We start from the raw sequence: 57,671 nt of genomic DNA on the forward strand, positions 1-57,671 counted from the left end.
CCTCGCGTTATTGACCAGCCTCGTTGGCAATGGCTGCCACTATTGAATCTCATCATTCTGCCAAAACGTGCACCTCGAGTTGCCAAACTTTATCAACAAATTTGGCAAACAGCAGGTTCACCGCTGTTGGCAATCAGCCGTCGCCAACAGTCAGCCTTACAACAGCGCTTTCAGAACGAAAATCAAAATGTTGTAGTGGAATTGGCAATGACTTATGGCAATCCTTCCATCAGTGCCGCATTGCAACGGCTCTATCAACAACAGGTGGAACATATTATTTTGTTGCCGCTCTATCCACAATACAGCAGCACCACAACGGCTTCGGTTTTAGATGCGTTTCATCAAGCACTGCAACAGCAGCGACACATTTTGCCGTTTGAGATGATTTTTTCTTATCACGATCATCCAAATTACATTGCTGCGCTAAGTCAGTCGATTCAACCTTATTTGCAACCTGATGTTCACTTATTGTTCTCATTTCACGGCATTCCGCAACGTTATCAGCAGTTAGGTGATTATTATGCCGAGCATTGCCAACAAACTGTCGATAAAGTGGTAGCTAATTTGGCTTTAAATGCAAATCAGTGGACGATGAGTTACCAATCACGTTTCGGCAAAGAACCTTGGTTACAACCCTATACCGATGAAACCCTAACCAAATTGGCTCGGCAAGGTGTTGAAAAAATTGCGGTTATTTGTCCCGGTTTTGCTGTTGATTGCTTGGAAACATTAGAAGAAATTGCAGTGGAAAATCGCGATATTTTTCTAGCTGCCGGCGGTAAACAATACCAATATATTCCGGCATTAAATGATAGTGAACAACACATTGAGTTGCTTTATCAATTAATCAAAGAAAAATTGCGGTAGTATCTTGAAACTATCTCAATAAAAAAGAGTTGGCAGAAAACCAACTCTTTTTATCTTTTATTTAATTTAGACAATTATTTTAAACTGCCAACCATATCTTCTGGACGTACCCACTCATCAAATTGTTCAGGAGTTACAAAACCAAGATTAATTGCTTCTTCACGCAGAGTTGTGCCATTTTTGTGAGCAGTTTTAGCAATTTTCGCTGCTTTTTCATAACCGATATGTGTATTTAGTGCAGTCACCAGCATTAATGAATTTTCTAACTGCATCTTAATACGTGGATAGTTAGGTTCAATACCCACTGCACAATGTTCATCAAATGAAATACAAGCGTCTGCCAATAATTGCGCAGATTGTAAGAAATTGTATGCCATTACCGGTTTAAATACGTTTAATTGGAAATGTCCTTGAGAACCTGCAAATGAAATAGTAGTGTCGTTACCCAATACTTGTGTACAAACCATTGTCATTGCTTCGCATTGTGTTGGATTAACTTTACCCGGCATAATAGAAGAACCAGGCTCATTTTCCGGAATCAAAATTTCTCCAATGCCTGAGCGTGGGCCAGAAGCTAATAGACGAATATCATTAGCAATTTTGAAAAGTGACATTGCTAACTGTTTCAACGCACCGTGAGTTTCAACAATCGCATCGTGAGTTGCCAACGCTTCAAATTTATTTTCTGCGGTTACAAATGGTAAGCCGGTAAATTTCGCAATATATTCTGCTACTTTAACATCATAACCTTTCGGTGTATTTAAGCCAGTACCAACCGCTGTACCACCTAATGCTAATTGGCTAAGGTGAGGTAATGTATTTTTTAATGCTTTTAAGCCAAAACTAAGTTGAGCTGCATAAGCAGAGAACTCTTGACCTAATGTTAATGGAGTAGCATCCATCAAGTGAGTACGACCAATTTTAACAACATTTGCAAATTTAGCTGATTTTTCAGCAAAAGTTTTTTGTAAGCGTTCAACTGCCGGAATAGTTGTTTCAACAACTTTCTTGTAAGCAGCAATGTGCATTGCTGTTGGATAAGTATCATTAGAAGATTGTGATTTATTAACATCATCGTTCGGGTGAATAATACTCTTTTCACCTAATTTACCGCCGTTTAAAACGTGTGCACGATTTGCAACCACTTCATTCACATTCATATTAGATTGCGTACCAGAACCGGTTTGCCAAATTACAAGTGGGAATTGATCATCTAATTTATTAGCAAGAATCTCATCACACGCTTGGGCAATTAAATCTCTTTTTTCTAATGGCAATACACCTAAATCATAGTTGGCATATGCAGCCGCTTTTTTCAAATAACCGAAAGCTTCAATAATCTCGTGAGGCATTGAAGCAGCCGGTCCGATTTTGAAGTTGTTGCGTGAACGTTCGGTTTGTGCCGCCCAATATTTATCCGCCGGTACTTTTACTTCGCCCATCGTATCGTGTTCAATTCTAAATTCCATAATGTTTACCTCTAAATGATAAATAATAAATGTTAAAAAATTGGTCTAATTTTAACACCCAAGAGGTATAAATTGAATTTATCTATTAATCAAAATTTTCGTTTTATGACACAGATCATAAAATTTAATGCATCACCTACTCCAAATGAGTGTTTTTTCTACATTTATCAGTATGATAAAAACTATCTCAACAATAGACGTTTAGACTTTTTACTTTCTAGATGTTTAGACGGCTAAAATTTCTTGACAACCACTCTCTCGATCGCTAATTTATTCACACTCTTATAATAATAATTCGCTGTTTTAGGAATTGATATGTCGGCACAACAACTTACTTTATTCACTGATGCTCCCCTTGCGCTTACTTTAGGCGGATCACTACAGAATATTACAGTTTGTTATCAAACTTACGGTAAGTTAAACGCTCAAAAAAATAATGCGGTTTTGATCTGCCACGCCTTGACGGGTGATGCGGAACCCTATTTTGAAGATGAAAAACAAAAAGGCTGGTGGCAAGAATTTATTGGTTCCGGTCGTGCTTTAGATACTGACAAATATTTCTTTATTTGTTCCAACGTTTTAGGCGGCTGTAAAGGGACTACCGGCCCGATGAGCATCAATCCGGCAACACATTTGCCCTATGGCGGTGATTTCCCACAAATTACGGTACAAGATATTGTTCAACTACAAAAAGCATTGCTCGATCAACTAGAAATTTCTCATCTGCACGCTGTCATTGGTGGGTCATTCGGTGGTATGCAAGCCACACAATGGGCAATCAATTATCCCGACTTTATGGATTATGTGATTAATCTTTGTTCTTCCCTTTATATGAGTGCCGAAGCAATCGGTTTTAATCACGTAATGCGCCAAGCAATTATTCAAGATCCAAATTACAATCAAGGTCACTATTATCAGGGTAAACACCCTGATCAAGGTTTATCCACCGCAAGAATGTTAGGGATGCTCACCTATCGCACTCATACACAGTTAACTAAAGCGTTCGGAAGAGCAATAAAACAGAAAAATAATTTGCTAGGCGATTATTTCCAAGTGGAATCCTATCTAAGTTATCAGGGTAAAAAATTTCTCGACCGTTTCGATGCCAATAGCTATATCCAATTAACACGTGCTTTGGATCTTTATGATCCATCTATTGGCTATGAGAATATCTCCGTTGCATTATCGCGGATTAAAGCACAATATACATTAATTGCAGTAACAACCGACCAACTCTTCAAACTATTCGATTTACAGAAAAGCCGGCAATTATTACAAAGTGCTGGTGTTAATCTGCATTACGATGAGATTGGTTCTGATTTTGGACACGATGCTTTTTTGGTGGATTATGAGTTTTTCGCGCCTAGAATTCGTTATGGATTAGGGGAAATCGTAGAGTAGTGAGATCTCCCCTACCTTTAGCTAAAACTACCTGTTCATTACTCTTCCAATATAACTTTAGCAATGTATCCTAACTGACGATATTGTTGAGCATAATCAATACCATAACCGACAACAAATTCATCGGGAATACTAAAGCCAATCCAATCAACAGGAACTTCCACTTCACGGCGTGACGGTTTATCTAACAATGTGCAAATGTGTAGTGATTTTGGTTCTCTCAAAGATAAAATTTGTCTTACTTTATCCAAGGTATAACCGGTATCAATAATATCTTCCACAATCAAAACGTCTTTGCCTCTAATTTCGCCTTCCAAATCTTTTACGATTTTGACATCGTGATTAGTGATCATACCGCTTCCATAACTAGACGCTACCATAAAGTCTACTTCTAACGGTATATCAATTGTACGAACGAGATCCGCCATAAACATAAATGAACCCCGTAACAACCCCACCACATAAATACCTTCACTTCTATTATGCTGGTAGTAACGGCTTATTTCTTTACCTAACTCTTCAATTCTTGATGTCACATTTTGTTTGGTGATTAATGTTTCCAAGTGGTGTTTTTTCATTCGACTATAACTCCCTAGTAGATACCTTTTTGGTGATAATACACTCAATTTACAAAAATTAAAAAATATTCCAAAAAAATCTTTCAATTTATGTAGCATACATATTGAATAAATACAATTATTACAATAATATTACTTGCGCTTATTGATAACCTTACTCTATTGAAATAAAAGTGATGAAACACTTAATCATCTATACACATCCTAACGAAAACAGCTTCAATCATGCCATTCTAGAAGAAGTGGTTCAAACTTCTAAAGAAATGGGAATGGATGTAGTCATCCGAGATCTTTATCAACTTAAATTTAATCCTATTCTAACATGGAATGAGTTTGAACAGATTAATAAAGGTAACATTCCTGTTGATATAAAATCGGAACAACAATTTATTAAAGAGGCAGAGCTCATTACTCTTATTTATCCACTTTGGTGGATGGGATTCCCTGCTATATTAAAAGGATATCTCGATCGTGTTTTTAGTCACGGATTTGCATATAAAACAGATGACAACGGCAGTGAAGGGTTATTAAATGATAAAAAAATGTTACAATTTGTAACATTTGGGAATAACATATACGAATATCAGCAAAAGGGATTTATGCAGGCATTTGATCACACACTGGTGAACGGTCTTTTCAATTATTGTGGTATTACGGATATTCATTCTCATTTTTTCGGCGACATTCATATTATTGATGATAAATTACGCAAACAAATTTTAGAAAATGTAAAAAAAGTGTTGCACAAACAAAAATAGACATATATTTTAATACAACATCTTTATAACTTTTGTTATAAATACTTATTGCTAGGTATTTATATTGCTTTACATAATTTATGTATCATTAATTGTAAATTATTTGGCAACTTTAAGTAAACTTGATCAAAATATAATTTGACAAGTTATTATTGCAAGGTTTTTTGTTTTACTCTATATTATTGCCCGAGGTAACTTATGATGAATAAATTGTTATCTGATACTGATAGCGTATTAAAAATTTATGCAGAAGATTTCCCTAATATGCCATTAGATCAAGTCGTTCTTGTACGTTTATTATTCAATGTGAATAGTAATTATCTTGAACATCGCAACCATTTCCTTAAAGAGGTGGGACTGAATCATACGCTTTTTGAAGCATTGATCGTAACTTATTTGCAACCTAACCACGAAATTCAACCTTCACATCTTAGTGAAATCTTAGGTTCATCACGCACTAATGCAACTCGCATTTCCGATGAGCTTGTCGATAAAGGGTTAATTGATCGTATTAGCGTGCCGGAAGATAGACGTTGTTTCAGTTTACGTATTAATGAGAAAGGCTTGAAATTCTTGCAAGATATTTTACCTCATCAATGGGAATTAATGGGTTCTATCTTCAGTGTACTCACTGACAAAGAGAATCAAACTCTGCGTAAATTATTGCTTAAACTATCAAAACGTTTAGATGAGTATCATCCTCATAGAACGTAGTTTTTACTTTAAGGTTTTTATATGTCAGAGATGTCCGAACAAGAAAAAAAGAATACTGTTCGTAATAACATTAGAAGGAAACGTCTAGTTTCCTTCTTTATTTTATTACTTATAATTTCCGCAGCCTGTTTTCTCTACTGGTTATTTTTTGTTAAAGATTTTACTGAAACTGATGATGCCTATGTGGCGGGCAATATCATTCAAGTTTCATCTCAAGTTTCCGGCAGTGTTGCCAAAGTAAATTTTGAAAGCACTGATTTAGTCAATAAAGGTGATGTTTTAGTTGAGCTTGATAATAATGATGCTAAATTAGCACTTTCTCAAGCTAAACATACTTTAGCTGATACCGTCCGTAAAACAACCCAACTCACTTTTACTGAGAAACAATTGACCTCTCTACTTGCCGCCAAACAGATTGCATTAAAACAAGCCGAGCAAGATCTTTCTCGTCGTCAAGGTTTGAATAAAACCGGTGCAGTATCCAAAGAAGATTATCAACACGCAGTTGATGCGGTAACAATAGCGAAAAGCGATTTGAATGCGACATATGAACAGTTAAATGCCACTAAAGCCTTATTGCTAAATACACCTATTGCCGAACAACCTGCCGTGATTCAAGCAGCTGACAATGTTCGTCAAGCGTGGTTAAATTTACAGCGCACTAAAGTAATCAGTCCGGCTACTGGTTATATTGCTAAACGCAGTGTACAGGTGGGTGAAAGTATTAAAGCAGGTTCGCCATTGCTTGCCGTAGTGCCACTTAATCAGATCTGGTTAGATGCCAACTTTAAAGAAACCCAATTAAAAAATATCCGAATAGGTCAGCCGGTTAATATCGTTTTTGATTTATATGGTGATGACATTGAATTTGACGGTACAGTAACTGGTATTGATGCTGGAACAGGTAGTGCTTTTTCACTTTTGCCGGCACAAAATGCAACCGGAAACTGGATTAAAGTAGTTCAACGTCTGCCAGTCAGAATCACCCTTAATCCAGAACAGATCCAGAAATATCCATTACGCATAGGACTCTCAGCAACAGCAGAAGTCAATACTTCAAATCAAGATGGAGAGGTGCTACCGAGTAAGGTTCGTAATCAACCTCTTTATCAAACTGATACTGTACATTATGATTTAGCGCCGATTGATCAAGAAATTATGGAAATTATCCAACAGAATAGTCATTAATTGGGAGTGTCAGAATGAATCAAACACCAATTAAAGGCGGCGCATTAGTTATGATGACATTAGGGCTTGCGTTGGCTACTTTTATGCAAGTCCTTGATTCAACTATCGCTAATGTTGCTATTCCTACTATCGCTGGCGATCTAGGAGCTTCAAGTACACAAGGAACTTGGGTAATCACCTCTTTTGGTGTTGCAAATGCAATTGCAATTCCTATTACCGGTTGGCTAGCTCGGCGTTTCGGTGAAGTAAAACTATTTTTGGTTTCAGTGCTGATCTTTGTTATTGCCTCTTGGTTATGCGGTATTTCACATTCACTGAATATGTTGATTGCTTGCCGTATTATTCAAGGTTTAGCTGCTGGTCCAATTGTACCATTATCACAAAGTTTATTACTCAATAACTATCCTCCACAGCGTCGTGCAATGGCATTAGCTTTCTGGTCTATGACTGTGGTGGTTGCACCAATTTGCGGTCCGATTTTAGGCGGCTGGCTAAGCGATGACTTCCATTGGGGTTGGATCTTTTTTATCAATATTCCAGTTGGAATTTTAGTTATTTTATTCACACAAATTACATTAAGAGATCGTGAAACTAAAACCTACAAGCAACCGATTGACAGTATCGGTTTAATTCTGCTTATTTTCGGTGTAGGAGCCTTACAATTAATGTTGGATCGTGGACGTGAAGAAGATTGGTTCAATTCAACTGAAATTGTTGTATTAGCAATTATTGCTGCCATTGGTTTAATCACCTTAATCATTTGGGAATTGGGTGAAAAACATCCTATTGTTGATATTGCGCTGTTTCAGAAACGCAATTTCACTGTCGGTTGCCTTTGTACCTCTCTAGCATTCCTAATTTATTTAGGTTCTGTTGTTTTAATTCCGCTGTTATTACAGCAGGTATATGGTTATACAGCAACGTGGGCAGGTCTTGCGACTGCACCAATTGGCTTATTTCCGCTGTTACTCTCCCCCATTATCGGACGTTTCGGACATAAAGTGGATATGCGTTTATTGGTTACTGTCAGTTTCTTCGTTTATGCATTGACATTCCACTGGCGTGCAGTCACTTTTGAACCTGATATGGATTTTGCTGCAGTAGCTCTTCCTCAATTTATACAAGGGATAGCTGTTGCCTGCTTCTTTATGCCTTTAACCACTATTACTCTTTCAGGATTAAAACCTGAAGAAACAGCCTCTGCTTCAAGTTTATTCAACTTTTTACGTACCTTAGCTGGTTCAGTCGGGACATCCTTAACCACGTTTATGTGGTATAATCGCGAGGCTCTACATCATGGTGAAATGGTGGAAAATATTACGCCGTACAATCCAGCATCTCAGCAATATTTCCAAGCAATGGCAGAAAAAGGCTTGAATGAAACACAAACAGCCGCTTCTCTTGCTAATCAAATCACACAACAAGGGCTAATTATTGGTGCAAACGAAATATTCTATGTTTCAGCTATTGCATTTATGTTGCTTTTTGTCATTATTTGGTTAGCAAAACCACCTTTCGGTACAAAACATTAACCATAATAAACGGTGTGTCACCTAATTCCGCCACACCGTTTTTTGATGATAATAAGCAACATACCTATCAACATTTTTAATCAAGCTATTGGCGAAGTTATTGAAAATTTTACCGCCGGAGAAAAAACGAATATTAATAGCTTAGAAGTCCATTATTGCCGCTTAGAGCGTCTTTGCACTGAGCATTATTTGGATAATATTTGTCCTGAAAGTTTAGCATTACAATGGATCTACTTGCCAATGAATGCCTTGCCAGGTAAAGAATATTCGATAATTTTTACAGCAAAATCAGCAATCTGACGATCTCTATTATTTAGCAATCATTGATAAAGGAAGAAATCGCAATACGGCTTGATTTTCAATGCTGCCACAGAAGTAGTTACAAATGAAGCCGAAGTCTGGGCGCTGGCTGGCTGAATAAAATTTTGATGATAATAGAAAACAGAAAACCTCTTTGAATGACTAAAAAAGATGGGATTTTCCCATCTTTTTCAACACCTTGTTATTATTTTTCGGCAATAATCACCGCACGTTTCGGTGCCGGATAACCTTCAATTGTTTTGCTATGATCAGACGCATCAAGAAAATCAATTAAACTTTCATTTTCCAGCCATTCCGTTTTCCGTTGCTCCTGCAACGAAGTTACCGCTACATCAACACAACGTGCATTTTTAAAACCAGTTTTATTCAACCAATTTAACAGTGCCTCCACCGATGGAATAAAATAGACATTTTTCATTTTTGCATAACGATCCCCCGGAACAAGCACACTATTCTTATCACCATCAACAACTAGCGTTTCCAGCACTAACTCACCTCCTTTCCGCAATTGTGCTTTCAATTGAGAAAGATGATCCAATGGTGATTTACGGTGATAAAGTACCCCCATTGAAAATACGGTATCAAATACATTTAACGGTTGCATCTGCTCGATTCCTAACGGAATCAAATGTGCGCGGCGATCATTATTCAGCAACTTTCTTACTGCTTCAAACTGGCACAGAAATAGCTCCGTTGGATCTATACCAACAACAAGATTAGCACCTTCACCCACCATTCTCCACATATGATAACCACTACCACACCCTACATCCAAAACCAAACGATCTTTTAATGGTGAAATATGCGGTAAAAGACGATTCCATTTAAAATCGGAACGCCATTCACAATCAATATATACTCCATAGAGATGAAAAGGACCTTTGCGCCACGGCATTAACTGTTTTAAATGATAAATCATTCGTTGCCGTTCACCTTCGGATAATGGTATGTCCAATTCCGCAGACACACTATGTTGTAACTCAATCCGAGCAGATTGTCGTTCCGGCAAAAATTCAATTACTTTGACCCATTTCTCATACTCGCCGTGAGTATTTGATTGCCATTGTTTTAATTGTGCCGGCAAGGTCTCCAACCAAGCAGACAACTCGCTTGTCGCTATCTGCTGGTAAAAAGGACGGAAATCAATCATAAACAGATAAAATATTCCTTAACGAATCACTTCTAAGCCATTCATATAAGGTCGTAGCACTTCCGGCACTATAATAGAACCGTCAGCTTGTTGATAATTTTCCAAAACAGCAACTAGTGTACGTCCAACAGCCAAACCTGAACCATTCAATGTATGAACTAAACGAGGTTTCTTCTCACCCTTAACACGATAACGTGCTGACATACGACGAGATTGGAAATCCCACATATTTGAACAAGATGAAATTTCACGATAAGTATTTTGTGCTGGCACCCATACTTCCAAATCATAAGTTTTGCAAGAACCGAAGCCCATATCACCAGTACAAAGCAATACTTTACGATAAGGTAATCCTAGTAACTGCAACACTTTTTCAGCGTGTCCAGTCAATTCTTCCAATGCATCCATTGATTTTTCAGGCTCTACAATCTGAACTAATTCTACTTTATCAAATTGATGCATACGAATTAAACCACGAGTATCACGTCCATAAGAACCAGCTTCGGAACGGAAACAAGGTGTATGGGCTGTCATTTTAAGTGGTAAATCTTCCACATCAATAATTTCTCCACGAACAGTATTGGTAACTGGCACTTCTGCTGTCGGAATTAATGCATAAGGCTGTTCGCCTTCCAATGGTTTGGTATGGAATAGGTCTTCACCGAATTTAGGCAATTGACCTGTACCGTAAAGTGTTTCGTGATTAACTAAATAAGGCACATACATTTCCAAATAACCGTGCTGTTCAGTATGCAAATCCAACATAAATTGTGTCAATGCACGATGCAAACGTGCTATTTTACCTTTTAACACAACAAATCTTGCACCTGTCAATTTTACAGCTGTCGGAAAATCGATACCGCCACTTAATTCACCTAAATCTACGTGATCACGAATTGGGAAATCATACTGCTTAGGCTCTCCCCAACGAGAAACCTCTAGATTTTCACTATCATCTTTGCCTAACGGCACTTCCTCTGCCGGAATATTCGGAATCGACAATGCAATTTGGCGCAACTCTTCCAACACGTGATCCAATGCGATTTTAGCCTGATCTAATTCAGTTCCCATATTATCCATTTCGGCTAATAGCGGTTGAATATCTTCACCTCTAGCTTTAGCCGCACCGACTGCTTTAGAGCGAGAGTTACGTTCAGCTTGTAAAGTTTCAGTTTTCACTTGTAATTGTTTGCGCTGTTCTTCTAACTGCTCAATTTTTTGAACATCTAAAACAAAATTTCGTTTTGTTAATAATTTTTCAGCAGTTGCTGCCAAATCATTACGCAATAAATTCGGATCAATCATTCTCTTTTCCTTTTTGCTTTTAAATCTAATGACTAAGAATATGCTTATTTTAACACGGAAACTCACTGTTCCCGTTTGAAATTTTTAAATAATTTTCCTAATTTTGTGCTGCAATTTTTGCAATGAGTTCCGCTACAAAATCCAAACGTTGTTGACTGTCATCAAAATTTTTCACAAATTTAAATTTGTGAGGACCATCAAAACGATAAACTTTCGGTGCTTGTTGAATTAGTTTTAAGAAAACCATTGGGTCAAGCTGAGTATTAGCACTGAACTCAATAAAACCGCCTGTTGCCATCGTTTCTATTTTTTGAATACCCAACGGTTTTGCCTGTAAGCGCAATGATGCAATTTCAAATAAATTTTTAGTCGCATTCGGTAATAAGCCAAAACGGTCTATCAATTCCACTTTAAGCTCGGAAAGTTCTTCTTCTGTTTTCGCACCGGCAATTCTTTTGTAGAAGGATAAACGCAAATTCACATCACCGAGATAATCTTCGGGTAATAATGCCGGAATGCGTAGATCAATCTCAACCTGAGACTGTGTTAATTCATCTAATGACGGCTCTTTACCCTGTTTTAGAGCTTGCATCGCATTTTCCAGCATCTCCATATACAGTGAAAAACCGATAGTTTCAATCTGTCCACTCTGTTCATCTCCCAATAATTCTCCAGCTCCCCGAATCTCCAGATCGTGAGTTGCCAGAACAAAACCAGCACCTAAATTATCTAAACTACTCAAAGCTTCCAACCGTTTTTGTGCATCTTTCGTCATCAATTTTGCCGGCGGAGCCAATAAATAAGCATACGCTTGATGATGCGAACGCCCAACACGTCCACGTAACTGATGTAGTTGCGCCAATCCGAAATGATCGGCACGTTCAATGATAATGGTATTGGCACTTGGAATATCGATACCCGTTTCAATAATGGTAGTACAAACTAAAACATTAAAGCGTTGATGATAAAAATCTGTCATTACTCGTTCTAGTTCACGCTCTCTCATTTGCCCGTGTCCAATACCTATTCTCGCTTCAGGAACCAATTCTGCCAGTTTTTCCGCACAATTTTGAATAGTAGCAACATCATTATGCAGATAATAGACCTGTCCACCGCGTAAAATTTCACGCAAAATGGCTTCACGCACAACGCGATTATCTTGTTCTCTGACAAAGGTTTTAATTACCAAACGGCGTGCCGGTGGTGTTGAAATAATCGATAAATCGCGAATACCGTTCATCGCCATATTTAAAGTACGTGGAATCGGTGTTGCCGTCAGCGTCAAAATATCAATATTACTGCGGAGCTGTTTAATTTTTTCTTTTTGTCTGACACCGAATCTATGCTCCTCATCAATAATCAGCAATCCTAAATCGTGGAAATTAACATCACCCTGTAACAATTTATGCGTGCCAATTAAAATATCAATTTTTCCTTCTTCAACAAGAGTTAATACATTTTTTTGCTCTTTTGATGTCTTAAAACGTGATAAAACTTCCACATTTACCGGTAAATTAGCAAAACGATCACGAAAATTATCATAATGTTGTTGCGCCAATAAAGTAGTTGGTACCAACACTGCTACCTGTTTATGATTCATTACTGCTAAAAAAGCAGCTCGCATCGCCACTTCCGTTTTTCCGAACCCCACATCGCCACAAACCAAGCGATCCATCGGCTTCGCCTGACACATATCGCCAATCACTGCATTAATTGCCATCTGCTGATCATAGGTTTCCTCAAAAGGAAACGTATCAGCAAATTGTTGGAATTCCTCACGATCATATTTAAAAGCAAATCCCGGTTGAGATTCACGTTTCGCATACACATCTAACAGCTCCGCTGCCACATCACGCACTTTTTCTGCTGCTTTTTGCCGTGATCTTGCCCAAGCATCACTGCCTAATTTATGTAACGGCGCATTTTCTTCTCCACCGCCAACATATCGACTGATTAAATGCAACGAAGAAACCGGCACATATAATTTTGCTTCGTCGGCATAACGCAATACCAGATATTCCGCCACCATTCCACCGGCATCCAATGTTGTCAAACCGTCATAACGCCCGACACCGTGCTCCAAATGTACCACCGGCTGTCCAATTTTTAATTCTGCCAAATTACGAATTAAAGCGTCAGGATTAACGTTTTTTTGTTGTTGTCGATGACGCGTCTGAACTTTCTCTCCTAAAAGATCAGTTTCACAAATAAAGGCAAATTTCTGCTCTGCTATAAAACCACGATCCATTGCCCCAATCATTAAATTAAAACGCTGCTGCGGCAGTTGTTCCAATGATGTGATTGAAGTCGGCTTGATCTTCAATGGTTTTAACAAAGAGAGTAACGTTTCTCGCCGTCCTTCACTCTCTACCGAAAAGATGATCGGTTGCTCAAATTGCTCAATGAAATGTCTTAGCTGTTTTAGCGGTTCTTTTTGCTGGGAATGGACTGTTAATTCCGGCAATGCTTTAATTGCCAAATTTTGATTGCTCGCTTTTTCTGCTAAACACTGCTCTGACAAGGTTAAACGTGGATAATCTTTTAAATATTGATTGACATATTCCATTTTTAGCCACAATTCATTCGGCGCTAATAACGGACGCATCGGATCAACTTTTTGGCTTTCATAACGTGATTCTGCATCACTAAAGAAGAGTTCACCGTTATTTTGAATTTTTTCATCCGTAATAAACAGTGTATTGATTGGAATATAATCAAAGAAAGTTGCCATCTTCTCAAAAAAGAGTGGCTGCCAATATTCAATTCCAGCAAATAACGTTCCTTTACTGATTTGTTGATAAATATGTTCCGGATCGCGACGAATTTCACCGAATTTTTCACGAAAATTAGTGCGGAAAAACTCAATTCCTTTTTCATCAATAGGAAATTCGTGTGCCGGTAACAGATCAATCTGTGGAATTTCAGCTATTGTACGTTGTGTATCAACATCAAAGGTACGAATACTGTCAATTTCATCATCAAAAAAATCCAACCGATACGGTAAAACACTTCCCATTGGATAAAGATCAAGCAGTGCGCCTCGCACTGCAAATTCTCCGTGTTCAAATACTTGATCAACGGCTCGATAACCGGCTTTAATCAATTGAGATTTAAGCTGTTCAAGTTGGCAAGTTTGTCCTTTTTTAATTAAAAAAACATTTTGTGCTAAATAACTTGGTGGACAAACACGCTGCATTAAGGTATTGATCGGCAAAATGACAACACCTTTCTGTTGCTGTTGCAACTGAAATAATGTACTTAATCTAGTTGAGATAATTTCTTGATGTGGTGAAAAATTATCATAAGGCAAAGTTTCCCAATCAGAAAAAATTTGTGCTGTTAGTGAAAACTGTTGTAGCGCCTGCACTAAATGATTAGCTTGCCGCATATCCGCCGTTACCACTACCACCAATCCTTGATACTGTGTTGCAATCTCTGTAATCGCCAATACTCGACTATCGGCAATCATATTACCTAAGACCTTATGATCTTTTGCTTTTTTCGGAATATTGATATCAAAAATCTGCATAATTACTCTTGCTCAAAAGTGATACGCCAACAATTATGAATTTGCGGATTACGTTGGAAATCCAACGGTAACGTTTTTTCTGAAATATTTTCTGCCGTTAAACCCAAAGCTGCTAAGCCGTCAAAATCCATCTTAAAGCCACGTTTATTATTGGAAAAAATAATCGTACCCTGTTTGCGCAATAATTTACTCAATTTTGCCAACAACATTAGGTGATCCCGCTGCACATCCCAACTATTTTCCATTCGTTTCGAATTGGAAAATGTCGGTGGGTCGACAAAAATTAAATCATACTGCCCTGTCGCTTTGTCTAGCCATTGCAAACAATCCGCTTGAATCAACTTATGCTGTTTACCTTTGATCTCATTCAAAATAAAATTTTGTTCTGCCCAGTTGAGATAAGTATTTGACATATCAACAGTTGTACTAGATTTAGCCCCACCTAAAATAGCGTGTACTGAACAAGAACCAGTATAAGCAAATAAATTCAAGAAATCTTTTCCTTTTGCCATTTCGCCAACCATCTTGCGTGTTAAACGGTGATCTAAAAACAACCCTGTATCCAGATAGTCAGTTAAATTCACCCACAATTTAGCGCCATATTCCTGCACAAAAAAATAATCGCCTTTATTGGCTAATTTTTCATATTGACTGCTGCCTTTTTGCTTTTGACGCACTTTCAACACCAAGTGGTCAGTTGCCACTCCGGTTACAGTCAGAGTTGCCGTTACCGCATCCAACAACCGCTGGCGAGCTTTTTGCGGATCAATATTCTTCGGTGGTGCATACTCTTGAATCACAATATAATCCGCATAACGATCCACCGCTAAATTGTATTCCGGTAAATCCGCATCATATAAACGATAAGCATCTAAACCTTGTTGCTGCGCCCATTTTTCAATTTTCTTGATGTTTTTACTTAAACGATTACTGAAATCGGGTGCAACATTTGCGGATTGATTCACTTCTAGTGTAGAGCGCTGTTCGTGATCACGATCAAGATGAGAAATCAGATAATTTTTTTGCACACAATCCAATGGACCGTTTTTCGCTTTGAACTGACGAGATGAACGCAAACGTAAACAGTCTAATAAACTGACTTCACCGCTAAAAATAGACGCTTTCCAACCGGAAAAATGCTGTTTTAAACGCTGTCCAAACAAAGAATAGAGGGCAATTAAGGTCGGCGTTGTCCCCAAACGCTCTCCATATGGTGGATTACAAATAACCGTACCGACTTCTGTGGTTGGCGCCACTAAATCTGCAACATCTGCTACTTGAAAATCAATAAATTCCGCAACACCGGCATTTTCAGCATTCTGTTTTGCTTTCAGCAATACTTTTTGATCACAATCACGCCCGAAAAAGCTCAATTTAGATTGCGAACGCCCTTGCTCCGCTTGTGCTAACGCCTGCTCTTTTACTCGTTGCCATACGTGTATCTGATGTTTTTTCCAATGATTAAAGCCCCAATGTAAACGATTGAGCTGTGGTGCAATTTGAGCTGCCATCTGAGCTGCTTCAATTAGCAATGTGCCTGAACCGCACATTGGATCAAGCAATGGCGTACCGATCTGCCAACCAGAACGAATAACAATGGCTGCCGCCAATGTTTCTCTTAACGGCGCAGCACCGCTATCACTACGATAACCTCGCAAATGTAACGCCTCACCGCTTAAATCAAGAGAAACCGTCAACTGTTCACGATTTAAATAAGCGTGAATACGAATATCCGGATAATCTTTATCCACTTGTGGTCGCGGTTCACCTTGACGGGTAAAGTAATCGACAATGCCATCTTTGATACGCATTGCCCCATATTGTGTATGTCGAATCGCCTGATTAGTGCCATTAAAATCGACGACAAAACTGTCTTGTGCCGAAAAATGTTGTTGCCACGCAAAACTAACGGTAGCCGCATATAAATCAGCATCATCATAAATTTTTGCGGTAAATAATGGATATAAAATTCGAGAACTTAATCGACTCCACAACAATGTGCGATAAAGCGTTTCATCATCCGCCTGATAATGTACGCCACCTTGTGCAATTTTACACTGCGCTGCACCAAGTTGTTCCAACTCATTTTTTAATAATTCTTCAAAACCACGAGCTGTGGTAGCAAATAGCTGATTCATTATTTTTATTTCTATATTTAATTTCTATTTAATGGGGGAGATCTTTAGCTGAGATTATAACAAACTAATCAATTTTCTTTTGTAGCAATTTTTCAATCACTCTTGAAACGGCAAAAAAACCGAATGTGGCGGTAATCATTGTTGCCGCTCCAAAGCCGTTACTACAATTCATCGTAGCTGACGCACTACATTCCGTACCGACTTGTGGGAAAATAAGTGGTTGAGTAGAAAAAACACAATCAATACCGAATTTTCGCTGAGGATTGTCCGTAAATCCATACTGTTTACGCAATAAATAACGCACTTTTGCGGCTAGCGGATCTTGAATAGTGCGGCTTAAATCCTTAATTTGAATTTGACTCGGATCAGTCTGACCACCTGCACCACCAGTAGTTATCACTTTAATTTTCTGGCGTTTACAATAAGCTAACAACGCCGCTTTAACTTTAACACTGTCAATTGCATCAATCACATAATCATAATTATGATTTAAATATCGGTCGATATTCTCTTCCATTAAAAAATCATCAATAATTTCTACCTCAATTTGCGGATTAATCGATAATGCACGTAATTTCATCACTTCCGTTTTTAGCTGACCAACCGTTTCAGTCAAAGCGTGAATTTGACGATTAATGTTAGTCACGCAAATATCATCCATATCTATCAACGTCAATTTACCGATTCCAGAACGAGCTAATGCTTCCACAGCCCAAGAACCAACACCACCAATCCCGACTACACAAATATGTGCCTGACGTAATCGCTGTAACGCCTGCTCACCATATAATCTGCCAATGCCGCCGAATCGCTGTTCAAAATTATCTACTCTTGCCATTAATTCAATACCCAAACTCGTCCATAATGTTTTAATAATCCGGCAATATGTCCTGCTCTATCACCTATACCTTGATAAAGGTCAAAATGTTGTCCTTTCACCGCTCCACCGACATCCAATGCCACCATTAATCGCAATTGATGTTTTCCAATCCAATTTCCATCGTTATCAATTTCTGGCATTTCCACTAATAATACGCTGCCTGAAGGAATTAAGCTACGATCAGAAGCAACAGAAGCTAACGGCACTAGTGGAATACCGGCAGAGCCTTTAACTTTGCCATTCGGCACATTCTTGAAAAAAACATAAGAGAGATTTCGCTCTAACAATCCTTGCAAACGATTTGGATTGCGTGCTGCCCAATCTTTAATTGCCTGTACCGACATTTTTTCTTTCGGGATTTCGCCATCTTCAACTAACAGACGACCGACACTGGTATAAGGGAAACCATTTTGCCCAGCATAAGCAAAATAGTTAAGGTTATTTTCACCGAAATCAATATAACCACTGCCTTGCACGCCTAGCAAAAAGTTATCTAACATTGAATCGCTATAAGCCAACTCTAAGCCCTTTCCTTTTAACGCACCAGCATAAATTTGCGACCGAGAAAAACGTTTATATTTTGGCATTGCATAAATTGGGTGCTGATATTTACCTTGTGGTGAACGACGAGCGTGAATAACTGGTGAATAATACCCTGTCATCAACACGTTTTGATAGCCATCCTGCCCCGCCATCTTTTGAATACCAATACCAAACTGATTAATTTGCGATACATCCGCACCAGCTAAAACCCAATTTGTTACCTTCTCATAAGTAGATTGATATTTTGCACTCAATCGAGGCGATGTACTGGAGATAATGCTTAATTGCGTTAGGAAATCGCCTTGATTAACCACTGCACTTTGATTTTCCACTATCCCAACTGAAGTTAGTGGCATTCGCATAAAAGTTCGGCCTTTATAAACTGCACCTAACTGCTCATAAGATGTTCTATTATTACTTCCAGAAGCGCTATGTTGTTGTGAAGATGAACAACCAACCAAAATTAAAGATACCATAGCAGTTACAGTCAATTTCTTTATATTTTTTATCATTTTTGTTATAACCTTTCTCAAAAATAGATCAACTATATAGATAGAAAAACTCCTTAGTAGCTAAACTACTGAGGAGTTTGACAAAATGGGAACGCAGAAACTTAATCCACAATCCTATTCATTATAAATTTCTAAATTACTTGCTTCACTTTCCTGACGTTTTTTACTGCCATCACTACGCATTTGTGCAATTTTATCTAAATATTCTTGCGTAATATCACCAGTAATATATTCACCGGTAAACACAGAGTCATCAAAACTTTCGATTGCCGGATTTTCTTGGCGTACAGATTGTTCCAACGCAGAAAGATCTTGATAAATCAATTTATCAACACCGATCAATTTTGCAATTTCATCAACAGTATGTCCATAAGCTATCAATTCGTGTGATGTTGGCATATCAATACCATAAACATTCGGATAACGAATTTCCGGCGCTGCCGAAGCAAAATAAACTTTATTCGCTCCTGCTGCTCTTGCCATTTCCACAATTTGTTCAGAAGTCGTACCGCGCACGATAGAGTCATCCACCAATAACACATTTTTTCCTTTAAATTCAGAAGAAATAGTGTTCAATTTACGTTTTACCGAATTACGGCGCTGTGTTTGTCCCGGCATAATAAAAGTACGACCAACATAACGGTTTTTCACAAAGCCTTGACGATACGGTTTATTCAACACATTAGCAATTCGCAACGCAATATCATTAGAGGTTTCTGGTACAGGAATAATCACATCAATATCCGCCAAAATATCACTCCATTCGGTAGCAATTTTACGTCCGAGATATTCCCCCATATGCACTCGAGCTGCATAAACAGAAACGCCATCAATATAAGAATCAGGACGAGCAAAATAGACGAACTCAAAAATACAAGGTGATAATTTTGCATTGTCTGCACACTGTTTTGAATAAAGTTTGCCATCAAATGTTACATAAATCGCTTCACCCGGATTAACATCACGCACAAATTCAAACCCTACCGCATCCAGAGCCACCGTTTCGGATGCAAACATATATTCTGTTTTTCCCTGATCTTCACGCTTACCTAAAACCAAAGGTCGAATACCGAATGGATCTCGGAAAGCAATCATTCCGTGACCAATTACCATTGCTACACAAGCATAGCCACCTCGAATATCTTTGTGTGTACGCTGAATAGCATAAAAAATATCGTCTTCATCTAAATCGTGTTTATTAATTTGTTCTAGATGATACGCCAAAATATTGAGTAATAATTCTGAATCGGAATTGGTATTAACGTGTCGACGGGCAAGGCGAAATAATTTTTCTTTCAACTTATCGGCATTAGTTAAATTGCCGTTATGCACCAAAGTCAGTCCGTAAGGTGAATTAACATAAAAAGGTTGCGCCTCTGAAACACTTGAACTACCAGCAGTCGGATAGCGAACGTGCCCCAAACCGGCACAACCTTGCAAACGCAACATATGTTTTTGTTGAATCACATCACTTACTAAACCGTTCGCTTTACGCAAACGAAAACGGTTTTCCTCATCTACGGTTACAATTCCTGCGGCATCCTGTCCACGATGTTGTAATACGATTAACGCATCATAAATTGATTGATTAACAGTTGAATACCCCAAAATTCCCACGATACCGCACATTATTTTTTCCTCTATGATGAAGTAAGTTAGTTATTTTCAATCCACAGAACAACGATAAACATTGTGCTATGAACTGCTCTGACTTGGAAAAAGCAAAACTTCCCAAGTGAAACCGTTATACCACCGTGAACGGTAGGCTTTCAGTCACGAACGAAATTTTAATGAAACTTGAGTGAAGCTGTAACTGGTGGAAAAACCAATCAACCACAAATCCGAAATGTGGAATCAATTTTGATGCTTTCCACCATTCACTCTGACTGAAATTCGTAAAGGTATCCAAAAAGAACAACATTGCTGCAATAATCAATACCCCTCGTAATAAGCCGAAACACGCACCAAGAACGCGATCCGTACCACTTAATCCTGTCTTTTCAACCAGTTTTGAAATAATGTAATTGATTAAACTACAAACAATTAATGTAACAATAAAAAGAATAACAATTGCCGTACCATTGCGTAGATATTCTGATTCTATTTGCTGGAAAAACGCGGCTAAGTAAGGATAAAAATGACTGGAGATAAAAAAAGCTATCAACCAACTGGCTAAAGATAAAACTTCTCGAACAAATCCACGAAATAAGCTAATAATTATCGAAAAAGAAATAATGCCAATAATAATATAATCGATCATTGTAAACTCTCTGTGGCGTAAAACGGCGTATATTCTACAAAAAAAGAACACGTTTGCGTAGTGCTAATTATGGGAATTCTTCAACTTTCTCCAAATTGATCGCTTTTATCATTTTTACCGCATTAAAAATAGTCGGCAGATGAATTTTTACACTTAGAATCAGCGATCAAATTTTGCTATTTACACTTGTGGTAAGTGATCCGTGCCATTCATTTGCACTAATTGAAACGATTGTTGCTCTGCTAATTGTTGATAATTAAAAATACTGATACTGCAATTTGCCAAACTCACACTCACACCCTCCTTACGGTGATCCTGCCAACGATGACCACCTAATAACGACAACAATAACCGTAATGTATGTCCGTGAGAAACAATCAAAATATTACCTTGTTGATGCACTTGAATAATATCCTGAATCGCTTTATATGATCGTTCAGCCAATTTTGCAAACGGCTCACCTTGATTATACTGCTCAATATTTTGATCATACGCTTTCGGATATTTGACTAAATTTTGGAATGCTTGCGAAGCACGAATTTCATCAATTTGAATACCTTCCCATTTTCCAAAAAACTGCTCATTTAATCCTTGATGTTGAAACAATGGAATTGGTCGCGTTCCTATCACGTAACGCGCGGTGTCAATGGTTCGTTGTAAACAACTAGAATAAGCCGCCACAAAAGGTACCTGTTCTAATGCCTTGCCAGCAGCCAATGCCCCAACAACACCTGCTTCCGTTAATGCCGAATTGCCCTGCCCTTGAAGTAACCCCTCTTCATTCCATTCTGTACGTCCGTGACGTAAAAAGTAGAAAGTCAGATTTTTTTGCATTGTTTTCCCTATTTAAATTTAAAATAGCAAGCATAACCATTTTTTATGCCTTGCAGATAAAAAATTGCCCTCATCATTTAGAGGGCAAAATAAAATTAAGCTTGTTCACTTTCAGCGTGTTTAGCCGCTGTTTCCTTTAATAGCGATTGTAATTCGCCTTTTTGGAACATTTCCAACATAATATCGCAACCGCCGATTAATTCACCTTCTACCCAAAGTTGTGGGAAAGTTGGCCAATTTGCATATTTTGGTAGCTCAGCACGAATATCAGGATGTTGCAAAATATCAACATAGCCGAAAGGCACTTGGCAATTCATCAACACCTCCACCGCTCTCGCCGAAAATCCGCAAGATGGGAATTTTGGTGAACCTTTCATATAGATAAGAATAGGATTTTCACTAATTTGTTGTTTAATTCTTTCAATAGTTTCCATTATTTGACCTCAATTAAAATGGGATAAAAAGTGACGGGATTGTAACATAAGCATCACTATAAACCAATCTCACTCATATTGGTTACCAACTGCCACCAGCACCGCCACCACCAAAGCCACCGCCACCGAAACCACCGCTGTTTCCGCCGCCAAAACCACCGCCATTGTGATGATCAAACGGATCGCCACCGATATAAATATTACCCGGTCGATAATGACGGGAACGAGGGCTGACATAAGTTTTACGTTTATGGTACTCACTTAAAAATACTACTAAAAAGAAAAATGCCACCATCAACAAAGGAATATAATCGTGACGTTCCGGCTCTTGCAGTTGTTCAGGTTTAAACTCTCCCTGACTCGCTGCCATAATATAATTTAGCCCTTGTGCAATACCAGTAGCATAGTGATTTTCACGAAAAGCCGGCGTAATAACCTGCCTAATCACTTTACCTAAAAAAGCATCTGGCAACGCACCTTCCAAGCCTTGCCCAGTTGCAATAAAAATTTTGCGATCATTTTTAGCAATCAGCATCAATACGCCATTATTAAGCTGTTTTCTGCCAATTCCCCAACGATCACCAAGCGTAAACGCATAATCAGCAATCTCAATACCATTGGTTGACGGAATCATCACCACTACAATTTGTGAGCTGGTTTTCTGACTATAGTTAATCAGCTGTTGCTCAATTGTTTGTTGCTGTTTTTCGGTCAAAGTATGCGTGTAATCATTCAAATACCGAAATGGTTGCGGCGGTGGCGGATAACTCGCAGCAAAGGCAAATTTAATGAAAAATAGACAAAAGAACAGACAAAAAGCATATTTTTTCATTTAATCACCACTTCATTCGGTAATTCATTTTTATCATCTTCTTGATAAGGGAAATATTGAGCCAAACGCTCGCCAATCATCGCTATCGCATTAACAATTCCTTGGGTATATTGTTTCTGTTTTGCCTGCTCAACAATCAAATCACAAGCACGCTGCCAGAAATCTGCCTCAACATATTGATCTATTCCCTGATCGCCTACAATCGCACACTGTTTAGATTGCAAAGCAAGATAAATCAACACCCCATTACGTAATGCTGTTTTTTCCATTTCCAACTGCTGAAATAGAAATGTTGCCTGCTGCAATGCACTCCGACCTGCATCCGATTTTTTTCGTTCAACATAAACGCGTAATTCTGCCGATGTTTTCTTTTCCAAATCGGCAATCGCCTGTTCGATCACCGATTTTTGAATAGGTTGGCTAAATAATGACATCACTGTTCCTAATTAATTAAAATTGACTACAGGTGCTTTTTCTGCACCGACATCTGCTTTGAAATAAGGTTTTTCATTAAAACCGAATAACATTGCCACCAATTTTGTTGGGAATGTACGAATTTTTTTATTGTAAGTTTTTGCCGCTTCATTGAAGTTATTACGCGCAACATTAATCCGATTCTCAGTGCCTTCCAATTGGGTTTGCAATGTTAAAAAGCCTTCATTAGCTTTTAATTGCGGATAATTTTCAACTGTTGCCAATAAACGGGATAACGCTGAACCGACTTGATTTTGTTGCGCTTGGAATTGCGCTAACTGTTCTTCTGTCATATTGGTAGGATCAATTTTTATCTGTGTTGCTTTCGCACGCGCTTCTACCACACCTGTCAACGTTTCTTTCTCAAAATTTGCCTGACCTTTTACCGCATTCACTAAATTCGGGATTAAATCGGCACGACGTTGATATTGTGATTCTACATTCGCCCATACAGAATCAATATCCTCTTCCGCTTGTACCAATCCGTTGTAACTTCCCATTACGGTAAAGCCAAGCACAATCGCAACTAAAATAACAATTAAGGTACTTTTTTTCATAATTTCCTCATTAAATGGATAAATAATTCGACTCATCATAACCAAATAAGTCACAACAACAGCAACTAATCATAGATTTTGTGAGCCACATCACAAATTTCTTGCTAATTATAAAACAAGATTAGAGTAAAATACTAAACCTCATTATCGTAAAAAACGTCAAGGAGAGAGCAATGAGAACATTAAAATTGGGTATTTTGGCTATTGCTACAACATTGGCATTATCTGCTTGTAGCACCCAACAAAATACGGAACAACAAGCAGCTCAACGTTTAGTTGATCAAACCACTTTTGCAGTCAACTGGGTACAACAATCCGGAGAATATCAGGCATTGGCATACCAAGCCTTTAATATTGCAAAAATCAGCTTTGATAAAGCCAAAGTACACAAAGGTAAGAAAAAAGCGGTGGTTTCCGATTTGGATGAAACATTAATCGATAACAGTGCTCACGCCGCTTGGCAGGCAAAAAATTTACAGCCTTACAGCAGTAAAGTGTGGACAAAATGGGTAAATGCTCGCCAAAGTGCTGCCGTTCCCGGTGCAGTGGAATTCGCTAATTATGTGAACAGCCACGGCGGTACAATGTTCTATGTTTCAAACCGTAAAGACAGTAATGAAAAAGTAGCTACCATTGATGATATGAAACGCCTCGGTTTCACTGGTGTCAATGATAAAACGCTATTATTGAAAAAAGATAAATCAGCTAAATCAGCACGTTTTGCCGAAATCGAAAAAATGGGCTATGAAATCGTTATGTATGTCGGTGACAACCTTAATGACTACGGTGATGCAACTTATCACAAACCAAATGCAGAACGTCGTCAATTTGTCACAGAAAATGAAAGCAAATTCGGTAAACAGTATATTGTATTGCCGAACCCGAATTACGGTGACTGGGAGAGCGGTTTAGCCCCTGACTATTTCAAAAAATCTGCTTCTGAAAAGCTCAAAATTCGTGATGCAGCATTAAAAGCGTGGGATGGTAAATAATTTTTCTAATACGAAAAGGGCATCTTATAAAATGCCCTTTTGTTTATGTTTTTATACTATGTGTTAATTTAAATAAGTAAATACTTTTACTACTTTTCTGACTCCATTCACTTGACGAGCAACATCAACTGCGGCAGCGGCTTGAGATTGAGTTACTCGACCAATCAAATATACAATACCGTTTTCAGTTACTACTTTTACATCCGTTGCTTTTACATTGCCGTTTACGAATAATTTTGATTTTACTTCTGTAGTAATCCACGTATCTTTACTCGCCTGCATAAAACTAACCTTTTCGCCGATCTGTATTTCATCATAAACATCAGCGATATCTTTAACGCCACGCGCAAGATTAACGGCGACCTCTTTAAGATCGGCACCCGGCGCTTCGCCGACCAATAACGCACGACCATTATAAACAATCACACTAATATGTGCCTGTTCATTTAATTGTTTATCTTTACGCAATGCATCTGCAACTCGCAACTCTAATGTTTGGTCATCAATTTGTGTACCAGTAGTGCGAGGATCCATCGCTACTTTGGTTGCCAATGCTCCACCACCAACAACAGCAGCGGTTACACAACCTTGTAACAAAGTCACTACACTGACCATTGCTGTTACTTTAACCAATTGTTTCCATTGAATATTACGCATTATTGCCTCCTTTTTTTTCATTAATGAGAAAAGAGTGAAAAATCAATTAATTCACATAATGTATTAATAATAAACAGATGCTGTTCTAAAATTCGCACCTCTTTTTGTACCGGAACGGCGATATTAATATCGTTTTCATCCAGCAAACCATTAAGATGATCGTTTTTATCCCCGGTTAACGCAACCACCAAAATATCTTTATCTTTGGCACAACGGATTAATGAGAGAGAAACTTCCTCAGTATCCGGCGTCAAAATTACAAAGACATCGCCACTGCTTACTACAGCACTAAACTGCTTTTGATAAGCTTCAGACACACTGTTATCACTGATTAAAGCAGCTCCGACAGCACCATCCAATCCAAGCAGTATTGCGGGGAAACTAGGGCGAGCCAATAGATATCGATTAATCAGATTCGCTACTAATAATTGTGCATTAGAAGTAGAACGACCATATCCAAAAACCACAATTTTATTACCACGTAACAAACATTGTGTTAATTCGTTAGTCGTCTTCGCCAATATCTCCGGAATCACAGCGGCGGTGGCGATATGTCCTTTAATGCTCTCTTCATATAGCGCTTTTATTCGATCCAACATAATATCAGCCATTTATTTCTATAAAATTTTGTAACCACGTAATTTGATAAGCAACCCCATCAAAAGCGATTAAATCAAATCGACAACTTACCGTTTCCAAACTTTGTTGTCGTAATCCTAACCATAAATTTGCGGCTTTCAATAATTTTTGTTGCTTTGACCAGGAAACACTTTCTACCGCAGAACCGAATTTTGCACTTTTCCGCTGTCTCACTTCAACAAAAACCAGTGTTTTTCCGTCTTGCATAATCAGATCAATTTCTCCACATTTAAAAGTCTGATTAGCAGCAATAAATTTTAAGCCTTTTTGTTCTAAAAAACGGCGAGCTTGTTGCTCAAACTCGCCGCCTTGCTGTCTTGGTTTGAATAATGACATTTTCAATTAATGAATGGTTTTTATATTGCCGTTATCATATTGCATCCAGGTCATTGTTCTCTCAATATTACAACCTTCACCGGCACTTAATACGCCAGTTAGACCATTAATGCTATAACCCGGAATCTGACGAAGTTCAGCAAATTTATTGATTAACATCCACGCATCTGCTCCCATCGCATATAAACGAAGTAATGAATAATCGCCATTCGCAATTTTAAGTGCCTGTTGATAGCTTGCAGAATTTAAATCACTTAAAAGTGGAATATCACTAAATTTCACACCATTCATTGTTAAGCGGTAATCTGGCCCATTGTTAGCGGAATTGCTACGTGAAGTAGCGTAAATTGCAATATCGTGAGCATCAGAATTATCCAATGCCGTTTTAATCTCCTGCAATTGTTGACTATCTGCCACCACATAAATTGCATTTACTTTGCCATTCATTGTTGCATTTTTTAGATTCGCTAAAATATCATCAACTAAAGTATAGTAATAAGTATTCACGTCCGTACCTGCAAAGCTTTGCCATTTAGCATTAAAAGCAGAAGCACTACGTTGTCCTAAATCGTTCTGTGGTGCAAACACCAAAGGATTGACTTCGCCATCATTCCACATTTTAACAGCAGCAGCTTGTGCTTCATCTTCTGGCGATAGTCCATAATAACAAACACCTTGTATCGGACGCATACTTGGTGCAGTATTCAATGTTAATACACTCAACCCTTGTATCGCATTTCCATTTAATAATGCATCCACATTATCTTTTAATAACGGGCCGACAACCGCTTGCGCACCTTCCTGTTTTGCCTGATTAACCAAGTCTGTAACATTAGTTCCTGCCATTGTGTCATAGGTTTTCACGATAATCTGTGAGTTACCGCGAGCATCGTTAAATCCCTGTAAAATTGTTTTACCAATTAATTCACCGTTACCGCTTAACGGTAATAACACGGCGATTTGTTGAATATTTAAATTCTCAAAATTGACCACACCACGTAAATCAGTCGGTAATAAATAAGCTGCTGAATGGTTGGCATAAGTGGTTTTCCAATTCTGAATCGCAAAACGCATTTGATCGGGCTGTGCAATGTGATCGTTATATACTTTTGCCAAATCAATCCACCCTTTTAACGCCACATCATTATCATCCACAATTAAACTGTTTAACGTATTTTTATCCAAATTACGCAATAACCCCCAGATCACATCATTATTTTGTTGTTTACGTTGCATATCAGTAATGAAACGATCCATTTGCACGTGCGCATTAATTGCACCAATCGCATCGTGACTATTTTCCGCAATTTGAGCTAGTACCGCATAATAACGCACTTTTTGTGAATTGCTGAGGCTATCTAACTTAATAGTATTCAACAAGGTTGTTGCCGCACTGTTATCACGCTGCATTGCCAATAAAGATGCTTTCAAAAGCGAAGCGTCCAACTGTTGTGCATCGTCTAAATCAGTCAAAGATGATAACAAACTAGAGGCTTGCGCCACTTTATTTTCATTTAGTAATGCACGAATCGCTAACAATTGATAATTTACTTTTTCATCCTGATCCTGACTACTATTTGCCTTATCCAAGTAAAAATCGGAGCTGGCATAGGCTTCATTTTGTAACATCGTATTATTTGAACCAATAAGACTGCTACATCCTGCTACACTGATCATTACGAAAAAACTCAGTAAAAGATTTTTAAAATTCATTCGTTGTAATAGAATGTTCAACATATATATACCTATGATAATTTAAACTATCATTATAAAAACAAGACCACTCGACCTTTTGTCGAGTACAAATAAATCTTACTTATCTCTTAGTTTAAAAGCAATAAAAGACTTAATTTATGAGCAATTTATACGGAACTTTATATATTGTCGCTACGCCAATCGGCAATTTAAGCGATATTAGCCAACGTGCGTTGGACACTTTCAACCAAGTTGATCTTATTGCGGCAGAAGATACTCGCCATAGTGGTTTATTATTAAATCATTACGGCATTAAAAAACCACTTTTTGCTTTACACGATCATAACGAACAACAAAAATTGGAAATCTTAATTGATAAATTACAACAAGGTTCTAATATTGCCTTAGTTTCCGATGCCGGCACACCGCTTATTAGCGATCCTGGTTTTCATTTAGTCAGAGCCTGTCGTCAGGCAAATATTCGTGTTGTACCTATCCCGGGTTGTTGTGCCGCAATTACTGCACTTTCCATTGCTGGCATTGCCTCCAACCGCTTCTGTTTTGAAGGCTTTTTGCCTGCAAAAAGCAAAGCACGCCTTGATCGCCTTGCCGAATTAAAAACGGAAACACGTACACTGATTTTTTATGAATCAACGCACCGTATTTTAGAAAGTTTGCAAGATATGCAAACCGTTTTCGGTGCAGATCGCTATTTAGTGATTGCCAGAGAATTAACCAAAACGTGGGAAACGGTTTACGGCAATCAACTTGCAGAAATGATCGCGTGGTTAAAAGAGGATGCTAATCGTTGTAAAGGTGAAATTGTATTGGTGGTTGAAGGCGCAGTTGAAAATAATGAAGAACAATTTAACCCTCAAGCATTATTAAGCCTGAAATTAATCAATCAACAATTACCTTTAAAAAAGGCAGCAGCGATTGTTGCTGAAGTTTATGGCTACAAGAAGAATGCACTTTATCAATATGGCTTGCAACATTTTATGCAGCAAAATTAAAACTATAGCAAAGGAATGACTATGCATCACTATTATCTTGAAATGCAAGAACATTTTTTATACGTTCCCTATTATGACCATATGCGTCGCGTGCGCGTTTTATTGCCGAAAAACTACTATAAAAATCAATGGCAACACTACCCAGTTCTTTATATGCACGACGGGCAAAACGTGTTTTATAGTAAAGAATCTTACTCTGGCTACTCTTGGAAAGTGATTCCTACCTTAAAAAAACACCGCGAGTTTCCGCAACTGATTGTCGTTGGCATTGATAATGCTAGTGAACGACGTTTAGATGAATACGGCCCTTGGCGCACCGAAGTTGGTAATAGTGAAGTTTCAAGAAATACTGGTGGAATGGGAATGGAATATGGTAAATGGGTGGTGGAAACGGTTAAACCTTTTATCGACCAAAGTTATCGCACGAAACCGGAAGCACAATATACCTTGCTAGCAGGCAGTTCAATGGGTGGAATTATTACTGCTTATATGGGAGCTGCTTATCCTGAGATATTTGGACATCTTGGTATTTTTTCTCTTGCTTCATGGTTCAGTGAATCAAATTTTCTTGAATTTCTTCATTATCATCCATTCAATCGCAACGGCAAAGTGTTTATTCAAGTTGGCACAAACGAAGGAGATGATGCCGATGCCGAATATATTTCCAATATGAATCAAGCCTATATTGATTGTACACTACGTTATTATCAAGCACTATTGCGCACGGGACATCCAATTGATCAAATTCGACTTCGCATTATGGCAAATGAAATTCATCACGAATATTATTGGGCAAATCATTTTGCAGAATTCTTACACTTTTCACTACTGGAATAGCATTTTTTTCAATTTGCTCATTTAGTTTGCAATAAATCGTTAGGATCACACGATAAATCCGATATAATGTGCGCCATTTTTTAACTACATAATTTAAATATAAATATTAAAAATTGAGGTGATTATGACTCCTGTCATTGCCCTGGTTGGGCGTCCAAATGTGGGAAAATCCACATTATTCAACCGATTAACTCGTAGTCGTGATGCACTTGTCGCTAATTTCCCGGGATTAACTCGTGACCGAAAATATGGTCAAGGTCAATTAAATGGAACAGAATTTATTGTTATTGACACTGGAGGTATTGACGGTTCGGAGCAAGGCATTGAAGAAAAAATGGCGGAACAATCATTATTGGCAATTGATGAAGCCGATATTGTTCTTTTTTTGGTCGATGCTCGTGCCGGCTTAACTGCTGCGGATATTGGTATCGCACAATATCTTCGCCGTCGTGAAAAAACCACAGTAGTAGTAGCAAATAAAATTGACGGTATTGATGCCGATTCACATATTGGCGAGTTTTATCAATTAGGTTTAGAAGAAATTGTTCCTATCGCTGCTTCACAAGGTAGAGGGGTAACACAATTAATCCAAGATGTTCTTGCCCCTTATCAGGAAGATGAGAGTGAAAACGCCGAAACAGAGAGTGAAGAAAATTTTGATTTTGCACTTTCCGATACCAATTTTTCTGATTTTGAAGCCACTTCAATCAATGATGAAATTATAGATGACAGCGAAGAAGACGAAGATTTAGAAGATAATGCTGAAACAGAACAAAAATCGATTAAAATTGCAATTGTCGGTCGCCCGAATGTTGGTAAATCCACTTTAACTAACCGTATATTAGGAGAGGATCGTGTCGTCGTTTACGATATGCCGGGTACAACACGTGACAGTATTTATATTCCGATGGAGCGGGACGGTCAGCAATATACCATTATTGACACCGCAGGTGTGCGTAAACGTGGTAAAGTCACCCTCACCGTAGAAAAATTTTCGGTCATTAAAACGTTGCAGGCAATTCAGGATGCTAATGTGGTATTACTTACCATTGATGCGCGTGAAGGTATTTCCGATCAAGATTTATCACTATTAGGCTTTATTCTAAATGCTGGTCGAGCTTTAGTCATTGTTGTTAATAAATGGGACGGATTAAGTCAAGAAATCAAAGATAACATTAAATCCGAATTAGATCGCCGTTTAGATTTTATTGATTTCGCTCGTGTTCATTTTATTTCTGCACTACACGGCAGTGGTGTTGGTAATCTTTTTGAATCTATCAACGAAGCTTATCAATCCGCAACTAAACGTTATTCAACATCGCTATTGACACGGATTTTGCAAATGGCAACCACAGAACACCAACCGCCAATGATTGCTGGACGCAGAATTAAATTGAAATATGCACACCCAGGTGGACATAATCCTCCAATTATTGTAGTACACGGTAACCAAATTGATAAATTACCGGATTCCTATAAACGTTATTTATCCAATTATTACCGCCGTAGTTTGCAAATTATCGGCTCTCCGATCAGAATGTTATTCCAAGATGGAGATAACCCATATGCTGGTAAACGTAACACATTAACACCGAACCAATTACGCAAGCGCAGACGTTTAATGAAATTTATTAAGAAATCAAAACGATAGTAGATCAAGGCTTCTCTCAAGGAAGCCTTTTTAATTTAGATTAATGCAGTTTTGGCTTATCTAAAATTTAACAGTAAAAAGGCAATTGTATTTATCACAAGAAGAGAAAAAATGAAAAATGAGTTAGCCGGTAAGCCGAGTTCTGTCGTGGACAATCATTCATCTAGGCGACTATTTGCATAGCCGCTCAAGCAACCTACCCGAACTCTGAGCGGGCCACCCATTGAGTTCCTATTTGGTCTTGCTACGAGTGGAGTTTACCATGCCGTGAAATGTTACCACTCACGCGGTGCGCTCTTACCGCACCCTTTCACCCTTACCTGATCTCTAACGAGCCATCGGCGGTCTGCTCTCTGCTGCACTGGTCGTAGGCTCGCGCCTCCCGGACGTTATCCGGCACTCTGCCCTATGTAGCTCGGACTTTCCTCTCGTCTACTTGTCCCCTAGGTCGTTTTCACGGTTGAGGGCTTCAATAAACCAGCGATTGTCTGGCTAACTCGGACGCGAAGTATAGCGGATTTTTGCTTTGGAATATAGTAAAAGTTTAAATTTGTGTTTTTATTCGCTTTTTTCTCCCTAACCGATTAAAATATTTGGCAATTTTTATTGCGTAATTGGAGAAATTATGGATTATTTGCAAATTGCTAAAGATACGTTAGCAATCGAACAGCAGGCTCTTATTCGATTACAACAACAACTTCCTGAAAATTTTCAACAAATTGTCGAATTGATTTTGTACTGCCAAGGGCGTCTTGTAATTGGAGGCATTGGAAAATCCGGACTCGTTGGAAAAAAAATGGTTGCTACTTTTGCTTCAACCGGTACCCCAAGTTTCTTTCTACATCCAACAGAAGCATTCCATGGCGATTTAGGTATGCTAAAACCGATTGATGTAGTGTTACTAATCTCCTATAGCGGTGAAACCGATGATGTAAATAAATTAATTCCGAGTTTGAAAAACTTTGGCAATAAAATCATAGCGATGACCGGTAATTTACAATCCACTTTAGCAAAACATGCTGATTATGTATTAGATATCAGTGTTGAACGTGAAGCTTGTCCTAATAATTTAGCACCAACCACTTCTGTGTTGGTGACAATGGCATTAGGTGACGCGCTGGCAGTTTCATTAATCAAAGCACGCAATTTCCAAACAGAAGATTTTGCCAAATTCCATCCCGGTGGTAGCTTGGGTCGTCGTCTGTTATGCAAGGTTCGCGATAAAATGCAAACGACACTACCTATCGTTCACGCCGATACACTCTTCCTTGATTGCCTAACCGTAATGAATGAAGGGCGAATGGGTGTTGCTTTAATTATGCAAGATAAAAAGTTACAGGGCATTGTTACTGATGGTGACATCCGCCGAGCAATGAGCCGCTATGGAGAGGCTGTATTACAAAAACAGGCTCAAGATTTTATGACTGCAACCCCAAAAACTATCAATCAAAACAGTTATTTAGGTCAAGCAGAAGATTTTATGCGTCAAAATAAAATCCATTCACTTGTGGTAGTCGATGATCAACAGCAGGTTGTCGGCTTATATGAATTTTCAAGCTAAGGAGGATCTATGTCAACAATCCAACAAAAACTCGCCAACATCAAACTAGTGATCACCGATGTTGATGGCGTTTTAACCGATGGTTCACTTTATTATGGCGAAAGTAGCGAAGGTGTTGAAGCATTTAAAATCTTTAATGCCCGTGATGGCTTAGGAACCAGAATGTTATTAGAAAGTGGCATTCAAGTCGCCGTTTTATCCGGTCGCGATTCTAAGGTGTTAAGAAGGCGGATTGCTGATTTAAAAATTCCTCTGTTTGCTTTAGGAAAACTGGAAAAAGAGAGTGCCTGTTTCGCACTAATGCAACAAGCTGGCGTTCAAGCTTCTGAAGTACTTTATATTGGTGATGACAGTGTTGATTTACCAGCATTTAATGTATGTGGTGTTACTGCAACCGTAGCCGATGCTGCGGATTATATTAAATCCCAAGTAGACATTGTTACTAAAGCAAGTGGTGGCAAAGGTGCATTCCGTGAGATTGTTGATATGCTACTCGCCGCACAAGGAAAAGAAGCTATCTACACTACAGCGCAAGGCTTTCTCCATTCCGCAAAGAAAATGGCACAATAATATCGAAAAACAGTAGAGTATTTTTCTACTGTTTTCACTAATCATCACCGAATTTTTGTTAAAAATACGAAAAAAGTGGTGTGAATTGATCCACACCACTTTATCTCAATTAAGAAAGATCATTCAACAACAAACTGTGCGTATCATCTAAAGCCAGATTCATATAACGTTCATACTGTTTCAGAATATCAACGATTAACTCATCTTTACTCATATATTGCACATCATAGCCCTCTCTACCATCATTAAAAAAAGTGATCGGTTCATAAATATTATGCTGTTCAATATGCGGTAAACTGTCATCCTCAATCAATAGATTGGATAATGAACGCTTTTCGCTGGCAACACCATATAAAAAGTTATGAATGTTGTCATTTTTAATCACTAATGCAATACGTAATTGTGAATATGACTTGATTTTCACATTTAAACCATAATTTTTTAATTCAGACTCCACTTCGGTAAATGCCGGAATAACAATTTTATCAAAAAAGGCTTTAATATCAGCACGTTGTGGTTGACTCATTATTTTATTTAAGCGGTCTCGCCAGTTTTTACCACTCCAAACTGAACTGCCGTGTGCAAATTTTTTCGAGAAATACTGGCTGTCCACCATCAATCCTCGCCATAATCCTAAGCAAAGGAATAGCATAATTAAAGTAAATGGCAATGCAATAATTAATATCATTGTCTGTAATGCTGCCAAACCACCTGAACGAAGTAATGCAATAGCTAACGACGCCAACAACACTGCCCAGAACACGCTTTGCCATGCTGGTGCTTTATCTTTCCCTTGTGAAGCAATATTATTAATCACATAAATACCTGAATCTGCCGAAGTGATAAAGAACAATGCAATAATCAGCATTGCAATTAATGAAGCAATTATCGAACCAGGTAGCTGTTCAAAAAAAGCAAACAAAAGCGCTTCGGTATTATCACTCAATGCAGAAAGTGCACCTTGCGACTGCTGATCTGCCCAAATTGCAGTATCACCAAAAATAGTCATCCATAATGCATTAAACAAAGACGGAACAAATAACACTCCTAAAATAAACTCTCGAATTGAGCGACCTTTAGAAATTTTGGCAATAAATAGTCCCACAAAAGGCGCCCAAGAAACCCACCACGCCCAATACAACACTGTCCAACCATTAAACCACGATTTTTTCTCTGGCTCATTAGCAAAAGTTTTAAAACTTAACTCAATGAAATTACTAAGATAATTTCCAACATTTTCTGAAAAATTGCTGAACAGATAAATCGTTGGTCCGGCAATTAACACGAAAATCATTAATAAAATTGCCATCCCTAAGTTAATCTCGCTTAAACGTCGCACTCCTTTTGCTACACCAGTGATAGCTGAAATTGCTGCCAATGTCATCACTACAATAATAATCACAGAAAGCGTAGTTAAGCTGCGATTATCCATCCATCCAACTGCGTGCAATCCAGCATCAAGCTGCATTGCTCCATATCCCAATGTTGTTGTCACCCCGAAAACTGTACTACATAGTGCAATAATATCAATCAAATGCCCCCAAAAACCGGACACTCGATGTTTCAGTATAGGATAAAATCCGGAGCGGATTGTTAATGGCAATTTATAACGAAAACTAAAATAAGCCAACGTTAAGCCAATTACTGCATAAATTGCCCAAGCATGAATTCCCCAGTGGAAAAAGGATAGTAACAGTGCATTTTCCACTTTTTCCGTATGTGAGGCATTTTCAGTTAATGGCGCAACATAGTGCGAAATCGGTTCGGCTACACCAAAATACATCAAACCGATCCCCATTCCGGCAGCAAATAACATTGCCATCCAAGATATAAACGGATATTCCGGTTCTTCATTTTCAGTGCCTAATTTTATATCTCCTAAACTACTGGCACAAAGCAATAATAAAAACAGGATAAATATTGAAACAGCAACGACATAAAACCAGCTAAAGTTATCAAAAATATTATTTTTTATATCATTCAGCAACTTTTGTGTCGTTTCTGGCACAATAATTCCTAATCCAGTCACTAACAAAATAAATAATAGACTAGGTAAAAAAATTGGTGCTTTAAATGTACTCGTTGACTTTAAATAATGCAGTAAACGCAAAATAAATTCTCCTCATTGATTGTATGATCAGCAATATTGCTAACATTTGATGAGCGAATTCCAATAAACAATTTGAAATTCTAAAAAGATAGAAAATAGTAGAAAATTCAACTACTTTTATTAGATAGAAATATCAAAATTCCCAATAAAATATGCTTAAAGCTCAAAAATACTAACTTATTATGCTAAAAAAATCAAATTTATGGTTTTTAATGCTATTTAAAAAATAAAAATAGCATTAAAAACTAACCTATATTATGGTTTATAACCTATGTCTTCTTGAGATGGATTTGATGCTGCTTCTCTAGCTAACACATCGCAACGCTCATTTTCCGGATGACCGGCATGTCCTTTTACCCATTGCCATTCGATTTGATGTGGTGCAATAGCTTGATCCAATGCAATCCATAAATCTTGATTTTTAACCGGCTGTTTTTGTGCGGTTTTCCACTGATTTTTTTTCCATTTCTGGATCCATTCCGTAATGCCTTTACGCAAATATTGACTATCGCTATAAAGTGTTACGGCACAGGGTTCTTTCAATAAATTCAAGGCGGTAATCGCAGCCAACAGCTCCATTCTATTATTCGTTGTCAGTTTATACCCTTGCGACACTTCTTTCTGGTGTCGTTTATAGCGTAACACAATCCCAATTCCCCCAGCTCCGGGATTTCCTAGACAAGAACCGTCTGTAAAAATGTCGATTTTTTTTAGCATATTAAAACAAGTGTTGTTAAAATGAAGCCCAATTATAGAGAGTTAATCTGAAAAAGAAAAATCACTATGCAAATGGATGAAAACAGAATTGTAGTACTCGATACCGAAACTACTGGAATGAGCGGAACCAGCGAACCGCAAATCGGTCATCGTATTATTGAAATCGGTGCAGTTGAGCTAATTAATAGACGTTATACTGGGCGTAATTTTCACGTTTACCTGCAACCAGATCAACAGGTCGATCCAGAAGCGGTTGCTGTTCACGGAATTACTGACGAATTTTTAGCGGATAAACCTCGTTTTAAAGAGATCGCACAAGAATTTATTGATTTTATTAAAGGTGCTGAACTGGTCATTCATAATGCTCCGTTCGACGTGGCATTTATGAATCAAGAATTTGCATTGCAAGGACAAACGTTAACTACGAATGATCTGTGCAAGGTAACTGATTCACTAAAAGTCGCACGCCAACTTTATCCCGGAAAGAAAAACTCCTTAGATGCATTATGTAGTCGTTTAGGAATTGATAACAGTAAGCGTACTCTGCACGGAGCTTTACTAGATGCTGAAATTCTGGCAGATGTCTATTTAGCAATGACTGGTGGCCAAGGTAGTTTACAATTGGATACTGAACTGGTTGTAGCAACTCAACAACAAGAAGTTCAACAACAAATCCAATATAGAAACACACCACGAAAATTATTTGTGCTAAAACCTTCCACAGAAGAAATTCAAGCACACCAAGAATATATTGCATTAATTAATAAAAAAAGTGGTGATCAATGCCTTTGGCAACAAATTTTGGAGCAAGATCCACATAAACTGAATTAACCACAATCTTACTCTGCGCTTGCATTCTGTGCAGGCGCTGATTACAATTCACCCCTTTGTATTTATACCCTTTGTGGTATAACCTGACCTGAGATCAGAAAGAGAATTAAAAAATGACAAAAACTTATGCAAAACCTGAGCTGCTCTCTCCTGCCGGCTCATTAAAAAATATGCGTTACGCCTTTGCTTATGGTGCTGATGCAGTTTATGCAGGGCAACCTCGTTACAGTTTACGTGTTCGCAACAACGAATTTAACCACGCTAATCTAAAAATCGGTATTGATGAAGCTCACGCCTTAGGCAAAAAATTCTATGTTGTTGTCAATATCGCACCGCATAACTCAAAATTAAAAACGTTTATTAAAGATCTAACCCCTGTGATTGAAATGCAACCGGATGCATTAATTATGTCCGATCCCGGTTTGATTATGATGGTTCGTGAGCATTTTCCACATATGCCAATTCATCTTTCGGTGCAAGCTAATGCCGTTAACTGGGCCAGTGTAAAATTTTGGCATCAAATGGGGTTAACGCGCGTTATCCTTTCGCGTGAACTTTCTCTTGATGAAATTGCCGAAATTCGCAAGCAAGTACCAGATATCGAAATCGAGGTTTTTGTACACGGCGCACTTTGTATGGCTTATTCCGGTCGCTGTTTACTTTCTGGATATATCAATAAAAGAGATCCGAACCAAGGCACCTGCACCAATGCTTGCCGTTGGGAATACCAAGTAAAAGAGGGGCAAGAAGATGAAATCGGTAATATTGTCGATCCTAATAAAGTTATTCCAATAAAAAATGTTGCACCAACATTAGGTGAAGGTGCAACAACCGATAAAGTTTTTCTATTAACTGAAAGTAAACGTCCAGACGAACAGATGCAAGCATTTGAAGATGAACACGGCACTTATATTATGAATTCTAAAGATTTACGTGCTGTGCAACACGTTGAAACATTAACGCAGATGGGCGTACATTCTTTAAAAATTGAAGGAAGAACAAAATCTTTCTATTATTGCGCTAGAACCGCTCAGGTTTATCGTAAAGCAATTGACGATGCAGCTGCCGGAAAGCCTTTTGACGAAAGCCTAATAACAACCCTAGAATCATTAGCTCACCGTGGTTACACCGAAGGTTTCTTACGTCGTCATACTCACGATGAATATCAAAATTATGACTATGGCTACTCTGTTTCCTATCAACAACAGTTCGTTGGTGAATTTACCGGTGTTCGTAAAAATGGAATGGCAGAAATTGCTGTGAAAAATAAATTCCTACTCGGAGATGAAGTTGAAATGATGACACCGAAAGGGAACATTGTTTTCACTATTAATCAGATGTTTAACCGCAAAGGTGAATCGGTTGAAGCGGCTTTAGGAGACGGACATTATGTATTTATTCCCATACCAGCAGATATCTGTTTAGATTATGCGTTATTGATGCGAAATTTAACTAATACAAATACAAGAGATCCACACGGCGAGAAAAAAAGTTAAAAAAGTTAAAAAAATATTAAAAATGTTATTGCAATATAAAATGTAACGCTATATAATCTTGTCCGTACCCTAAAATATGACTCCAAATGTTTGCCCCTCTATTTTTCCCGAATAGAGGGGATTTTTTTATTTGTAGCTTTTCAATTTTAAAATCAATTAGATACAAAAAATCAATGCCATTTTTAATAATTTAAACACTGTATGTTTATACAGTATTTATGCTATAATATTGCTTATTTTATGATCCAAAATGATCACTAAAGAAATGAATTGCACCAAAAAATTTCTTTAGATGTTACAAGATTTAACGAATTTAACATGAAAAATAACTAAATTGAGCTTGTTTGACTCTATCAATTTTTATTGAACTTTTTATAACGCTAAAGAACGCCATTATGTAAATTGATGCTTGGTTCTGCCTATCTGAAATCAATATTTTTTAGCCGTATTTGATCAATAGCTTTTTCTATAACGAAAGTATTAAATATTGATATCGAAAATAAAGACACCATTTTGGCTATTTTTTATCAAAAAAACTTTAATTTTTAAAAAAATATTGTAAAAAATTCAAACGAGTGTATAATAACGCACATCTGACGCGGGGTGGAGCAGCTTGGTAGCTCGTCGGGCTCATAACCCGAAGGTCGTTGGTTCAAATCCAGCCCCCGCAACCAATCCCAATTTTCCCCTCAAAAATTTTATAGTAATTTTTTAATCTTTCTTGTAGAGATATGTATAAATTTCTCTTTTTTGAGACTACATTTCATCTATTTCGATCGTACTAATTTCATATATTGCCTTATTTGAAAAAGAGTTTAACATTCCATCATCTGCAATACCTACATTTACAGATGCTGCTATTTTACAAAAGCGTTTGTTAATTCGTAGTCCTCTATCTCTACAAAAAGAAAATATCGAAAAAATATATCAAGCTTCCTTTAATGGTGAAAAATTCTGCTAATAAGAAGTACAGTAGGAAAAGACCTACTGTACTTGTCATTTTGCTAATTTATTCCTCTCTTCTAACAAAAATTCAATAACAGCCTTTACTCTCTTCAATTGTTGATGCCTAGGGAAATAATAGAGATAAAAAGCAGGAAATGATCGCCAATAAGGTTCTAACACCGGTATTAATTCTTGTTGTAATCTTAACTGTTGATAACGCAAATCAAAGATTCGACCAATTCCCATTCCTTGAATAATTGCATCCATCATTATTTCAGTGTCATTAAAAATTAATTGTGTTTCAAGGGGAATTTGCCGTTCTTCACCATCTATACTTAGTGTTAATGGGTTTAAACGATTATGCGTCATAAACCGATGTCCGATAAATCGGTGGTTTTTGAGATCTGCTATGGATTGTGGAACACCATATTTTTGCGCATATTCTTTGCTGACAAATAATCCTTCTCGCATTGGTGCCGTAAGTTGATGAGCAATCATTCCCTCCTCAATACTATGCCCGAATCGTATTCCTAAATCAAAATGGTGATCCACAATATCAACCATCGCATTATTAATGGACAATTCAAGTTGAATATTGGGATATTTCCGACAAAATTGTGCATAGATCGGCTGGATAGCAATATAAAAAGCAACTTGCGGTAATGTAATTTTTACTGTTCCTGATGGTGGATTAGCGGCATTACTCAAACTTTCAAAAGCATCTTCAATCACATAAACAGCATCTTTCGTTTGTTTAATCAATTTTTCACCAGCTTCTGTTAATACTAATTTTCTTGTAGTACGTAAAATAAGCGGAAATCCCATTTCTTGCTCTAAGGATTGCAATGATTTACTCACTGCCGCTGCACTAATTTCTAACTTTTTAGCAGCAGCTGAAATACTGCCACTTTGCACAATAGTGTGTAAAAACAGAAGTTGTTGATAATAATTTTTCTGCATATTTTAAACTAATAGTTAAAAGTATTTTAAAGAATACTAGACTACTCTTTAATAAAATAGCTGTCTATAATAAAGTTGTTTTTAAATAACAGACAGATTAAGGAGTTAATATGAAAATTGCTGTAATTGGAGCAACTGGATTAATTGGTAAAGCGGTAACTGCTGAATTAGTTGCTCGTGGTCATCAAGTAATAGGAATTTCTCGTCACGCCGATTCACTACCGAAAGCGGATAACTTTACCGCTATACAATTAGATGTCAATTCCACACAATTAGTTGAGCAACTTATTAATGTTGATGCGGTGATCAGTGCTTTCAACGGCGGTTGGGAAAATCCGAATTTAGTTGCTGATTATAACAAAGGAATGCAATCTATTTTGCAAGCAGCACAACAAGCAGCTGTGCCTTATTTATTAATTGTTGGCGGTGCTGGCTGTCTTTATGTGTCATCTGAGTTGCAACTTATTGATACTAAAGAGTTTCCTAAAGCTATCTATCCTATTGCCAATGCTATTGGTCAATTATTGGTTCAATTAAAACAAAATAGACAATTAAACTGGGCATTTGTATCGCCAGCGGCAATGTTTGCCGTCAATCCGGTCAAATTTGAGGCGACAGGGCATTATCGTATTGGTGGAAATCACGTTCTGTTGGATAAAAATGGGCAACCTGCTGATATTAGTCTGCCTGATTTAGCAGCAGCGCTTGCAGATGATGCAGAACAAAAAGCTCATTTACATCAACATTTCACCGTTGCTGAATAAACTGAAAATCCATTTATAGCGAAAAGCCACTCAAAAGAGTGGCTTTAACGTTTAGCTATCTAGTAAATACTTAATTTAATACTCTTCTGGATTGTGTATAGGTTCTTAACCAATAATCTTCATTCAAAGAACTAATAGTAACGCCCTGACTTGTACTGGAATGGATAAAAAGATCATCGCCTAAATAAATTCCAACGTGACGATTTTTTCTAAAGAAAACTAAATCACCTTGTTTTAATTGACCTTTTTGAATTTTATAACCTAAAGATTTTTGTTCTGAAGTGCTTCTTGGTAAGCTAATATGAAACTTTTCTGCAAATGCCGTTTGTACAAACGCAGAACAATCAATACCATCTTTTCCTGTTCCCCCAAGTTTATAACGAACACCGATCCATTCTTGATAGAAATTATTTAACTTTTTATTAATAATAACACGTTCTTTAGCATTAGTTTTGAGGATTAAAGCTTGGATAGGATCATCGTCTTCGGAAGACATAGAGGCTGACTGCGTGTTGGGGTGACTACTACACGCGGCTAACAATAAAAAACAAACTGACATCAGAATTCGATAAAACATAACTCAAAAATAAGTAAAAATAATCAAAACTCAAAATTGGCATCAATCCTACCTAAAAACAACACGTATGACCAGTTATTTTTAATAGAAAAGGCTGTTTTTGTGAAAAGCTTCAAATTTTCTGGCTATTTTTTAACGTTTTTCTAACGAACGCAGCCAAGAAATTTCATCTTTCCAGATTTCCGGATGAATGGTTTCCAAGATAAGCGGAATATTATCAAAGCGCTGATCAGGCATAATATATTCAAAAACAGCAGTGCCAATTGTGCCTGACTGCAAACTGTCGTGACGATCCACTCGACTGCCTAGAGGTGTTTTTGAACCATTTAAATGCATCCCTCGCAAATATTGAAAACCGACAACCTCCGAAAATTGTTGGAACGTCTTTTCACACGCATCTAGCGTTGATAAATCATATCCCGCAGAAAAAGTATGACAAGTATCCAAGCAAACCCCAACCCGATTTTTATCTTCCACATTTTCAATAATGGTCGCCAAATGTTCAAAACGCCAGCCTACATTTGAACCTTGACCGGCAGTATTTTCAATTACCGCAACAACATTCGGCACAGTATCAACCGCAATATTAATGGATTCCGCAATCCGTTTTAGACAATCCAGTTCATCCATTTGTTGTAAATGACTACCCGGATGAAAATTTAATAATTGCAAGCCGAGCTGATGGCATCGTTGCATTTCATCAATAAAGGCGGTCCTTGATTTCTCTAATCCTTCTGCTGTCGGATGACCTAAATTAATCAAATAACTATCGTGCGGTAAAATTTGTGCCGCAGAAAAGTGATATTTTTCGCACCATTGCTTAAATTTATTGATATTTTCTTGTTTTAATGGCGCAACTTTCCATTGACGCTGATTTTTTGTAAATAACGCAAAAGCATTTGCACCAATTTCAACCGCGCGTAATACCGCATTTTCAACGCCTCCCGATGCACTGACGTGCGCTCCGATATATTTCATTTAAACTCCTAAATTCATTATCTTTCCGCAGGAATTATAGTAAACTTACGCCCTTTATACAGTTTTAATTCATAATTTCTCTAATAGTTAGGACAAATATGGACGAACAGGTCGAAATTAATCATTTTTCTATTTTATGCCGGTTATTCGGTAATTTTTTTCAACGTCAACCGCAAGATCCGATTCTTGCGCCGGCATTGCAATGGTTACAACAAGGAGGCGTTAAAACCATTTGGGATTTAGCCGCTGATCCACAAACCGACACGGCACTGACGCAATTAACATCAGGTTGGACACTAGAACAATTAAGCCAAGATTATCAACATTTGCAACAATCTGTCGATTTTAAACTCTCTGCTTACGGTGTTGATGTTGAACAATTTAAAGCATTTCGGCAAGAACGTGCAATGCCTGACGTTGCTGACAGTGATCATATTGCATTGCCATTATTGACAGCTGCTTGGATTGAGGATCAAATTGGTTCGCTTGAGGCACAGCAACAACTGTTCCAAACTTTTTTATTACCAACTATCGGGCGTTTTCTAGGAAAAATTGAAGCACACGCACACACGGCCTTTTATCGCAGTCTAGCACAATTATGTCGTGACTTATTGGCAGCTATGGCTGATGAGATTGAGGAAGAAAAATAATAAAAAAACAGTGTGTAAATCATTTCACACACTGTTACCTTGCCATATCTATTAAGATTAATTTTGCTGTTGCACAGATAATTTGCCAACAATAATTGTCAATAACAACATTAGTAGTACAGGGATTAACCAAGTCAAACCTTCTTGATAAAACGGCAAGTGGCTTAATAATTTTTCCACCGCTTGTGGCAACAACCCCATATTTTTCAAACTATCACACAAACTAAACACTGTTGTTAATGCGATAGTAGCATTATAACTCCAACTCACTACCGGCAGTTTTTTCCGCACAATCTGTAACACTACCAACATAATTGCTACCGGATAAATCAACAACAATGCAGGAATCGTTACTCGCAAAAGTGTATCCAGACCGGTTTCAGAAATAATAATTGTCGCAATTGTAAACAACACTACAAAAAATGGATAATTTAAACGAGGATGAAAGCGAGAAAAATAATCTGCACAAGCACTGGTTACACCAACTAACGTTGTTAAATTCGCTAACATCACAATGCCACTCATAATCCACAAACCAGTTGAACCAAATAACTCATTAATATAACGTGAGAAAATTTGTCCGCCATTGGTAGAAGTTGATGCCACCATATCTCCAGTTGCACCCAGATAAAATAAACAAAGATATAAACCACTTAGTAAAACTACTGAAGTTACTCCAGCAGCTAATGTATAACGAACTATTGTTTTGCTATTGGTAACATTATTTACTGCGAAAGCTCGTGCTACAATTCCACCGAATGCCATTGCTGAAAGCACATCCATTGTCTGATAACCACCAATCATACCAGTGACTAAAGCAGAGCCTTCAGCATAATTACTGGATGGTGCAATAATTTCGGACAATGGATCAGACACAACACCAATACCGACAACAATCAATAACACCAATAAAATCGGAGCCATAAATTTACCAATCGTTGAAATCATTGTGCTACGACCAAGCATAAAACTCATTCCGATAATATTAAACACTAATGCGAATAAAATATGAGAATGCTCACCGTTATAAATATTTAAAGGCTGCCACGCCATTTCATAAGCAACATTAGTCACACGAGGCATTGCAAATGTTGAACCAATGATTAAATAGAGAATTGACCAAAATACAACACCAACCCACGGCGGAAGATCGGTAGATAACGCTTCACCGCGTCCACGAACTGTTACCACAATCAAAGTAATAAACGGCATAAAAACACCGGTTAAAATAAAACCTAACGCAGCCCACAACCAACTCGAACCGGCATGATAACCTTCCATCGGTGGAAAAATAATATTCCCTGCCCCCAAAAAGAGTGAAAAAATCATCATACCTAGAATTAAAATATCTTTTTTAGATAACATATACTTTCCCTTAGGTATTAATTTTAAAGACAGGAAGTTTATACGGATTGGATGGTAAATTGAAGTAAAAAATATGATGTTATGGATTTTTATACTGATAAATTAGATGGAATCTAATATTTTTAGCAAATTCTACTGGATTTTATAAAAGAAAATACGGTATTACCCTAAAATAATACCGTATCTATTTGACGATTACTGATACATTTGTTCAATCAAAGCGTGATAACGTTGTAAAATTACCTTACGTCGTAGTTTTAAGGTCGGTGTAATCTCACCAAGTTCAATTGAGAATGCTTTTGGTAACAAAGTAAATTTTTTAATTTTCTCAAACCCTTGTAGCTCTTTTTGTAATTCATTAATTCGTTTTTCAAACATTTCAACAATCGCTGCATTTTTAATCAAATCTAACCGATTTTGATACTGAATATTGAGTTTTTTTGCATACTCTTCCAACGTGTCAAAACAAGGAACCACCAAAGCTGATACATATTTTCTAGCATCGGCAATCACAGCAATCTGCTCAATTAATTTATCTTGCAACAATTTGCCCTCCACTGCTTGGGGAGCAATATATTTTCCAGTTGAAGTTTTCATTAAATCTTTTATGCGATCGGTCATAAATAAATTGCCCTCAGCATCAACATAACCGGCATCACCTGTTTTTAAAAAACCGTCTTCGGTAAAACATTTCGCAGTTTCTTCCGGATTTTTAAAATACCCCTTCATTACACCGCCACCTTTCACCAAAATTTCATTCTCATCACCGATTTTAACTGTTGTTCCTGGCATAATTTTCCCAATTGAATTTGATTCAAAGCCAAAATCAGGCCAACAAGAAACGGTTGCTGTCGTTTCTGTCATTCCGTAACCCAATTTAATATTAACGCCAATACAGTGAAAAAATAGACCAATTTCAGGTTCTAATTTCGCTCCACCACAAGGCATCATTCGGATATGTCCACCAAGCACTCGTTGCAACTTACTGAATACTAAGCGATCTGCAAACTGATATAATGGCTTTAACCAAAACGGCAAAGGTTGTTGTTTTTGTCGATACTTCAAGGCTAATTTGCCAATCCGCAACGCATTATAAAAAATCTGTTGGCGTAGCCACGGTGCCTGTTTCACTTTATCAAAGACCGTTGCATAAATTTTTTCATAAAAACGTGGCACTGCACACATTAGTGTCGGTTTCACTATAGACAGCGCTTCTCTTATTTTATGTGGATCATCCAGATAAACATTCACCACACCTTGCGACAACACATAAGCCACCCACGCACGTTCAAAAATATGAGATAACGGTAAAAAAGATAAAGAAATATCACTACCATCAATTTTCATCAATGTCTGTTGATGAGTGACTAATTGATGTGCCAAATTGTTGTAGTCTAACATCACACCTTTCGGTTCACCAGTTGTGCCTGAAGTATAAATCAAGGTAAAAAGATCTTTCATTGATTTCTGTGCCAATCTTTGCACTAATTGCTCACGTGATTCATCGCTAGCAGTTGCAATAAAATCTTGCCAGCTAATCCCCATTTCCACATCACGTAAATCAAGTGGTTGCATGGCAATAATTTTTTCTAATTTTGGGCAATGCGGTGCAATAGAAAGTGCTACATCATACTCTTTTTGATTCCCAACAAACAGCACTTTCATTTCGGAATGATTAATGATGAATTTCGTTTGAATTTCATTATTGGTTGCAAAAATCGGCACAGTTACGGCTCTAATCTGCAAAATTGCAATATCTGCGATTGTCCATTGTGGCATATTTTGAGCAAAAATACCGATTTTATCCTGAACACCTATACCTAATGTCAATAATGCTCGGGAGAGCTGTTCACTTTGCTGGTGAAAACTTTGCCACGAAATATCTTGTAATTTATGTTGATGATCGAAATAGCGTAATGCTGTACGTTGAGAAAGTTTTTCACTTTGTTGACGAATTATATCGACAAAATGGGAAAGCGTTTGAGTATAATTTTGCATTATAAAAATAACCTTCTTTATTTCAGCTAACAACTGTTCGCAAATATACTCATTCTATTAAAAAAAATCCAGTGATTTTATCTCTATAAATACAATCGCCCACTGTTTTTAGCAGTGGGCGATATTTTTTGTGATCTAGCTCACACCTATACCTTAAAACAAGCGACTAAATGCTGTTTGTCTCCTAACAATCTTGGTTTAGTTAAGGTACATTCCGTATCTGCTATCGGGCAACGAGTACGGAAAACACAACCTGAAGGCGGATTAATAGGTGAAGGCAAATCACCTTCCAACAACTGAATTTGCTTATCTTTTTCCAAATCTGGATCAGGAATTGGCACCGCTGACATTAATGCTTTAGTGTATGGATGTTTGGTTTGATGATAAACACGATCATAGGTTCCCAACTCCACCGCATTGCCTAAATACATTACTAACACACGATCTGAGATATGCTTTACCACCGCCAAATCGTGAGCAATAAAAATAAGTGATAACCCCATCTCTTTTTGTAGTGACTTCAACAAATTCACTACTTGTGCCTGAATGGATACATCAAGTGCCGATACCGGCTCATCACAGATGATCAATTTTGGCTCAATAATTAATGCTCTCGCAATACCAATACGTTGACATTGCCCACCAGAGAATTCGTGTGGATAGCGATTAATTAAATTTGGTAATAATCCCACCTTAAGCATCATTGCTTGTACACGGGATTTCACTTCTTCTGCTGATAATTCAGGAAAATAAATTTTTAACGGCTCTGCAATAATATTGCCAATAGTCATTCGAGGATTCAATGATGCTAATGGATCTTGGAAAATCATCTGAATATCTTTGCGAGTGGCGTGCCATTCTTTTTCAGATTGACTACTCAGATCTGTTCCTAGCCATAAGATATTACCGCCAGCGGATTTTACCAAACCGATAATTGCTCTTGCTAATGTCGATTTTCCACAGCCTGATTCCCCTACTACACCTAATGTTTCACCTTCATACAATTTAAATGAAACGTGATTAACTGCATGTAATGTCTGTTTTTTCTTAAAAAAGAAACCTTCACTGCTCTGTACTTGGAAATGCACACTCAGATCTCTAACTTCCAACAATAAATTACTCATTATGCTTTTCCTCTTAATATCATTTCCTGAGCATTAACAAAACAGGCACGCAAACGATTATTACCAAACGCTGTCAATTGTGGAGTGTTGCTACATTGTTCACTAGCAAATTGACAGCGTGGAGAAAATGGACAACCAGTTGGCAGATGTAATAAATTCGGAGGATTTCCCGGAATAGTAGTTAACTGCTCTTCTTCAGTATCCAAGCGTGGCACAGCATTAATAAGCCCGATAGAATAAGGATGTGTCGGCTGATAAAAAATCTCTTTTGCTGTACCATATTCCATTGTTCTACCAGCATACATTACTAATACTTGATCGCAACTCCCTGCTACTACGCCTAAATCGTGAGTAATCATAATAATTGCGGTATTAAACTCTCGTTTTAAATCATTCAATAAAGTCATAATCTGTGCTTGAACAGTCACATCGAGTGCTGTCGTCGGTTCATCCGCAATCAATAATTTCGGACGGCATAACAATGCCATCGCAATCATAACACGCTGACGCATCCCACCAGAAAATTCGTGTGGATACATATTCATACGTTTTCTAGCTTCTGGCATTTTCACCGCATCCAGCATCTTCACTGACTCATCAAATGCTTGTTTACGATCATATCCTTTATGCAAAATCAGTACTTCCATTAACTGTTCACCTATTTTCATATAAGGATTTAATGAAGTCATTGGATCTTGAAAGATCATTGCAATTTGTTCTGCACGCAAACGATTTAATTGCGACTCAGACAATCCTAAAATCTCTTCACCATTAAATCGCGCAGAACCAGCAGTATAACCGTTATCCGCTAATAATCCCATCAAAGCAAATGCCGTTTGCGACTTGCCTGAGCCTGACTCACCAACAATACCCAAGGTTTCACCGGCATTTAAAGTAAAAGTTAAATTATTCACTGCGGTAACATCGCCATCCGGCGTTTTAAATGTTACACGCAAATCTTGAACATCAAGGAGAGGTTGTTTTTCAATTGTCATATTTTTCTCGCCTTATCGATCTTTCGGATCAAGCGCATCACGCAAGCCATCACCAATAAAATTAAAACAAAACAGCGTAATTACTAAAAAAATGGCTGGGAAAATTAATAACCAAGGCGCTGCCTCCATTGATTTAGAACCATCATTTAACAATGCCCCCCAACTACTCAACGGCTCTTGTGTTCCCAATCCTAAGAAACTTAAGAACGATTCGAATAAAATCATTCCCGGCACCAATAAAGAAGCATAAACTACAACAACGCCCAAAACATTTGGCACAATATGTCGCCACACAATCTGCCGAGAAGACACACCGCAAACAATAGCTGCTTCAATAAATTCTTTACGTTTCAAACTAAGCGTCTGACCGCGCACAATACGAGCCATATCAAGCCAAGATACCATCCCAATGGCCACGAAGATCAATAAAATATTCTGACCAAAAAAGGTGACTAACAAAATCACAAAGAACATAAACGGAAATGAATAAAGAATCTCCAAAATACGCATCAACACCGCATCGGTTTTACCACCAATATAACCGGCAGTTGCGCCGTAAAGCGTGCCAACTAACACAGCAATAAACGCACCGGCGATCCCGACCAATAAAGAAATACGTCCACCAATAGCCAAACGTACCAGTAGATCACGACCAGAAGAGTCTGTACCAAAATAGTGCATAGATTCAAAATCCGGCGGATTTGTCATCATTGCCCAATCCGTATCTTCATAACTGAATGGCATCAACATTGGGGCAAAAATCACAAATAGCATAATGAAGAATAGAATGATTAGACTCGCTACTGCGGCTTTATTACGAAAAAAGCGGCGACGTGCGTCTTGCCACAAACTACGACCATCGACTGTTTCCAACTGTTCGCCTAACTTTTCCATTAACGCTTGGTTTTCTTTTGTTTTTAACATTTTTACAACTCCATTAATAGCGAATTTTCGGATCAATCACAGCATATAAAATATCCACAATCGCATTAAAAACAATAGTCAATGTACCAACTAAAATCGTTAAACTTAATACCAACGAATAATCACGATTTAATGCGCCATTTACAAAAAGCTGCCCGATTCCCGGCAATACAAAAATACTTTCAATCACCATAGAACCAGTAATAATACCGACAAATGCTGGCCCCATATAAGAAATCACTGGTAATAACGCCGGACGCAATGCGTGTTTCAATACAATACGACTCATTGGCAAACCTTTTGCTTTTGCAGTACGAATAAAATTTGAATGCAATACTTCAATCATTGAACTACGCATAATACGTGCAATACTGGCAATATAAGACAAAGATAGCGCTACCATCGGCATCAACATATAAATAAATTGCCCATTATTCCAACCACCGGATGGAAGCAGTTTTAAGGTAATTGAGAAAATTAGCACTAATAACGGTGCGACAACAAAACTCGGCACAACTACCCCTGTCATCGCAAATGTCATTATCAAATAATCCAGCCACTTATTCTGCTTCAATGCTGCGATCACTCCAGCAGAAATACCAAATACTAAAGCTAAAATAAAAGCAGAAAAACCTAATTTGAGTGAAACAGGAAACGCCTGTGCTACTAATTGATTCACAGTATAATCTTTATATTTAAATGACGGTCCAAAATCACCGTGAGCCAAATTTTTTAAATAAAGACCATATTGCACCATTAACGGTTCATTGAGATGATATTTTGCTTCAATATTTGCGATAACTTCCGGCGGATAATTTTTTTCACTGGAAAAAGGGCTGCCAGGGGCAAGACGCATCATAAAGAAAGAAACAGTAATAAGGACAAACAGCGTAGGAATCGCCTCTAAAATTCGGCGAAAAATTAATTTAAGCATACACAAATCCCACAATAAAATGGCGAAAAGCCAACTACAAAATCCCGTTCCATCGATAAATGGAACGGGCAATATAAAAATTAATGTTTAATAATATAAACGTCTTTCAAATAGTAATTTTGCCCTGGATGTGCATCAGCAAAGCCTTTCACCCAAGGTTTGATTAAGCGTGGTTGGACGTAATGATAAACTGGCACCATTGCAGTATCTGCATCTAATTGCGCTTCTGCTTTGGCATATACATCTGCTCGTTCTTCATCAGTTTGTGTTTTAAAAGCAGAAACGATCAAATCATCATACGCCTTGCTTTTATAGAAAGCTGTATTATTTGCACTGTTTGAAAGATAATAATTCAAGAATGTACTTGCTTCATTATAATCCGCACACCAACCTGCTCTTGCCATTTGGTAATTACCCTGATGACGTGAATCAAGATATGTTTTCCATTCCTGATTTTCTAAATTGATATTTACGATACCTTGCAAATTCTTCTTCCAGATAGATTGTGCCGCAATGGCTAATTTTTTGTGATTATCAGAAGTGTTGTAAAGCAAATTGAAAGTCAATGGATGAGATTTGTCGTAACCTGCTTCTTTAAGTAATTTGATTGCCTCTTGATTACGTTTATTTTGATCCCAGCTCGCCCATTCTGGATTTTTCATTTTTTCTGCCCCATTAATAAATGGCGGCGTAAAAATATATGCTGGAGTTTGCCCCTGCTGTAAAATTTTATCAGTAATAATATTTCTATCTAACGCCAACGATAATGCTCTACGAACTTTATCATTATCAAACGGTGCTTTTGCAGTATTGACTTCATAAAGATAAGTACAAAGTAATGGTGAAATATGTAATTCATCCGGCAACTCTTTCTTTAATTTAGCAAATAATTCAATTGGAATTTCTTTACCGGTCATATCTTCATCACCTGCACGATAACGAGAAATATCTGTTGCAGATGATTCAATTGGTAATAACGTTATTTTTGTCAAAACAGTATTTGCATTATCCCAATAATGTGGATTACGCTCTAGCACTGCTTTTTCATTAACCACTTGTGATTTCAAAACAAAAGCACCGTTGCCTACTAAATTTTCTGGCGCTGTCCATTTTTCTCCAAATTTTTCCACTACTTTCGGATTCACAGGTGACAATACATAATGTTCAACCAATTTATCTACATAAGGAACGGATTCTGTTAAATGCAACACTAACGTATGATCATCTTTCGCTTCTACTCCTAGATCAGTTAACGGAGCCTTACCTGCAATCACTTTTTCCGCATTTGCCAATTTTAAGAAATCCAAATAACTGGAATATGGTGATGCAGTTTTAGGATCAGCCAAACGTTGCCACGCATAAACAAAATCACCGGCTACGACCGGATCACCATTAGACCATTTTGCTTCCGGACGAAGATGAAATGTCCATGTTTTAAAATCTGCACTATGTTCCCAAGAAGTAGCTACTCCAGGAATAATATGACCTTTTGCATCAGAAGTAACCAAGGTTTCATAAAGTTGACGTGAATAATTCCCTTCAACATCACCTTCCATTTTCTGTGGATCTAACGTTGCCGGATTAGCACTAATATTCCAAACCAATTCTTGTTTATCTGCCAGTTGAGTACCTGCTGGCACATTTGCCGCTATTACACTTGTTGTTACACCAAATCCAAGTGCTACCATCAGTAATGATTTTTTAAATGAATTCTGCATCTTAATACTCCTTACTTATTAATCATTCTTCTATTTTTTATAGAATTACTGTCATTAATAAATTAATTACCATCATTTGTAAATAACACGCTTATATTTTACTTGATTATTCAGCATTTTTTTGATTTTAACGCTAACCTCAACATATTTTTTGTACAAAATCTTAAAATATACACCTTTCTTAGCGTTGATTTAAATTAAGAAGCTTTATATGCATAATCTAATCTCCTTTAGTCAATGCTCTTCTACCGAATGTAGAATCATCTCATTGTTAACACAAATTAAATATTATTAAAACAAAACACTCACCTAAAAAGTCATAAATTCTCTCTTTTTTTTAAAAATGTGATCCATATTGGCTTTTGTCAGATAGAAAGTGCTAAGCTATAACAAAATAGTTGTTCTTTATAGAAACGGAGTGAAACCTATGACAAATCACGCAAATAGCCATATTGATTTTGAAAATACTGTAGCGGATGTGATCCGTTTAACTCAATACAGTCACGGTGCTGGTTGTGGCTGCAAAATTTCACCTAAAGTTTTAGAGACAATCCTTCATACCGAAGCAGAGAAATTTATCGATCCACATCTTTTGGTAGGTAATGAAAGCAAAGATGATGCTGCAGTTTATGATATTGGCAATGGAATGGGAATTATCAGTACTACTGACTTTTTTATGCCTATTGTTGATGATCCTTTCACTTTTGGTCGTATTGCTGCTACTAATGCTATCAGTGATATTTTCGCAATGGGAGGCAAACCGATTATGGCAATCGCTATTTTAGGCTTTCCAATTAAGCTATTACCGCCAGAAATTGCCAGACGCATTGTTGAAGGGGGGCGCCAAGCCTGTAAAGAAGCCGGCATTGCACTTGCCGGTGGACATTCTATTGACTCGCCTGAACCAATTTTCGGTTTAGCGGTAACCGGTATTATTCCAATCGATAAAGTGAAGAAAAACAATTCCGCTAAAGCTGGATGTGAGCTTTTTTTGACCAAACCGTTAGGCATCGGCGTACTTACTACTGCAGAGAAAAAAGGAAAATTAAAAGCGGAACATCGCGGTTTGGCCGCAGAAGTAATGTGCCGAATGAATAAAATCGGAGCACAGTTCTCAGAGCTGGGAGGTGTCACCGCAATGACTGATGTAACAGGCTTTGGATTGCTTGGTCATTTAATTGAAATTTGTGAAGGTTCCGGTGTTGCTGCCGAGGTGAATGTATCACAACTCAAAACTCTGGACGGTGTTTATGATTATATTGAGAAAGGTTGCATTCCTGGTGGAACAGAACGAAACTTTGATAGTTACGGTCATAAAGTTAGCCCGATCAATGAAACTCAGAAGGCTGTGCTATGTGATCCACAAACTTCAGGTGGATTACTGGTCGCAGTGACTCCTGAAGCAAAATCAGCATTATTTGATATTGCTATACAAGAGAATATCTCTTTGATTCCTGTTGGAAAACTGTTAGAAAAAAATGATAATTCACAAATTTTTGTAACTGTTAAAGAGTAATTCAATCTTCTCTTTTAAAATATTTTGAAAAGTAAGCCGGCAAAATAAACCGGCTTACTTTTTCTGATTTCGTTATGACTTAACGTATTCTATTCAACATACCCGAAAACGTTTTTTTATGCTAGAATCTTCAACCGTTTTTATTCAATGAATTGGAGAGAATATGAAAGTTTTAGAAGGTCAAATAGCCTCACCAAATGCGAAAATCGCCGTGGTTATCGCACGTTTTAATAGTTTTATTAATGATAGCTTATTGGAAGGTGCATTAGATGCGTTAACTCGCGTTGGTCAAGTAAAAGATGAAAATATCACTGTAGTAAAAGCACCCGGTGCTTATGAATTGCCGTTAGTTGCTCGTCGTTTGGCCGCAAGCAAAAAATTTGATGCGATTGTTGCTTTAGGTACAGTTATTCGTGGCGGCACTGCACACTTTGAATACGTTGCTGGGGAAGCAAGTAGCGGTTTAGGACAAGTTGCTATGCAAGCTGAAATCCCTGTTGCTTTCGGTGTTTTGACCACTGAAAATATCGAGCAAGCAATTGAACGTGCCGGTACGAAAGCAGGAAACAAAGGGGCTGAAGCTGCTTTGGTAGCTTTGGAAATGGTTAATTTATTAGCACAGATTTCCGAATAATGAAAACTGAAAAAAAACCAAGTAAACGTCGTCGTGCTCGTGAATGTACTGTTCAAGCACTTTATTCCTGGTTTATATCGAAAAACAGCCCGGAAAGCATTGAGTTGGATTTAATTACCAATGATGAAACCAAAGGTGCGGATCTCACTTATTTTCGCAAACTTTTTAATGGTACTGTCAACAATCTCGATAATCTAGAACAAGAATATGAGCCTTTTTTAGATCGTAAAATTGAGGAATTAGGGACAATCGAACGCGCTATTTTAGACTGTGCAACATTTGAACTTAAATATATTGATGATATTCCTTACAAAGTGGTCATCAATGAAGCTATTGAAGTTACAAAAACATTCGGTGCGGCAGATAGCCATAAATATGTTAATAGTATTTTGGATAAATTAGCACCAAAGTTTGGAATAAAATAATCAATGTTAATTTTCCCTTGTGTTCTCCACAAGGGATTTTTTTCTGAAAGGATTTCTTTATGCCTCACAATGGCGAATTTGATATTATTCGACGTTATTTTTCTGCTTCTACTCGTCAGCCTCGGCGCGATGTACTGTTATCCGTTGGTGATGATTGTGCAATCACTGAAATTAAACCTAATCGCCGTTTAGCACTGACTACCGATACTCTGGTTGAAGGAACCCATTTTCTACCATCTATCTCAGCAGCCGATCTTGCTTATAAAGCAGTAGCTGTCAATTTAAGTGATTTAGCGGCAATGGGTGCAGAACCTGCGTGGATTAGTTTGGCATTGACTCTACCCAAAATTGATGAGCAGTGGCTAGGTGAGTTCAGTCAAAGCTTGTTTCAAATTCTTGATCACTATAATGTTGATTTAATTGGTGGCGATACCACTAAAGGAACACTCTCTTTAACTATCACCGCACACGGCTTAGTGGCGAAAGATAAAATATTATGTCGACACACTGCCAAACCCGGTGATTGGATTTACGTTTCGGGTACACTCGGCGATAGTGCCGCCGGTTTGCAGCTGTTATTACAACAGTCAAAAATTGAAAATGATGATCAACGCTACTTATTACAACGCCATCTACGCCCAACTCCTCGTGTTCTGATGGGAATGGAATTGGCTGGTATCGCAAATGCTGCGATTGATCTCTCTGATGGATTAATTTCCGATCTACAACATATTCTAGAACGAAGCAAATGTGGAGCTGTTATTGAATTAGATAAACTTCCTCTTTCCAAGCCTTTATTAAATCAATTTTCATTAGAACAGGCACAAAAATTTGCACTTGCCGGTGGTGAAGATTATGAGCTTTGTTTCACAGTTACAGAAGCAATGCGAGCAAAAATGGAACACACTTTACGTTATCTCGATGTAGAATATCACTGCATTGGTCAAATTCGTGCCAATCAACAGTTGCAATTTACCCAACATTCTCAACCAGTAGAGGTTACAGTGACTCATGGCTTTGATCACTTCAAATAAAACTAATCACGATGCACTCCAAAGAATCAAATTAACAAATCCGATTCACCTATTGGCGCTTGGTTTCGGTTCTGGGCTAATCTTTCCAGCTCCTGGCACTTGGGGTTCATTGGTTGGGCTATTAATAGGATGGTTACTTCTACAATGGATAGCTATTCCTTTCTTTGTTATTTTTACCTTGAGTGCTTTTTTTATCGGATGTTATTTATGTGAAAAAACAGCTCACGATATGAAAGTACACGATCATAGTTCTATCGTATGGGATGAAATTGTTGCTATTTGGTTGGTTCTTACCACTTTGCCAAATCACACTTGGCAGTGGTGCTTAACTGCTTTTGTGCTATTCCGTTTCTTTGATATTATCAAACCTTACCCTATTCGCTATTTTGACCGCAAACTGCAAACTGGCTTTGGTATTATGTTTGATGATCTACTAGCTGCATTGTATTCAATTATTATTATTTTCTTAATCAGATCACTGATCTAAAGGACTGCACTATGTTATGGAATATTATGATTGTACATTTATTGGGCTTGATGAGTCCCGGTCCGGATTTCTTCTATGTCAGCAAAACCGCTGCCGGTAATTCGAGCCGTAATGCATTTTGTGCAGTCATCGGCATTACGATGGGCGTAGCGTTTTGGGCAACTTCTGCTTTGCTGGGATTAGCCATTCTGTTTGCTACCAGCCCGTTATGGCACGGCATTGTAGTCTTGTTGGGCGGAAGTTACCTTGCTTATATCGGTTA

The 57,671-nt window shown here is 37.7% G+C and carries 54 protein-coding genes, 1 tRNA gene and 1 other RNA gene (2 of these 56 cut by a window edge); 24 read left to right on the forward strand and 32 right to left on the reverse strand.

Going from position 1 to position 57,671, the window contains the following annotated elements:
• Window positions 1–867: the 3' portion of a ferrochelatase gene (hemH, locus tag JP36_RS00235; RefSeq protein WP_039170765.1), read on the forward strand. 108 nt of this gene lie to the left of the window's left edge; 867 of the gene's 975 nt are visible here — the last part of the coding sequence; its start codon lies off the left edge, out of view; the stop codon is at window positions 865–867.
• A 74-nt stretch (window positions 868–941) separates the two neighbouring features.
• On the opposite strand, the gene fumC is transcribed toward hemH, so the two are convergent.
• Window positions 942–2,336: a class II fumarate hydratase gene (fumC, locus tag JP36_RS00240; RefSeq protein WP_039169082.1), complete on the reverse strand. Its 1,395-nt coding sequence runs from the start codon at window positions 2,334–2,336 to the stop codon at window positions 942–944.
• Window positions 2,337–2,651: 315 nt separating this feature from the next.
• Here fumC and metX point away from each other — a divergent pair, with 315 nt between their 5' ends.
• A complete protein-coding gene (metX, locus tag JP36_RS00245; protein WP_039170770.1) occupies window positions 2,652–3,737 on the forward strand; it encodes a homoserine O-acetyltransferase MetX in 1,086 nt (361 codons plus the stop codon).
• A 38-nt stretch (window positions 3,738–3,775) separates the two neighbouring features.
• Here metX and hpt read toward each other — a convergent pair whose 3' ends face one another.
• The gene (gene hpt, locus JP36_RS00250) at window positions 3,776–4,315 is read right to left on the reverse strand and encodes a hypoxanthine phosphoribosyltransferase (RefSeq protein WP_039145805.1); all 540 of its coding nucleotides are present in this window, start codon (window positions 4,313–4,315) and stop codon (window positions 3,776–3,778) included.
• 176 nt (window positions 4,316–4,491) lie between these two features.
• Here hpt and JP36_RS00255 point away from each other — a divergent pair, with 176 nt between their 5' ends.
• The 5 genes from JP36_RS00255 (at window position 4,492) to JP36_RS00275 (ending at window position 8,807) form a co-directional block, all read left to right on the forward strand.
• On the forward strand, window positions 4,492–5,073 hold the full coding sequence (locus JP36_RS00255) for an NAD(P)H-dependent oxidoreductase (RefSeq protein ID WP_039170774.1): 582 nt from the start codon (window positions 4,492–4,494) through the stop codon (window positions 5,071–5,073).
• Window positions 5,074–5,271: 198 nt separating this feature from the next.
• On the forward strand, window positions 5,272–5,787 hold the full coding sequence (gene mprA, locus JP36_RS00260; RefSeq protein ID WP_231924180.1) for a transcriptional repressor MprA: 516 nt from the start codon (window positions 5,272–5,274) through the stop codon (window positions 5,785–5,787).
• A 21-nt stretch (window positions 5,788–5,808) separates the two neighbouring features.
• Window positions 5,809–6,975: an EmrA/EmrK family multidrug efflux transporter periplasmic adaptor subunit gene (locus tag JP36_RS00265; RefSeq protein WP_039170780.1), complete on the forward strand. Its 1,167-nt coding sequence runs from the start codon at window positions 5,809–5,811 to the stop codon at window positions 6,973–6,975.
• Between the two features lie 14 nt (window positions 6,976–6,989).
• Complete coding sequence (locus tag JP36_RS00270) at window positions 6,990–8,507, forward strand: DHA2 family efflux MFS transporter permease subunit (protein ID WP_039140910.1); 1,518 nt, start codon at window positions 6,990–6,992, stop codon at window positions 8,505–8,507.
• A gap of 45 nt (window positions 8,508–8,552) precedes the next feature.
• The gene (locus JP36_RS00275) at window positions 8,553–8,807 is read left to right on the forward strand and encodes a hypothetical protein (protein WP_234702127.1); all 255 of its coding nucleotides are present in this window, start codon (window positions 8,553–8,555) and stop codon (window positions 8,805–8,807) included.
• Window positions 8,808–9,012: 205 nt separating this feature from the next.
• On the opposite strand, the gene cmoB is transcribed toward JP36_RS00275, so the two are convergent.
• From cmoB to JP36_RS00340, 13 genes are all read right to left on the reverse strand, one after another.
• Entirely contained in the window at window positions 9,013–9,978 is a 966-nt protein-coding gene (gene cmoB / locus JP36_RS00280; protein ID WP_039170783.1) for a tRNA 5-methoxyuridine(34)/uridine 5-oxyacetic acid(34) synthase CmoB, read from the reverse strand.
• An 18-nt stretch (window positions 9,979–9,996) separates the two neighbouring features.
• Complete coding sequence (gene serS / locus JP36_RS00285) at window positions 9,997–11,283, reverse strand: serine--tRNA ligase (protein WP_039170785.1); 1,287 nt, start codon at window positions 11,281–11,283, stop codon at window positions 9,997–9,999.
• A 97-nt stretch (window positions 11,284–11,380) separates the two neighbouring features.
• Entirely contained in the window at window positions 11,381–14,812 is a 3,432-nt protein-coding gene (mfd, locus tag JP36_RS00290) for a transcription-repair coupling factor (RefSeq protein WP_039170787.1), read from the reverse strand.
• A 2-nt stretch (window positions 14,813–14,814) separates the two neighbouring features.
• Window positions 14,815–16,950, reverse strand: a complete 2,136-nt coding sequence (gene rlmKL, locus JP36_RS00295) for a bifunctional 23S rRNA (guanine(2069)-N(7))-methyltransferase RlmK/23S rRNA (guanine(2445)-N(2))-methyltransferase RlmL (RefSeq protein WP_039170790.1) — start codon at window positions 16,948–16,950, stop codon at window positions 14,815–14,817.
• Window positions 16,951–17,014: 64 nt separating this feature from the next.
• Entirely contained in the window at window positions 17,015–17,788 is a 774-nt protein-coding gene (gene tcdA, locus JP36_RS00300; protein ID WP_039170905.1) for a tRNA cyclic N6-threonylcarbamoyladenosine(37) synthase TcdA, read from the reverse strand.
• Complete coding sequence (gene mltA, locus JP36_RS00305; protein WP_039136632.1) at window positions 17,788–18,885, reverse strand: murein transglycosylase A; 1,098 nt, start codon at window positions 18,883–18,885, stop codon at window positions 17,788–17,790. The genes tcdA and mltA overlap by 1 nt, the downstream gene beginning before the upstream one ends.
• A gap of 114 nt (window positions 18,886–18,999) precedes the next feature.
• Complete coding sequence (purF, locus tag JP36_RS00310; protein ID WP_039170793.1) at window positions 19,000–20,514, reverse strand: amidophosphoribosyltransferase; 1,515 nt, start codon at window positions 20,512–20,514, stop codon at window positions 19,000–19,002.
• 115 nt (window positions 20,515–20,629) lie between these two features.
• Entirely contained in the window at window positions 20,630–21,145 is a 516-nt protein-coding gene (locus JP36_RS00315) for a CvpA family protein (protein ID WP_021461723.1), read from the reverse strand.
• Window positions 21,146–21,325: 180 nt separating this feature from the next.
• Entirely contained in the window at window positions 21,326–21,979 is a 654-nt protein-coding gene (locus tag JP36_RS00320) for a histidine phosphatase family protein (protein ID WP_039170795.1), read from the reverse strand.
• 95 nt (window positions 21,980–22,074) lie between these two features.
• Window positions 22,075–22,413, reverse strand: a complete 339-nt coding sequence (grxD, locus tag JP36_RS00325) for a Grx4 family monothiol glutaredoxin (RefSeq protein WP_039136641.1) — start codon at window positions 22,411–22,413, stop codon at window positions 22,075–22,077.
• 82 nt (window positions 22,414–22,495) lie between these two features.
• Window positions 22,496–23,245, reverse strand: a complete 750-nt coding sequence (locus JP36_RS00330; RefSeq protein WP_039170798.1) for a TPM domain-containing protein — start codon at window positions 23,243–23,245, stop codon at window positions 22,496–22,498.
• Entirely contained in the window at window positions 23,242–23,679 is a 438-nt protein-coding gene (locus JP36_RS00335) for a TPM domain-containing protein (protein ID WP_021461727.1), read from the reverse strand. The genes JP36_RS00330 and JP36_RS00335 overlap by 4 nt, the downstream gene beginning before the upstream one ends.
• 12 nt (window positions 23,680–23,691) lie before the next feature.
• Complete coding sequence (locus tag JP36_RS00340; protein ID WP_039170800.1) at window positions 23,692–24,276, reverse strand: LemA family protein; 585 nt, start codon at window positions 24,274–24,276, stop codon at window positions 23,692–23,694.
• Window positions 24,277–24,449: 173 nt separating this feature from the next.
• On the opposite strand from JP36_RS00340, the gene JP36_RS00345 reads away from it, so the two are divergent.
• Entirely contained in the window at window positions 24,450–25,268 is an 819-nt protein-coding gene (locus JP36_RS00345) for a 5'-nucleotidase, lipoprotein e(P4) family (RefSeq protein WP_039170803.1), read from the forward strand.
• Between the two features lie 63 nt (window positions 25,269–25,331).
• On the opposite strand, the gene dolP is transcribed toward JP36_RS00345, so the two are convergent.
• The 4 genes from dolP to JP36_RS00365 are packed head-to-tail and all read right to left on the reverse strand — an operon-like array spanning window position 25,332 to window position 28,637.
• The gene (gene dolP, locus JP36_RS00350; RefSeq protein ID WP_412174729.1) at window positions 25,332–25,916 is read right to left on the reverse strand and encodes a division/outer membrane stress-associated lipid-binding lipoprotein; all 585 of its coding nucleotides are present in this window, start codon (window positions 25,914–25,916) and stop codon (window positions 25,332–25,334) included.
• A gap of 29 nt (window positions 25,917–25,945) precedes the next feature.
• Window positions 25,946–26,536 (reverse strand): D-sedoheptulose-7-phosphate isomerase, encoded by a 591-nt coding sequence (locus JP36_RS00355; protein WP_013744922.1) that lies wholly within the window; start codon window positions 26,534–26,536, stop codon window positions 25,946–25,948.
• A complete protein-coding gene (locus JP36_RS00360) occupies window positions 26,529–26,900 on the reverse strand; it encodes a YraN family protein (RefSeq protein ID WP_013744923.1) in 372 nt (123 codons plus the stop codon). Before JP36_RS00360 ends, JP36_RS00355 begins: the two co-directional genes overlap by 8 nt.
• A gap of 6 nt (window positions 26,901–26,906) precedes the next feature.
• Window positions 26,907–28,637 carry a penicillin-binding protein activator gene (locus JP36_RS00365; protein WP_039170805.1) on the reverse strand — a complete coding sequence of 577 codons (1,731 nt, stop codon included), beginning with the start codon at window positions 28,635–28,637 and terminating at the stop codon, window positions 26,907–26,909.
• Window positions 28,638–28,753: 116 nt separating this feature from the next.
• On the opposite strand from JP36_RS00365, the gene rsmI reads away from it, so the two are divergent.
• The 3 genes from rsmI to der all read left to right on the forward strand — a co-directional run bounded on the left by rsmI (window position 28,754) and on the right by der (window position 32,096).
• Window positions 28,754–29,608: a 16S rRNA (cytidine(1402)-2'-O)-methyltransferase gene (gene rsmI, locus JP36_RS00370; RefSeq protein WP_039165642.1), complete on the forward strand. Its 855-nt coding sequence runs from the start codon at window positions 28,754–28,756 to the stop codon at window positions 29,606–29,608.
• A 15-nt stretch (window positions 29,609–29,623) separates the two neighbouring features.
• Window positions 29,624–30,445, forward strand: a complete 822-nt coding sequence (locus tag JP36_RS00375; RefSeq protein WP_039136656.1) for an alpha/beta hydrolase — start codon at window positions 29,624–29,626, stop codon at window positions 30,443–30,445.
• A gap of 124 nt (window positions 30,446–30,569) precedes the next feature.
• Entirely contained in the window at window positions 30,570–32,096 is a 1,527-nt protein-coding gene (der, locus tag JP36_RS00380; protein WP_039170807.1) for a ribosome biogenesis GTPase Der, read from the forward strand.
• Between the two features lie 115 nt (window positions 32,097–32,211).
• Here the strand turns inward: der and rnpB are convergent.
• An RNA gene (gene rnpB, locus JP36_RS11145) (RNase P RNA component class A) lies at window positions 32,212–32,596 on the reverse strand.
• Window positions 32,597–32,721: 125 nt separating this feature from the next.
• Between rnpB and JP36_RS00385 the strand changes: the two genes are divergently transcribed.
• Window positions 32,722–33,657: a KpsF/GutQ family sugar-phosphate isomerase gene (locus JP36_RS00385; RefSeq protein WP_039170810.1), complete on the forward strand. Its 936-nt coding sequence runs from the start codon at window positions 32,722–32,724 to the stop codon at window positions 33,655–33,657.
• Window positions 33,658–33,675: 18 nt separating this feature from the next.
• Window positions 33,676–34,227 carry a KdsC family phosphatase gene (locus JP36_RS00390; RefSeq protein ID WP_197494831.1) on the forward strand — a complete coding sequence of 184 codons (552 nt, stop codon included), beginning with the start codon at window positions 33,676–33,678 and terminating at the stop codon, window positions 34,225–34,227.
• Between the two features lie 109 nt (window positions 34,228–34,336).
• Here the strand turns inward: JP36_RS00390 and JP36_RS00395 are convergent, their stop codons facing one another.
• The gene (locus tag JP36_RS00395; protein WP_039170815.1) at window positions 34,337–36,337 is read right to left on the reverse strand and encodes a BCCT family transporter; all 2,001 of its coding nucleotides are present in this window, start codon (window positions 36,335–36,337) and stop codon (window positions 34,337–34,339) included.
• 255 nt (window positions 36,338–36,592) lie between these two features.
• The gene (gene rnhA / locus JP36_RS00400; RefSeq protein WP_039170818.1) at window positions 36,593–37,054 is read right to left on the reverse strand and encodes a ribonuclease HI; all 462 of its coding nucleotides are present in this window, start codon (window positions 37,052–37,054) and stop codon (window positions 36,593–36,595) included.
• A 66-nt stretch (window positions 37,055–37,120) separates the two neighbouring features.
• Here rnhA and dnaQ point away from each other — a divergent pair, with 66 nt between their 5' ends.
• The 3 genes from dnaQ (at window position 37,121) to JP36_RS00415 (ending at window position 40,055) form a co-directional block, all read left to right on the forward strand.
• Entirely contained in the window at window positions 37,121–37,885 is a 765-nt protein-coding gene (dnaQ, locus tag JP36_RS00405) for a DNA polymerase III subunit epsilon (RefSeq protein ID WP_418251594.1), read from the forward strand.
• 113 nt (window positions 37,886–37,998) lie between these two features.
• On the forward strand, window positions 37,999–39,381 hold the full coding sequence (yegQ, locus tag JP36_RS00410; protein ID WP_039136671.1) for a tRNA 5-hydroxyuridine modification protein YegQ: 1,383 nt from the start codon (window positions 37,999–38,001) through the stop codon (window positions 39,379–39,381).
• A gap of 597 nt (window positions 39,382–39,978) precedes the next feature.
• Window positions 39,979–40,055: transfer RNA gene (locus JP36_RS00415), tRNA-Met, on the forward strand.
• A gap of 322 nt (window positions 40,056–40,377) precedes the next feature.
• On the opposite strand, the gene JP36_RS00420 is transcribed toward JP36_RS00415, so the two are convergent.
• Window positions 40,378–41,286, reverse strand: a complete 909-nt coding sequence (locus JP36_RS00420; protein ID WP_039170825.1) for a LysR family transcriptional regulator — start codon at window positions 41,284–41,286, stop codon at window positions 40,378–40,380.
• A 110-nt stretch (window positions 41,287–41,396) separates the two neighbouring features.
• On the opposite strand from JP36_RS00420, the gene JP36_RS00425 reads away from it, so the two are divergent.
• Window positions 41,397–42,050, forward strand: a complete 654-nt coding sequence (locus JP36_RS00425; protein ID WP_039170829.1) for an NAD(P)-dependent oxidoreductase — start codon at window positions 41,397–41,399, stop codon at window positions 42,048–42,050.
• Between the two features lie 70 nt (window positions 42,051–42,120).
• On the opposite strand, the gene JP36_RS00430 is transcribed toward JP36_RS00425, so the two are convergent.
• Window positions 42,121–42,627 (reverse strand): NlpC/P60 family protein, encoded by a 507-nt coding sequence (locus JP36_RS00430; RefSeq protein WP_039170831.1) that lies wholly within the window; start codon window positions 42,625–42,627, stop codon window positions 42,121–42,123.
• A 132-nt stretch (window positions 42,628–42,759) separates the two neighbouring features.
• Window positions 42,760–43,605: a deoxyribonuclease IV gene (gene nfo / locus JP36_RS00435; RefSeq protein ID WP_039170834.1), complete on the reverse strand. Its 846-nt coding sequence runs from the start codon at window positions 43,603–43,605 to the stop codon at window positions 42,760–42,762.
• A gap of 98 nt (window positions 43,606–43,703) precedes the next feature.
• Between nfo and JP36_RS00440 the strand changes: the two genes are divergently transcribed.
• Window positions 43,704–44,255: a TorD/DmsD family molecular chaperone gene (locus JP36_RS00440; RefSeq protein WP_039170837.1), complete on the forward strand. Its 552-nt coding sequence runs from the start codon at window positions 43,704–43,706 to the stop codon at window positions 44,253–44,255.
• Window positions 44,256–44,312: 57 nt separating this feature from the next.
• On the opposite strand, the gene brnQ is transcribed toward JP36_RS00440, so the two are convergent.
• The 7 genes from brnQ to JP36_RS00475 form a co-directional block, all read right to left on the reverse strand.
• Window positions 44,313–45,620: a branched-chain amino acid transport system II carrier protein gene (gene brnQ / locus JP36_RS00445; protein WP_039170840.1), complete on the reverse strand. Its 1,308-nt coding sequence runs from the start codon at window positions 45,618–45,620 to the stop codon at window positions 44,313–44,315.
• Window positions 45,621–45,815: 195 nt separating this feature from the next.
• The gene (locus JP36_RS00450; protein WP_039170844.1) at window positions 45,816–47,618 is read right to left on the reverse strand and encodes an AMP-dependent synthetase/ligase; all 1,803 of its coding nucleotides are present in this window, start codon (window positions 47,616–47,618) and stop codon (window positions 45,816–45,818) included.
• A 146-nt stretch (window positions 47,619–47,764) separates the two neighbouring features.
• Window positions 47,765–48,742 (reverse strand): murein tripeptide/oligopeptide ABC transporter ATP binding protein OppF, encoded by a 978-nt coding sequence (gene oppF, locus JP36_RS00455; protein WP_039170847.1) that lies wholly within the window; start codon window positions 48,740–48,742, stop codon window positions 47,765–47,767.
• The gene (locus JP36_RS00460) at window positions 48,742–49,737 is read right to left on the reverse strand and encodes an ABC transporter ATP-binding protein (protein WP_039170850.1); all 996 of its coding nucleotides are present in this window, start codon (window positions 49,735–49,737) and stop codon (window positions 48,742–48,744) included. Before JP36_RS00460 ends, oppF begins: the two co-directional genes overlap by 1 nt.
• Before the next feature lie 12 nt (window positions 49,738–49,749).
• Window positions 49,750–50,661 carry an oligopeptide ABC transporter permease OppC gene (gene oppC / locus JP36_RS00465; RefSeq protein WP_039081168.1) on the reverse strand — a complete coding sequence of 304 codons (912 nt, stop codon included), beginning with the start codon at window positions 50,659–50,661 and terminating at the stop codon, window positions 49,750–49,752.
• A gap of 13 nt (window positions 50,662–50,674) precedes the next feature.
• Window positions 50,675–51,595, reverse strand: a complete 921-nt coding sequence (gene oppB / locus JP36_RS00470) for an oligopeptide ABC transporter permease OppB (protein WP_039170853.1) — start codon at window positions 51,593–51,595, stop codon at window positions 50,675–50,677.
• A gap of 80 nt (window positions 51,596–51,675) precedes the next feature.
• A complete protein-coding gene (locus JP36_RS00475) occupies window positions 51,676–53,313 on the reverse strand; it encodes an ABC transporter substrate-binding protein (protein WP_039170858.1) in 1,638 nt (545 codons plus the stop codon).
• 427 nt (window positions 53,314–53,740) lie between these two features.
• Here JP36_RS00475 and selD point away from each other — a divergent pair, with 427 nt between their 5' ends.
• From selD to JP36_RS00505, 6 genes are all read left to right on the forward strand, one after another.
• Window positions 53,741–54,829 (forward strand): selenide, water dikinase SelD, encoded by a 1,089-nt coding sequence (gene selD / locus JP36_RS00480; protein WP_052119422.1) that lies wholly within the window; start codon window positions 53,741–53,743, stop codon window positions 54,827–54,829.
• A 163-nt stretch (window positions 54,830–54,992) separates the two neighbouring features.
• Window positions 54,993–55,463 carry a 6,7-dimethyl-8-ribityllumazine synthase gene (gene ribE, locus JP36_RS00485; protein ID WP_013744954.1) on the forward strand — a complete coding sequence of 157 codons (471 nt, stop codon included), beginning with the start codon at window positions 54,993–54,995 and terminating at the stop codon, window positions 55,461–55,463.
• Entirely contained in the window at window positions 55,463–55,888 is a 426-nt protein-coding gene (gene nusB / locus JP36_RS00490; RefSeq protein WP_039170861.1) for a transcription antitermination factor NusB, read from the forward strand. Before ribE ends, nusB begins: the two co-directional genes overlap by 1 nt.
• A 59-nt stretch (window positions 55,889–55,947) precedes the next feature.
• Window positions 55,948–56,922, forward strand: a complete 975-nt coding sequence (thiL, locus tag JP36_RS00495) for a thiamine-phosphate kinase (RefSeq protein WP_039170864.1) — start codon at window positions 55,948–55,950, stop codon at window positions 56,920–56,922.
• The gene (locus tag JP36_RS00500) at window positions 56,900–57,409 is read left to right on the forward strand and encodes a phosphatidylglycerophosphatase A (RefSeq protein ID WP_052119423.1); all 510 of its coding nucleotides are present in this window, start codon (window positions 56,900–56,902) and stop codon (window positions 57,407–57,409) included. Before thiL ends, JP36_RS00500 begins: the two co-directional genes overlap by 23 nt.
• Window positions 57,410–57,420: 11 nt before the next feature.
• Window positions 57,421–57,671, forward strand: partial view of a LysE family transporter gene (locus JP36_RS00505; RefSeq protein ID WP_013744958.1) — the start only. 382 nt of this gene lie beyond the right edge of the window; only the first 251 of its 633 coding nucleotides appear in the window; its start codon is at window positions 57,421–57,423; its stop codon lies off the right edge, out of view.

The sequence above is a fragment of the Gallibacterium genomosp. 1 genome (genome assembly GCF_000771875.1).
Lineage (GTDB): Bacteria > Pseudomonadota > Gammaproteobacteria > Enterobacterales > Pasteurellaceae > Gallibacterium.

Bases quoted from the DNA above. Each gene is read 5' to 3' on its own strand.
- JP36_RS00425 (WP_039170829.1), top strand. From the start codon at position 41,397: ATGAAAATTGCTGTAATTGGAGCAACTGGATTAATTGGTAAAGCGGTA.
- JP36_RS00440 (WP_039170837.1), top strand. From the start codon at position 43,704: ATGGACGAACAGGTCGAAATTAATCATTTTTCTATTTTATGCCGGTTA.
- JP36_RS00375 (WP_039136656.1), top strand. From the start codon at position 29,624: ATGACTATGCATCACTATTATCTTGAAATGCAAGAACATTTTTTATAC.
- JP36_RS00460 (WP_039170850.1), bottom strand. From the start codon at position 49,737: ATGACAATTGAAAAACAACCTCTCCTTGATGTTCAAGATTTGCGTGTA.
- JP36_RS00255 (WP_039170774.1), top strand. From the start codon at position 4,492: ATGAAACACTTAATCATCTATACACATCCTAACGAAAACAGCTTCAAT.
- rlmKL (WP_039170790.1), bottom strand. From the start codon at position 16,950: ATGAATCAGCTATTTGCTACCACAGCTCGTGGTTTTGAAGAATTATTA.
- tcdA (WP_039170905.1), bottom strand. From the start codon at position 17,788: ATGGCAAGAGTAGATAATTTTGAACAGCGATTCGGCGGCATTGGCAGA.
- selD (WP_052119422.1), top strand. From the start codon at position 53,741: ATGACAAATCACGCAAATAGCCATATTGATTTTGAAAATACTGTAGCG.
- thiL (WP_039170864.1), top strand. From the start codon at position 55,948: ATGCCTCACAATGGCGAATTTGATATTATTCGACGTTATTTTTCTGCT.
- mprA (WP_231924180.1), top strand. From the start codon at position 5,272: ATGATGAATAAATTGTTATCTGATACTGATAGCGTATTAAAAATTTAT.
- nusB (WP_039170861.1), top strand. From the start codon at position 55,463: ATGAAAACTGAAAAAAAACCAAGTAAACGTCGTCGTGCTCGTGAATGT.
- oppF (WP_039170847.1), bottom strand. From the start codon at position 48,742: ATGAGTAATTTATTGTTGGAAGTTAGAGATCTGAGTGTGCATTTCCAA.
- serS (WP_039170785.1), bottom strand. From the start codon at position 11,283: ATGATTGATCCGAATTTATTGCGTAATGATTTGGCAGCAACTGCTGAA.
- JP36_RS00265 (WP_039170780.1), top strand. From the start codon at position 5,809: ATGTCAGAGATGTCCGAACAAGAAAAAAAGAATACTGTTCGTAATAAC.
- der (WP_039170807.1), top strand. From the start codon at position 30,570: ATGACTCCTGTCATTGCCCTGGTTGGGCGTCCAAATGTGGGAAAATCC.
- brnQ (WP_039170840.1), bottom strand. From the start codon at position 45,620: ATGTTATCTAAAAAAGATATTTTAATTCTAGGTATGATGATTTTTTCA.
- JP36_RS00385 (WP_039170810.1), top strand. From the start codon at position 32,722: ATGGATTATTTGCAAATTGCTAAAGATACGTTAGCAATCGAACAGCAG.
- JP36_RS00430 (WP_039170831.1), bottom strand. From the start codon at position 42,627: ATGTTTTATCGAATTCTGATGTCAGTTTGTTTTTTATTGTTAGCCGCG.
- JP36_RS00275 (WP_234702127.1), top strand. From the start codon at position 8,553: ATGATAATAAGCAACATACCTATCAACATTTTTAATCAAGCTATTGGC.
- purF (WP_039170793.1), bottom strand. From the start codon at position 20,514: ATGTGCGGTATCGTGGGAATTTTGGGGTATTCAACTGTTAATCAATCA.
- JP36_RS00345 (WP_039170803.1), top strand. From the start codon at position 24,450: ATGAGAACATTAAAATTGGGTATTTTGGCTATTGCTACAACATTGGCA.
- JP36_RS00365 (WP_039170805.1), bottom strand. From the start codon at position 28,637: ATGTTGAACATTCTATTACAACGAATGAATTTTAAAAATCTTTTACTG.
- JP36_RS00335 (WP_021461727.1), bottom strand. From the start codon at position 23,679: ATGTCATTATTTAGCCAACCTATTCAAAAATCGGTGATCGAACAGGCG.
- JP36_RS00420 (WP_039170825.1), bottom strand. From the start codon at position 41,286: ATGCAGAAAAATTATTATCAACAACTTCTGTTTTTACACACTATTGTG.
- oppC (WP_039081168.1), bottom strand. From the start codon at position 50,661: ATGTTAAAAACAAAAGAAAACCAAGCGTTAATGGAAAAGTTAGGCGAA.
- metX (WP_039170770.1), top strand. From the start codon at position 2,652: ATGTCGGCACAACAACTTACTTTATTCACTGATGCTCCCCTTGCGCTT.
- ribE (WP_013744954.1), top strand. From the start codon at position 54,993: ATGAAAGTTTTAGAAGGTCAAATAGCCTCACCAAATGCGAAAATCGCC.
- JP36_RS00340 (WP_039170800.1), bottom strand. From the start codon at position 24,276: ATGAAAAAAAGTACCTTAATTGTTATTTTAGTTGCGATTGTGCTTGGC.
- yegQ (WP_039136671.1), top strand. From the start codon at position 37,999: ATGACAAAAACTTATGCAAAACCTGAGCTGCTCTCTCCTGCCGGCTCA.
- hpt (WP_039145805.1), bottom strand. From the start codon at position 4,315: ATGAAAAAACACCACTTGGAAACATTAATCACCAAACAAAATGTGACA.
- JP36_RS00360 (WP_013744923.1), bottom strand. From the start codon at position 26,900: ATGTCATTATTCAAACCAAGACAGCAAGGCGGCGAGTTTGAGCAACAA.
- JP36_RS00270 (WP_039140910.1), top strand. From the start codon at position 6,990: ATGAATCAAACACCAATTAAAGGCGGCGCATTAGTTATGATGACATTA.
- JP36_RS00320 (WP_039170795.1), bottom strand. From the start codon at position 21,979: ATGCAAAAAAATCTGACTTTCTACTTTTTACGTCACGGACGTACAGAA.
- JP36_RS00315 (WP_021461723.1), bottom strand. From the start codon at position 21,145: ATGATCGATTATATTATTATTGGCATTATTTCTTTTTCGATAATTATT.
- grxD (WP_039136641.1), bottom strand. From the start codon at position 22,413: ATGGAAACTATTGAAAGAATTAAACAACAAATTAGTGAAAATCCTATT.
- cmoB (WP_039170783.1), bottom strand. From the start codon at position 9,978: ATGATTGATTTCCGTCCTTTTTACCAGCAGATAGCGACAAGCGAGTTG.
- rsmI (WP_039165642.1), top strand. From the start codon at position 28,754: ATGAGCAATTTATACGGAACTTTATATATTGTCGCTACGCCAATCGGC.
- fumC (WP_039169082.1), bottom strand. From the start codon at position 2,336: ATGGAATTTAGAATTGAACACGATACGATGGGCGAAGTAAAAGTACCG.
- JP36_RS00355 (WP_013744922.1), bottom strand. From the start codon at position 26,536: ATGGCTGATATTATGTTGGATCGAATAAAAGCGCTATATGAAGAGAGC.
- JP36_RS00450 (WP_039170844.1), bottom strand. From the start codon at position 47,618: ATGCAAAATTATACTCAAACGCTTTCCCATTTTGTCGATATAATTCGT.
- JP36_RS00475 (WP_039170858.1), bottom strand. From the start codon at position 53,313: ATGCAGAATTCATTTAAAAAATCATTACTGATGGTAGCACTTGGATTT.
- dnaQ (WP_418251594.1), top strand. From the start codon at position 37,121: ATGCAAATGGATGAAAACAGAATTGTAGTACTCGATACCGAAACTACT.
- mfd (WP_039170787.1), bottom strand. From the start codon at position 14,812: ATGCAGATTTTTGATATCAATATTCCGAAAAAAGCAAAAGATCATAAG.
- oppB (WP_039170853.1), bottom strand. From the start codon at position 51,595: ATGCTTAAATTAATTTTTCGCCGAATTTTAGAGGCGATTCCTACGCTG.
- mltA (WP_039136632.1), bottom strand. From the start codon at position 18,885: ATGATAAAAAATATAAAGAAATTGACTGTAACTGCTATGGTATCTTTA.
- JP36_RS00330 (WP_039170798.1), bottom strand. From the start codon at position 23,245: ATGAAAAAATATGCTTTTTGTCTGTTCTTTTGTCTATTTTTCATTAAA.
- JP36_RS00500 (WP_052119423.1), top strand. From the start codon at position 56,900: ATGGCTTTGATCACTTCAAATAAAACTAATCACGATGCACTCCAAAGA.
- nfo (WP_039170834.1), bottom strand. From the start codon at position 43,605: ATGAAATATATCGGAGCGCACGTCAGTGCATCGGGAGGCGTTGAAAAT.
- rnhA (WP_039170818.1), bottom strand. From the start codon at position 37,054: ATGCTAAAAAAAATCGACATTTTTACAGACGGTTCTTGTCTAGGAAAT.